Raw genomic sequence first — 40724 nt, forward strand, 5'->3', positions numbered from 1 at the left:
GCGGAAAGAAGAAAGGAAAATCTGGCGGCATCCTTGCGATTCATTCCACAAGCGCGTCCGGCTGTTATCGTTGCCCCCGACCGAGAGACTCCGGGAATAATGGCTATCGCTTGCGATATGCCGATTAATATTGAATCTTTAATTGTTACTTTGTTTATATCTTTTATTTTCCCCGCATATTTATCGACTAAAAATAAAATGAGTCCCATAACCGCCAAAGTAAAAGCGATAAGCAAAGGACTGCGAAAAACCGTTTCCGCTTTGCTTTCGAAGAGAACTCCGAATATTACACCTGGTATAGTCGCGATAATAATCAGCCAAAGTAAGTTTGTATTTTGCAAATAACTGTTGGCATCAGGCAAGTTCTTTTTATTTGGAAATTTAGATTTTGAAAATTTATTGAAAATTGAAAATTGAAAATTGAAAATTATCTGCTTCCAGTCTTTCCAAAAAAATAATATTAAAGCTATTAGTGTTCCCACATGAAGGGCTACATCGAAACCTAATCCCGGATCTTTCCAATTGAAAAAATAAGGAATAATAGCAAGATGCGCCGTCGAAGAAATTGGGAGAAATTCTCCCAAACCCTGGACTATACCCAAAATTATTGATTGAAAAACGGTCATAAATTAAAAAAATAATAAAATTAAAAATACTTTTTAATGGCTTCGAATTCATCTTCCCGCTCAGGATGAAAAGTTATTTCAACCGTTCCTATCGGCAACTCGTTCAAAAATTTTGGAAAATCTTTGATCCAATCGAAGCTAACCAGATAATCCGATGACTCAATGCCATCTTTCGCCAAATATCTCGTATCGGTTTTTCTGAAAACAGCAAGAATTTGTTTTACTCCGTTCATTTTTCCCAAAAATCCCTTCTTCCCGCATCGAACAAAAGGAATGGAATATTTTTTTGCTAGTGCTGCCGCTGCCTTAAAATAACTCGGATAATAATGGATATGCTGATGGGAGTTTATTCCGTCAGGATGTCTTCCGACTATTTCTTTAAATTTGTTTATTTGTTCTTCCCATTCTTTTTCTACTATGCTTGCGCTTATTTGTCCGCCAATATATCGAGCTAAAAATAATGCCGACCGTTTTATTATTCCCTCCTTAAACTTTCTTGGCTGCGAAAATTTTTCCGTTATATTCAGATGAATATCCAATTTCATTCCAGAATGAAGAAGTTTATTAATTTCTTCCTGAGGCAAAATTCCATTGGTCATAATAGCCACTCTGTCGATTTTTCCAGATTCGGCCAATTTCAAAATATTTCTATTGGCTAATTCGCTAATTCCAAAATCATCCGCCGTCGCTATTATTTTTTTTCTTATATTTTCATCCATAACTTGATATTATCACAGAAAAAGTTAAACAAAAAGCAGTATTAAATTACTGCAATTAACTGTCATAAAATAAAATTTTAAAAGGAATTTCGTAGCCAGGACTAGCTATCATATGCTTTTATAAAATATTTAACTCCTGCTAAGCAATTAGAATTCCGTTAACCACGCGATCTAATTTCTTTTAAAATTTTATTTTATGACATAACAACCCAATAAATTTTATTCCCATCCTTTCGCTTCCAATCCATTTTTCGCCGCCTCTCTCTGCGCCTCTTGTTTTGAATTTCCCTCTCCTTTGGCTATTAGCTCGTCATTCAAAAAAACTCCGACTACAAAATGTTTGTCATGATCAGGACCCTTTTCCTCCAGAACTCTATACATAGGCGTTACCTTAACCACATCTTGAGATCTTTCCTGAAAATAACTCTTGGGATCCATATATGATTTGCTTTCCAGAACAGAATCCAGGCTTACAACAATATTTTTCAAAATAAAATCTTTCGCTTTATCGTATCCTTGATCCAAATAGATGGCTCCGATAATCGCCTCCATAGCATTCGCCATCAAATATTGTCTGGCTCTTCCTGTATCTTTGGCTTCGCCTTTACTCATCATCAAAAATTCTTCCACTCCCAATTTTTTGGAAATTCCTGCCAGATTTTCTCCGTTAACTAAAGCCGCTCTCCAGCTAGTCAGTTCCCCTTCCGGATTTTTATAATTATTATATAAATATTCTGTGACGATAAGTTCCAAAACAGCATCGCCAAGAAATTCCAGCCGTTCATTGTGCTCTAGCTTGTAATCTCTATGTTCATTAAGATATGAACGATGAGTAAGCGCCTGCTGGAGTAAGTTAATGTTTTTGAATTCAACTCCTATTATTTTTGCCAGTTTTTCGATCATATCCGGAAAAATTATTATTTATTCTCTGACTCTTTTTTATCCTCAGACTTTTTTTCTTTATTTTTACTTTCATCATTTTTCATCGGTTCTCCCATTTCCCGATAAATTGTTCCCAGTACTCCGTTTATGAATCTGGCTGAGCTTTCTCCTCCGAATGTTTTAGCTAATTCAATTGCCTCATTTATGGCTACTTTTGGAGGAACTTCTTCATAGTTTCCAAATATTAGCTCGTAAATTCCCAGCCTTAGAATATTTCTGTCCACCGCCGTTATCTGGCTAATCGGCCATTCCGGAGCGCATTTCTCAATCATTTCGTCTATCTTCTCCCTGTTTTTGATTGTTCCGCTGACCAAAGATTCAATAAAATCGTTTTCTTCTATTCCTGGAGCAAATTCTCTAATATTTCTCTGAATAATTTCTTCTTTCTTTTCTTTTTCTCCGCCCCGAAAATCCCACTCAAAGAGCGACTGCATTGCTACTGAACGTTGAAGGTGCCTGTTTGCCATTGTTGCCTGCAAGGCACGAGCAGCTGCAACAATGAGCATCCCGTACCAATTCTATATTATAATTTTATTTTAAATTTTGACTAAAGCCGAAGGCGAATCCGAGCACTGAACTTTCAACAATAATAAGCTCTATTGGAATTGGTACTGGGAGGCCATACCGCTATTTTTTAGACTTCTTTTTCTCAATTTTCTTTAAAGTATTCACTACTTCTCTTCCTTTATAATATCCGCATTTTTTGCAAACTATATGAGGAAGAATCGGACTTCCGCATTTTGGACATTCTCGAGTAGCTTTTGGTTTGACCGCAAATCTTCCTCTCTTTCGATCTCTTCGCTGCTTGGTGTGGCGTTGTTTTGGAACAGACATAAATGTAAGTTCAAAGTTCAAAGTTCAAAGTTCAAAATAAGTTATTTTATTTCAAGCCTTAATCTTCGAGCTTATAAATATTAAATAAATAACAATATTAACTTATCATCATTTCCCCTTTTTGACAAGGGTTTTCACTGGTTCGAAGGTTTTGCGATGGATTTTGCAAGGGCCGACTTTCAGAAGAGCATCAACGTGAAACTTTGTTCCATAGCCTTTGTGTTTATCAAAACCGTACTGCGGATATTTTTTATGCAGTTCTTTCATCATTCTGTCTCTGGTCACTTTGGCCACTATTGAAGCGGCGGAGATTGATTTTACGATTTTATCGCCTCCCACTATCGCCCTTTGATCCATTGAAAAATTCGGGATTTTCTTATTGCCATCGACCAGGATTATAGATTTGAGAATTGAAATTTGAGCTTTGCGAGCTAACTCATTAAGAGCTTTTTTCATTGCCAAAAAACTGGCTTCCAAAATATTCATCCTATCAATTGTCTCGTGATCGCAGAGTCCAACGCCAACAAAAAAATTCTCTTGGATGAAATCAAACAGCCCCTCACGCTGTTTTTCTGATAGCATCTTAGAATCACGAATCAGCTCTATATTTTTAATAAAGTTTTTGTCATTGGAAATTTTATCATTGGAAATTGTTTGAAAATTAGAAATTGAAAATTTAAAATTCCTATATATTACAGCGCAAGCCACGACTGGTCCGGCAAGAGGTCCTCTTCCCACTTCATCAATCCCAATCACAAAATCATACCCCTTGGATAATAGTTCGTTTTCTATATCAAAGCTTGACTTTATCATAAGTTATAGTAGAATTTCTCTTATGTTTTCTATTCTAGCATAGAGGGGGTAAGTATTGAAAAAGATAATCAGAGACAATGGCAGAAAAGGCTGGAATACAACAAAAAACTTCTTCAAAATGATCAGCGGAAATAAAAAGAAGTATATACCGCTTATAGTAATCTTCCTGTTTGTTCCTTACGGAATAACAGTAGGCGCGGTATTAGTCAGAGACTATCATAAGCAAAAAGAAAGAAAGGAGGAATCTGAGGAGGAACCAATATCAGTTGGAACCTCCTTTTTCATTTCCCCAAATATGCTATAATAGATTCACGATAAATCTATCTTGCAAAGCCCAGAGGGCAACCCGGGGGATGAAGATAGGAAAAATATATGAAAGTTTTATTTGAAAAAAATAGATTTTGTTTTATATCAAGCCTTGCTTTTCATAGCAAAGGCTTTTAAATTTTCAATTTTCAAATACCAATTTTCAATAAATTTTCAATTTTCCAATTATTTAATTTTCAAACATTGAAAATTGAGCCATTGCGATTTGATTGAAAATTGAAAATTGTGAATTGAAAATTTTAATCTAAAAAATACTACACAATTAATATTATGCCAAAATTCACCCATTTACACGTCCACAGCCACTATAGCCTCCTTGATGGTCTGGCCAAAATAGACGACTTGCTTGATCGCGCCAAGGAGCTAGGAATGGATTCGCTCGCCCTAACCGACCATGGGGTTTTGTATGGGGCTGTGGAATTTTTTATTAAGGCTAAAGCCAAAGGAATAAAACCAATTATTGGATGCGAGATGTATGTGGCGCCAGGCGGATTGCAAAACAAAAATAATACCAATATTGATAAAACTAGAAATCATCTGATTCTCCTTGTCAAAGATGAAGTTGGCTACAAAAATCTGATGAAACTTATTTCCATCGCCCATTTAGAAGGTTTTTACTACAAGCCGAGAATTGACCGAGAAACTCTCAAAAAATATTCTGGCGGTCTTGTGGCGCTTAGCGCCTGTACTGAAGGAGAGGTTCCTTCTGCCATTATCAACGGAAAATACGATGAAGCCAAAAAACTGGCCGGGGAATATGAAAATATTTTTGGAAAAGGAAATTTTTTTCTGGAAATTCAAGATCATCCGCAATATAAAAATCAGCAGATCGCCAATGAGGGATTGATTGCAATATCTAAGGAGACTGGCATACCTCTGGTCGCAACCAGTGACATTCACTATGTAAACAAGGACGACAATTCTGCGCAGGATATTTTGCTCTGCATTCAAACCAACCGGAAAGTTTTTGAAAAAGATCGGATGAATCTGATGGCTTTTGATTTGTCGCTCCGCACTCCGGAGGAAATGGAAAAATCTTTTGGGCATATTCCTGGAGCCATCGAAAATACCCAGGTCGTCTCAGATAAATGCAACTTTGAAATAAAGCTGGGAGAAACTCAATTGCCTCATTATGATGTTCCGGAAGGTTTTACCGATAAAACATATTTGCGAAAATTAGTTGAAGAAGGACTTCAAAAAAGATTTGGCGATGACATAACTTCAGTGCAAACCGAGAGAATGGAATATGAACTTTCGGTAATTGAAAAAACCGGATTTGTTTCCTACTTTCTCATTGTCCAGGACTTCGTAAACTGGGCCAAAAATCAGGGAATTGTCGTCGGACCGGGAAGAGGAAGCGCTGCCGGAAGTTTCATTTCCTATCTCATTGGAATAACCAATATCGATCCGATAAAATATAATTTGCTCTTTGAAAGATTTTTAAATCCGGAAAGAATCTCGATGCCCGATGTTGATATGGACTTTGCTGACGATCGACGAGACGACGTTTTGAATTACGTCCGCAAAAAATACGGCGATGATCATGTAGCCCAGATCATTACTTTCGGAACTATGGCTGCTCGCGCTGCCATCCGGGACACCGGAAGAGCCTTGGGATATCCCTACGAACTTTGCGACAAAACTTCGAAAATGATTCCAATGTTTTCAACAATTGAAGAAGCAGTTGATCAAGTGGTGGAACTGCGAGAAGCTTATCAAAAAGATCCGTCCGTGAAAAAACTGATTGACAGCGCCAAAAAATTGGAAGGAGTGGCGCGCCATGCTTCGATGCATGCCTGCGGAGTAGTAATTACCAAAAATCCCGTTACGGAATATTCTCCGCTTCAAAGAATAATCGGAAAAACAGAAGGAACAGTGACCCAATATTCTTCCTCCACCAAATCCAGCTATGTGGAAAAAATCGGACTCCTGAAGATGGACTTTTTGGGACTCAAAAACCTTACTATTATGCAAAATACCCTGAAAATAGTCCGCAAAACCAGAGGAATGGATATCAACATTGACGACATCCCGCCGGATGATGAAGAGACTTTCAAACTCCTCCAAGATGCCAAGACCACCGGAGTATTCCAGTTGGAAAGCACTGGGATGAAAAGATATTTAAAACAGCTAAAACCAACTGTTTTTGAAGATATTATCGCAATGGTGGCTCTTTATCGTCCGGGACCGATGGATTGGATTCCTAATTTTATCGCCGGAAAGCATGGAACCAGAAAAATAAATTATCTTCATCCTAAACTCGAACCGATTCTGGAAAATACTTATGGAGTAGCGGTTTATCAGGAACAGATTATGCAAATTGCGAGAGACTTGGCCGGATTCACGCTGGGAGAAGCGGATGTTCTGCGAAAAGCAATGGGAAAAAAGATCTCCCAACTCATTAAAGAACAGAAAATAAAGTTTGTGGAAGGATGTATCAAGCATGAAATCAATGAAAAAATAGCGGACAAGGTTTTTGCTTTTATCGAACCTTTTGCCGGATATGGATTTAATAGATCCCATGCAGCTTGTTATGCGCTCATTGGATATCAAACTGCTTATCTTAAGGCGCATTATCCGGCTGAATTTATGGCTGCCCTTCTCACTTCCGACCAAAATGATATCGACCGGGTTGCCATTGAAGTTTTTGAATGCCAAGAAATCGGAATTGAGGTTTTGCCGCCGAATATTAACGAAAGTTTTGAAGACTTTGCGGTAGTAAAAGATGAAAAAGGAAACGGACTTATTCGTTTTGGACTGAATGCCATCAAGAATGTCGGATCGACTGTGGCTCGTGAAATTGTCTCCGAAAGAAAAATTGGAGGAAAATACAAAACCATTGCTGACCTTCTGGAAAGAGTGACCACCAAGGATCTCAACAAAAAATCTCTGGAAGCTCTCATTAAAGTCGGCGCTCTGGAAGAACTTGGAGAAAGAAACCAACATCTAGCCAGCCTCGAAAATATTTTGAACTATTCCAAGAGCATCCAAAAAAACAAGAATTCCAATCAGGTAAGTTTGTTTGGAATCGAAACTCTTGCTCCGGGGTCGGTGCAAATGGTTGACTCTCAGAGCGCAACCAAAAAAGAAATGCTCTCTTGGGAAAAAGAACTTTTGGGATTATATGTCAGCGGACATCCGGCTGAAGATTATCAAAACTATTTCGATAAGATGGCTGTCCCGATAAGCAGTATTGAAAAAGGAATGGTGGGGACAAAAATAAGTTTGGGAGGAGTCATCACCAAGGTTCAGAAAATTTTTCTCAAAAGCCAAAAGACGATGGTCTTTGCCACCATCGAAGACCTGCGGGGAAGAATTGAGCTTTTGATCTTCCCGAAAATTTTGGAAACTTCGGAATCAACCTGGCAGGAAGACAAAGTGGTCGTGGCCAGCGGAACTCTTTCCGACAAAGACGGAAATTTCAAACTGCTGGTCGACAGCGCCAAAGAAATTAATCCGCAGGAACTGGAAAATTTCAAAAGAATCGAGGCCACGCGCCAAAAAAACGGAGCTTCCGAAGCAAATGGAAAATCAAAAATAATTATCACTCTTCCGGACAATGCCACCAAAGAAACTTTCAAAAAACTTTCCGAAATTTTTGACCAGTGCGAATCAGGTAGCGCCAAAGTGTATCTAAAAATAAAAGACTCAAAACTGGAAACTCCGTATTCAATAAAGTATGATCCTGAAATATTGAAAAGAATAAAAGAAGTTTCAGGTAGCAGCGAGATAAGGTTTATCTGAACCTTCACTCTTTACTTTTTCGTTGAATCGTGCAATAGTTTTTTTAGATTTCTATTCTAAAAAAGGAGGGAAAGTCATGCTGACCAATACCATAGGGATGCGCTTGCGAAACCTTGAAGCATCAGATCTGCCAAAAGATGACGAGATATTGAGCAATCTCATCATCAGGTTGAAAAAATGTCTAGAGGATGACAAGCGCCGGCCGGCCGATTGCGAGATACCGAGCTTTATGGCATCTGAACTCACAGTAGAAGTAGCCAAGGAAAAAGACGATTATTGCATGGGGACATATGATTCTTGCTATTTTATGGTCACGTGAGCACGTGAGCGAACGAGCCACCGCACCAAAACTCGCCCAGAATCTTGGACGAGTTTTTCTTTTAAAATTAATTTGCAGCCGACCTTTCGTCCGCAACAAAGAAAATTGTTCCCGAAGGAAGAATTGAAACTTATTAAAAATATTTTAGAGGCCTCTATGGGAGTCTTTATTTTTGTTGCTTTTTAATATAGTCCTTACTTAACAAAACCAGCTCTTTAAGTCTTCCATCCATAATCCCATCTAAATTCAAATGCTGGGGAAGAATACTGTCATTTTCAATGTCTTCGCTTCCAGAAGGCAAAATAAAGATATTTCCGCTTTTGGGGTCTCTTCCAAAAGCCACTTTCATCCCTTCATTCCTAAATCTCTCCACCAATTCATCTATTGGCGTAGCGTAGCCCGGATATTCTTCCTCTTCGGCTTTTAGCTTTGCGTAGTGCTCTGGATCAATTCCCGAAAAAGGAATCCTTTCATGAATTTCGCTAAGCTCTTTCGCTAAAGCGATCCTTTTTCTCTTTTGCTCTGCTCGCTCCTGTTCGTTGTTTTTCTCTTGAGGAACGGGAGGATTTCCAAAATTTTCATGCATAAATTTTTTATTATTTCTTACTTATTCCCAGCGTTTGAGCTTGGGAATGATTTCATTGGCCATTTTTTCAGCTTCTTCTCTCGACTTCCCCATCTTTCCGGCCATATTTACTAATTTTTGAATCATTTCCTCCTTGCTGGTTATTGAATCAGTAAAATCTCCGTCCTGAAAACAATACTGCAATATCTCCAATTTTTGCTTCCATCTTCATCGGTTCCAAAATCTTCATCTTTGGTCATCGGCATCGAACAGCTTTGACAGATTGACGTTTCTTTTTCCATATTTTTAAATTTAATTGTTTATTTCCTCCAATCGCTAATTTCTATTTTACCATGACCCTTGTCGACAATGGAAAGTTTTTGTTTTTCCTTCCAGCCGTATTTTTCAATGACCTCTTTGGGGATAGTTACAGAATAGCTATACGCCCCGTTTTTCTTCAATTTATGCACATTTTTTTCGTTTTTCATATTTTTTTTAAATTAACATTTATATATAATCTAAAAACTATAAGCTAAATACTAAAAGCTAATTTAGAGGCCTCTATAGGAGCTTCTATTTTTATCTAAGCGTCAAATTCATAAATTGAAGCGTTTTTGGGAGTATGCTTTACTTTTTCCTCCAAAAACAGAAAGTGAGCCATTTTTAGTATACCTCCATGCGCAACAATCAAAACTTTTTTATCAGAATAATCCTTTTTCAATTCTTTAATAAATCTTAAAAATCTCATTTTGACATCCTCGGCGCATTCTCCGCCATATGGCCGATAATCATATTCGAGCTCAAAATCCTTTTTTTTGAAATCAATTTTTCCTCCTCCAAATTTAAACATTTCCTCCCAGGTTTTTCCTGAGAGATCGCCATAATCACGTTCTATGATTTCTTCCCTTGCTATTACAGGCGTATTCATTTCTTTCGCTAAAATTTCAGCTGTTTGCGAGGCGCGCTTTAATGGCGAAGTAAAAAATAATATCAAAATCCTTGTCTATGCCACGCAACAATTCTTCGGCTTGCCTGATACCTTCTGAATTTAAGGGTTCATTTATCCTTTGCCCTTGAGCCTTTTTGGCTTTATTGGAATTAGTCTCTCCGTGTCTGACTATATAAATTTTCATTTATCCCAAGTTTAAATTATTAATTTTAGAGGTCTCTATAGTATCTTCTATTCTTGTCCCCAATCAATAAGCTCTGTAAATCTTAGATAAAAACCAAATGGATCAGCCATCCGGAAATCTTTCCAGATATGACCATGATCCTCAAGTTCTTTTAATTCGCGCACGATGTATTCCTTAAGATATTTCGACGCCCTTCCATATAGTTCATCAATATCGCCAGTTGTGATGGTTATTTCAGTCGCATATCCTCTTTTTGTTTCTTTGGGAAATTGTTTGAAAAATGACTGGCCATAGACTCTCTCGTCTCCGCCATAAAAGTTAAGCATGGTGCTTCCTAATTTATCCTCGCGAATCATCGTCAAATACCCCAGCTCTTTTTCGTTGGGCTTGTCATCCATACTGACTGCAAAACCGAGCTTGGAATAGAAATCCTTCACAATATCCAAATCGGGAACATGCATTTCTATGACTAAATTATTTTTTATAGGATTTTTCATATTTTTTAGAGGCCTCTATAGAAGCCTCTATTTTATTTTAACATAAATTTTATGCTTTTATATGCCATATCAATGGCAAAGTACAAAAAGGTTAACGCAAATATTTTAAATATAATCGGCACTACCCTAGGATTTGAAAGCATCTTTCTGAAACGAGAAAATATAATTGCAACTGCAACAGTAGAAACTAGCCATCCAATTTCAACAAGCATCAAAAATATGTATTGACCGAAATGAATCTTCTCGCTTAGCGATATTGCTCTTGGCACACAAACCGTTATCCAAAAAGTCCATAATACGCCATTAGCCATAATCATAGCTGATATTTTACCCAAACTGAAATGAACTTTTTCATCGCTGTCAATTCTTTTCACTTTCCATATTGAAATAGCAATCCAGATAAGAATGCCCGCTCCAATAAATGATATGCCACTGAAAACAGCATCTGAAAAACCCAACGATGAAAGAATTAGCAAACTTAACAATGCCACAACAGTTTCTGTGAACATCGCCCAAAAGATAATCCTCAGGCTTTTGAAAAAACCAGATTGTAGGATTTCAGTAAAAGTAGCAGTTAAAACTGGTCCTGGGATTACTCCGCCAATCAATCCTAGAATTAATGCACTTGCTATCTCGTTATTCATATTTAAACTTTATAAATTATTATCTAAAAGCTATAAGCTAAATGCTAAAAGCTAATTTAGAGGTCCCTATAGAAGCCTCTATTTTACCACTTCAACAGCTGAAGCATTTTTTGCGGCCATTGTATGTTTCCTTTTTTAATCTCTCCGTGAAAATATTTTATCATTATTTGTTTCACTTCATCGGTAAAATGACAATGTCTTATTTCCGGCCAAAATTCTTTATAAAATAATCCTATGTTGTCGTGCTTTAAATCACAAGCGCCGCCATTTGGATCTTTTTCGATAAACAGAATGCGACTGATGTGACTGGTAACGGATGCACCGAGGCACTGTATACATGGTTCAAGCGTGCTATAAAGCGACACGGTTTTCCCTTGTTCGAAGGCATCATGAATAAGCTTTCCGTTTTTAATTATCAAATTATTTTCCGCATGGCTAACGAATGATTTTTGTTTATTTATTTCGTTTCCAGCCACATCAATTATCTCATCTCCAATAGACAAGACAGCACCAACCGGATAATTTCCCTCCGCATAAGTTTCGCCAGCGACTTTGATGGCCGTAGCAAAACATTGTTTATCAAATTGAGTTAATTCTTTCATAATTTTTTAGAGGCCTCTATAGAAGCTTCTATTTTATTATTTCTTTTCGCTCCCCGGCTTTTCTCCCACTGTTTTCTAAATTCTTCCGAATCGACAATCAGAGATTCGAGCGTTCCGGAAGCGATTATTTTTCCTTTCTGGAAGAAATAAACTTTATCGAACAATGACAAGAGATGCAGGCGGTGGACGGAAGCAATGATGGTCTTCTCCGGAAATTCCTGGAAAATATTCTGGAAAATATTAAGTTCATTCTTCATATCCATTGAGCTGGTCGGCTCATCTAGCATTATTATCGATTTGTCTTTGCTGGCCATCAGTCCTCTCGCCAGCGCCAATCTTTGTTTTTCTCCTCCGCTCAGATTGACTCCTTTTTCAAAAATAAATGAATCCAAACCATTGGGAAGCTTTTCGACAACACTGGAAAAGCAAGCCATATCGGTAAATTTTTTGATCTCTCCTTTCGAATGATTTACTCCGATCGTAATGTTTTCTTCAATGGTAGTTGAAAATATTTCTGGGTCCTGAGGGATGAGAGAGATGCTATCGCTGATCGCTTTAAACCCTTCTTTCAATATCCGTCCATCAACAAAGACTCTGGCTGCTTTCGGAACGTACAATTCCCGAATGATTTTGAGAAGCGTGGTTTTTCCGCTTCCGCTTTCTCCAATAAGAGCAATTCTTTCTCCGTTCCTGATGGACATCGAAATACCATCCAGATGAAGCTCGCCCTCATCTTCGCTATGATATGAGAAGCCAAGCGCCTCTATTTTTAATTCTTTCCAATCTTTTCCCAAGATTGATTCCTTAATTTCTTCGTCCTTAAAAAAATCATTGGCAATCTCTTCCGCATTCATCACAGCCGATTTCCGTTGCAGCATTTCTCCATACAGCTCAGCGAATCGGAAAAATATATCACTGATTTTATCAACATAGCCATAGAGGATAAAAAGTGTACCTACCAACACGACGCTTCCGCTCGCAACGCCTTGGTATATATATGACATCAATACCAAGGCAGTCATGGAAACCGAGCAACAAGAAACCAAGAACCATTTCGTTTCGTTGATTTTTTGGTTTTTATTGAACAATGAGAATGGCTCTTCGATTTTTTTGCTGATAGCCTTAGTTACCATTTTTTCTGCTCGAAGAAGAATAACTGTTGTAATATTACTGATAACATCAAATATTTTTTCCGTTATCTTGTTTTCAAATCCGAAAAGGATTTTATACTGCCTGACTAAAACTTTATCAAATCTCATTATTATAATAGCAGCCGTAAAAATCATAACAAATACGACAGGAAGAGAATAGATATTGAAATAAGCCAGGATAGTGATGGAAACTACCAGTCTTACGATAGCCTCTATCGTCATGAAAGTAGCCGAAGAAAAATCAAAAAGCGATCTAGTCCCTTTCTCTATTTTATCTATAGTATCACCAGAATGATGGTTTGAATGCCAATCCATCGGAAAATCCATCACTCCCTCCAAGAGATGATTCTTGTAATTCGCTCTGGCGATGAAAGCATTTCTAATTTCAATGCATCGGGCTGGTCCATGGAATGCCCAAAATGCCAGACTGATAATAACAGTGCTTCCCAAAAGTAAAAAAATATAATCCAGATTTCCGGCATTTACTCCCTGCTCTTGGATTATGTTGAATACCTTTCCTATAGCCAGGGGAACAAGGAGAGCTATTGAATTGCCTATCACAAAAAAAATGGCGTATAAGACTACGCTTTTGCGATTGCCCTTGGAATATTTCCACATCTTTTGGGCTAAGTATAAAGCTGGATTGTTTGGTAACTTCATGTTACTTCAATAATAACAAAAAAAACCGTTTTTTGCGACTTAACTCCATTATTTATGGACACTTTTTTGCCCGTTCATATTTTTGATTTAAATTCATAATTTTTGCTTCACAATTCACAACCTATAGAGGCCTCTATGGAAGCTTCTATTTAATTATTCCGCCTTTTTAATAACCTGCCTCCTGGAAACACAAACAAGAACGACTGCCATATTTAGTACAAGACTCATTGCGAGATAGGTAACCGTTAGCACGTTGTATTCGGCGATTGCCAAAAGGGATAATATATCGACAACCGACATGATTGCCCAAAAAGAAATGGTTTCGCTCCAAGGATCTTTAAAGGATTTTCGAAGGGTGGGGATATATCCTGATCCATCGATTGCCGAAACCATCAGCAAAGCAAGGATCGGATTATCGAGCTGCCACCAAATCACAATGGCAATGAGTGCCAATGCCAGGACTATTTTATCGCTTCTGGTGATGTCCTTTGTCCCAAACTTGAATGAAAGCAAGAAAATAGTGAATAGAAGAACCATTCCGACGATCAAACTGAAGCTTCCGAATTTACCTCCTCCGTATATCCCTGAGTGATTAGCCAAATCAACCAAGTATACAGATGAGGTTTTGTTTTCCTATTAAAGATATCCCTAAAGTATGGGATGAAACCCAAAAAAGTAAGCACTGTTGCAATGATAGCAATAATAAATTTGTAATTCGTAAATTCTAACATTTAATACTGAGCTAATTTTTATTTAGAGGCCTCTATAGAGGCTTCTATTTTATTTTACCACTTCTGCTCCCAATAACCATAGCATGTCAATTTTCATAAAAAAGCCAGCCTTTTAGGGCTGGCTCTTAAAAAATAATTTCTTCGGTCGCAATTGAAATACTTTTTCTTATGCTCCGTGGGTAATATCATTCAGCTATCGAAATTCTATATCCAACGACATCATAAGTCATTTCGCATGCACGAACGAAATATTGAATTATTTTTTTGTTTTTTTCTCATGCTCATGCTGTGTCAAAACGCTTGCGGCAAGCCTTCTGACATTAGAGTTTTTTGACTTCATCAGCTTTGCAGCCAATTGCGCCATTTCTCTGCTTGATTTTTCTTTTGGCATTTATTTTTTGTTAATTTATTTAAACTCCATCGGCATCGACCAACTTGCCGACTCTTGTTATCACTTTTCTTTCTTAGGAGATTCAATTCGTCTTTTTTTCGTATCTTCTATTTTTTGGCTTAATTGTATTTTTTTATAATTTATATCTAATTGCCCAGCTTGTTCAGTTGTATATTGTGGAGGATTTAATGAAAGATGAAATTCAGTTCCCTCTCCTAATTCCTTAATTAATTCCGTCGTAGCTATTACTAGCTTAGTTTGAAGAGACTCATTTGATTCTCCGTTTGTTTCCTTTATCTTCTCTTCAACTAATGTTTTAATTTCTTTCTTTATAAACTCTTTCAGCCATCTATTTTCAAAATCATCGAATTCCAATGTTTTACCTTTTTCCAGGGATAATTTGGCAGTTTCATAGCTTATTTTTGCTTCCATTGATTTGAAATATTCTGCTTTAGTTTTAAAATATTCTTGGGCTATTTTTAGACAGGCAATAAAATATGGATATGTATACATTCCGACTATATACATTTCATACCAATTGGTACCTCTATCAAATTTTTTAAATTCAAACTGTCCGTCTATTTGGAATTTTTTGAATAAACTTGAAATTTGATTATTAAAATCGGATAAATCCTCGAGTGTTTCTATTTTTTTTGGCAATTTAATATTAATGACCTGCTCTTTTTGGGATACAATTATTGTCGACAGCAAAGAATAAAAAATTGGCATTTTTTCGTTAACACGACTCACGAAAGAATTTAATTTATTAAAATCCTCTGCGGGGAGAACCAAGGATAGACTATCCTTTGGATATTTATCAAATAATTGCTCTGATATTTCATTCTTCTGAATATCATTCCAATCCATCATAGAAACTGCCTCGAGGGCGTCTATAATTTCTCTATAATTTAAGACTTTTTGTGCTTGACCTCCATACAAGTCTTCATTTTTAATCGTTAATTTTTTGTCATCTGAAATAACCCTATCAATCTTTTGCTTTATTTCTCCTAGGCGCATAATATTTTTAAAACTTAATAATTAATATCATTGTTTGCTTTAATAACAAAAAAGGAAATTGAAAAATACACGCGAGTCGCGGCATACTTTCCAATTTCCTCTTGAAAAAACAAAATTTAATTATTTAGTTTTTGGATTTGGTCCTTTTCAGTTTGTCGGACAAATCATAAATTTTCAGTTCTTTGTGTTTCTGTTTGTTTTGAAATAATGATACACCAAATGAGTCCTGTTGTCAAGCACAAAAGCATCATTTTTAATGCTTTTTTACCAATCCTTATGCCCCACTTCCTTGAGTCTCTTTTTCGCATTATTCACAAACTTTCCGAAACTTCGGGATTTTTCTTTTTTCTCAAGCCTGGTCATTTCATAATGCTCGGATTCGTTTTTGAGGTTGATGTAATTTGAATACCGGCCTTTGTCCAATTGGCCTGACTCGACAGCTTCCAGTACCGCGCAGCCGGGTTCGTGGGTGTGCGTGCAATCAGCATATTTGCACTTTTCGGCAAGAGCTGTTATTTCATCAAATAAGTTTTCGATGCCGGCGCTTGTGTCCGCCATTCCCACTTCCCGCACTCCGGGATTATCAATCACAATTCCTCCATTTTCCAAAAAATACATTTCCCTTCCGGTAGTAGCATGCTTGCCTCGGCCTGAAAGCGTTCCGATCTCTTCGGTTTTGATAATTTCTTCTCCCAAAAGCTTATTGATGAGCGACGATTTGCCGACGCCGGATGAACCCAGAAAACAATAAGTTTTGCCTTTGGCGATATATTTTTTGAGCTCCGCCAAACCTTCTTGGGTCAAGGTACTGGTCGCGATGACATCAGCATCCTTTAGCCGGTTTTTTATTTCAGCTATTTTCACATCCAATTCTTCTTGGGAAATTAGATCTATTTTATTAAGAATGACTGCGGACTTGATACCTCCGTCTCTCGCAATGGCAAAATATCTTTCAATACGGTTCAGGTTGTAATCCCGGTCGACCGACTCAATCACAAAAGCCACGTCGATATTCGCCGCGATGATCTGGGTTTCATTCTTTCCGCTGGATTTTCTTTTCATCACCGTTCTCCTTGGCAGCATTTTATGGATGACGGCGCGCTCTTTGTCTGCTTCTGTGATCGCCACCCAGTCGCCGACCGCCGGAAAATCCTCTCTTCCCGTCGCTTCAAACTTTTGCTTCCCCGTTATCGTTGCCAGAAATTCTCCTTTCGCGTTCCTGACTTTATATGATCCTCTATGCTGGGCGACTACCCGCGCCACCTCGAAATCATCCAATCCGAGTTTTGTTCGATTGGATTCAAAAAATTCATCCCATCCCAAATCTTCAATTTTCATTTCTGGTTCCATATATTTTTTAGAGGCCTCCATAGAAGCCTCTATTTTTCTGTTGGATATTTAACCGTTTTTCCTCTTTTAATCCTATCACTCCTATTTTTAAAAACAAGCCATTACAAAATTGACCAAAATCGATATTTTCGATATTATAATAAGTGAAACAGTAGATGGATTAACCGCCCATCGACCACGTAAGAACCGAAATCGGCTAACGTGGTAAAGCTTCCGCAAGCTACTGGCGTCATAGGTGCAAAAAGCGTTCGCCGAAGAGGCGAAAATTTGGGTGGAACCGCGAGGAATAAAAAGAGGCCTCGTCCCAAAGTATAGTTATTTTCTATATTTTTGGACGGGCCTTTTTACTTATCCGCAACTTCATACTCATACACCTCTGAATTCGCCTCCTTTCCGAATTCATTAGCCGGTTGGTCGCTTCCGTTGCATTTCTCGTCATAGGCTGTACTTTCTTCACTCTGACGATGATACAGCTTCTTTGTTTCCCTTGCTACGGGCAACAGCCTATCGCAAAGATTGCAAAAGAACCACTTTGTCTCCATAACCTCTTTTTCTTTCATCGAAACACCTCCTTATAATATTGTGAAAGAATTATATCAGTAAAAGTGCTAAAATAGAAATATAAATTAATCATATAAACCTTAATCAAAATTTATGTCAACAAAAAACAACCTCGAGACCATTCGCCACTCATTAGCTCATGTTCTGGCTACTGCCGTCCTAGAAATGTTTCCGGAAGCGAAATTCGGAACCGGACCAGCCACCGAAAACGGATTCTTCTACGATTTTGATTTGCCGAGAACTCTCATTCCCGAAGATTTGCCGATTTTGGAAGAAAAAATGAGAGAGATAATAAAGGCTGATTACAAAATAGAAGAAGCAAGTGCAGAAATTAAAAAAGCGGAGGATGATTTCGCGAAAGCCCAGCAACCTTATAAAGTCGAATTGATTAATGATTTGAGAGAAGCTGGGGAGAAAAAAGTTTGCCTGTATAAAATCAATGGGTTTGTCGATTTATGCAAAGGACCGCATCTTGATTCCACCGGAAAAATAGATCCCCAGTCTTTCCAGCTTTCCAGAATCTCCGGAGTGTATTGGAAAAGCGATGAAAAAAATAAACAGCTTCAGAGAATCTATGGCTTGGCTTTTGAAAACAAAAATGAACTGAAAGAATATTTGAAGCAGATGGAAGAAGCGGAAAAAAGAGACCATCGAAAACTAGGAAAAGAATTAGATCTCTTTTGCTTTTCAGATCTGGTCGGACCGGGACTTCCTCTTTTTACTCCCAAAGGAACAATTATTATCGATGAATTACAAAGAGAAGTGGAAAAAATCTGCCGCGGCTATGGATTTCAAAAGGTAAAGACGCCTTGTTTAACTAAAATAGATTTATACGAAATTTCCGGACACGCTCAAAAATTTTCCGAAGAACTATTTCACGTCACTTCCAGGCATAAGCAAAATTATGTTATGAGACCGGTTCAGTGCCCTCATCAGATTCAAATTTTCGCTTCAAAACCCCGCTCTTATCGCGATTTGCCTATCCGCTATATGGAATCAGAGAAGCAATACCGCGCTGAAAAACCGGGAGAAATTAGCGGACTTAGCCGCGTTATCGCCATTACGGTTGAAGATGGACATACTTTTTGCAAAGTTGACCAGGTCAAAGATGAAATAAAAAATATGGTTAACATAATACGAGATTTCTATTCTTCTTTGGGAATGTGGAAAAATAATTGGATTTCACTTTCCGTAAGAGATTACGCTCATCCGGAAAAATATATTGGAGAAACAAGCGACTGGGATGAATGTGAAAAAATATTACAAGAAGTTTCGGATGAAATGAATCTCAACGCAAAAAGATGCGAGGGAGAAGCCGCTCTTTATGGACCAAAATTGGATTTTATGTTTAAAGACGCGCTAGGGAAAGAAATTCAAATCCCGACAGTTCAGATTGATTTCGCCACTCCGAAAAGGTTTAATATGGTTTATACTGATGAAAAAGGAAACAAAGTTAATCCGGTAATGGTTCATCGGGCTATTCTAGGATCTTATGAAAGATTCTTGGCGCTCCTCATTGAACACTTTGCCGGCGCTTTCCCGCTTTGGCTTTCTCCGATTCAAGTGGAAATTATTCCGGTTTCGGAAAAATTTAATGATTATGGAAACAAAATTCTGGAAGAATTAAAACAAAATAATATCCGCGCGGAAATTGACGACTCCGACGAATCGCTGGGAAAAAGAATCAGAAACGCCGAAAAACAAAAAATCCCATACATTTTGGTAGTCGGAGAAAAAGAAGAAAAATCTGAATCCGTCGCAGTGCGTTCCAGAGACAGCAAAGAGCAAACCGTCTTGAAATCTCCAGAATTTATTGAAAGTATTAGGAAAGAAATAGGGGAGAAGAAATGATCAACTTTGTCATTCCTGCGAAAGCAGGAATCTACACTTGCGAATATTTCCAGCTTTATTCTATATTGTATAATCTTGCGTTAATCGATTCCGTAGATTCCTGGTCAAGCCAGGAATGACAAAAAATTAAAGCGGGCGATTCCATTCGGAACCGTCCGCTTCTTCTTACTCAATCATCTCTCCTCCAAGGAACTCAAAAGCATTCGCAAGCTTTTGATATTCCCTGGCTATTTCCACTTTAGTCAAAACCGCCCATTGGAGAACATCCTCGTAGCTGACAGCCTCACGTTGAACGTGCTCATCTTTCTTTTTGAGCAACAGAAAAGAAAAACCTTTAGAAGTTATATCGCGCAATATACCTTCTTTTCTTTGCCCGTCTCGCATCTTGAAAAATATCAGGACATCCGCTCCATCCACATTACAAGAATGGCCAAATGCTTCCCGCAAAGCATCTTCAGAAATCGGCACTGTCGAATAATTCATTTTGATCACCTCCTTCGCCTTTTCGGCTGAAATTTGATTAACCGTTCTTATCTTTGAAGACCGAAGGAACTATCCTGTTCCAATTGTTTTTTCCATGAACCATATCGATTGACACTTCCTTGGGAGGCCAATGAAATGATCCATACATCAATTTTTTGCTATCAGGATCTACATAAACGATCCCGGTATCAATGTCAGCCAGACCTCCTTCAGGAAAGAACCTCTTCCGTTGCCAATATTCCCCTTCTTTTGGAGTAATTTTTTTTGCCATCACGATCCTCCTTCGCATTTTCGGCTAGTTTTTTTCTTTTATTTCTTTAAGAAGCCTTCACCTCATTCTTTATTCTGGAAACAAAAAAGACCATCCACAGCAAAAACAAAGCCATGGCTCCCAGTGCTATTCCAACGAAAACGTCTACAGTAGACAACGGGTAATGAAAAAAAATAGCAATGGAAGATAAGATAGAATAAGCCATAATAGCAATCATCGCAACAATGCCGATTTGCAATTGTCTGAACTTATTCTTGTTACTCTTCACAACAGCTATAACAAAAATTATCATACCCATTGCAAGCAACACTATTCCTTTTGAAGCTACCCCCAAGAGCCACCCTCCAAAGAAAAAATTATATAGCATCATATCGTCCCCCTTTCGCCTTTTCGGCTGAAATGATTAACCCTTGATTTCAGGGCTTGTTTCCGTTATGATTTACTATGATCTTATATCAAAGAACAGTAATGAAATATTACATCAAAACCTTCGGCTGTCAAATGAATATCAGTGATTCGGAAAGAATTGCGAGCTTTTTGGAATCGCAAAAGTTTAAGCCGGCAAAAAGTATCAATGAAGCCAATTTGGTTGTTTTCAACACTTGCGGAGTGCGCCAAATGGCCGAAGACCGGGTTTATGGACAAGTGCATAATCTTAGAATTAAGAATCATGAATCAAGAATTAAGGTTGTTTTGACCGGATGTCTTGCTCATCGCAAAGATGTTCAGAGAAGATTAAAGGATAAAGTTGATATATTTTTTGAAATTAATAATTTTAATAAATTTGAAAATTGGATAATTGAAAATTTTTTGAAAATTGAAAATTGTAAATTGAAAATTTTTTGAAAATTGAAAATTGTAAATTGAAAATTTCGGCACAAAATAATACGCCAAGCCAAGAAAATATCGCTTATCTCTCCATCCACCCCAAACATATAAATACTCATGAAGCTTTTGTGCCGATAATGACCGGCTGCAACAATTTCTGTTCCTATTGCGTGGTTCCCTATGCCAGAGGAAGAGAAGTTTCAAGACCGGCAGAAGAAGTTATAAGAGAAATTAAAGGATTAATTAAAAAAGGCTATAAAGAAATAATATTACTGGGCCAAAATGTGAACTCTTATGTTTCCCCTCTCCCCCCAACCCCCTCTCCCTCTGGGAGAGGGTGGGGTGAGGGCGCTAATTTTTCAGAATTATTAAAAAAGATTAACGCTATTCCAGGAAATTTTTGGATCAGTTTCGTCAGTAATCATCCCAAAGACTTTTCTGATGAACTAATTAAAACTGCCACGAAATTAAAGAAAGTCTGCGAATACATTCATCTTCCCATCCAAGCCGGAGACGACAAGATTCTTCAAAAAATGAACCGAAAATATACAGCCAAACAGTATTTGCAATTAATAAATAAGCTAAAAAAATCTTTTAAGCTTTATAAGCCTGGAGCTTTATATTCAATCACTTCCGACATAATCGTCGGCTTTCCTAGTGAAACGAAAAAACAACTTGAAAAATCGGCTGAAGTGATGAAAAAAGTGAAATATGATATGGTATATTTCGGTCAATTTTCGCCAAGACCGGAAACAGCCGCCTGGAAAATGAAAGATAATGTGTCCAAACAAGAAAAATCCCGAAGAGAAAACTATCTCAATGAAATTCTCAAAAAAACATCTTTTAAAAATAACCAAAAATATCTAGATAAAACACTTGAAGTTTTGGTAGATCGTATCGAAGTCGGACTTCGATACGGAAGTCCGACTTCAGAATATGTCTATTTCGGACGAACCCGAACGATGAAAAATGTTAAAATAATTTCTAAAAGAAAAAGTTTGGTTGGAAAAATTGTGAAAGTGAAAATAATTAAAGCAAACATATGGAACCTAGAGGCAGAAATAAAATAATTGTAATACTTGGTCCAACTAGTTCCGGAAAATCGGAGGTAGCGATTAGGCTTGCCCGAAAATATGACGGTGAAATAATTTCCGCCGATAGCCGGCAAATTTATCGCGGAATGGATGTGGGAACAGGCAAGATTTCAAAAGCTCAGCAGAAATTAGCAAAACATTGGCTAATTGATATTATTGACCCAAAAACTGAATATAATGTTTTCAAATTCAAGAAGGAAGCTAATTGCGTAATTAATTACTTACATAAAAAAAATAAAATTCCCATAATTTGCGGAGGAACCGGATTTTGGATTAAAGCGATTGTCGATGATGTTGATTTCCCGGAAGTGAAACCGAATTTAGAATTAAGAAAGAGGCTTGAGAAAGAAAACACGGAAAAATTATTCAAAATGCTTCAGAAATTGGATCCGGAAAGAGTAAATAATATCGACGCTAAAAACAAAGTGCGCCTAATCCGAGCGATTGAAATTTGCAAAGCGATTGGAAAAGTTCCTCCTCTCCCCCCAACCCCCTCTCCCTCCGGGAGAGGGTGGGGTGAGGGAAATATCAAATACGATTTTATCCAAATCGGCATTGATATCCCTAAGGAAAAACTTCATCAAAATATTAAAAAACGTCTGGAAAAACGTTTTAAACAAGGAATGATTGAGGAGGTTAAAAAACTCCGAAAATCAGGCTTGAGCTGGAAAAAAATTCAATCTTTCGGACTGGGATATTTCTGGATTCCTTTATTTTTACAAGGAAAAATAGACAAGAAAGAACTTTTTGAAAAAGTTTATCAAGCGGAAAAAGATTATGCCAAGCGTCAAATGACTTGGTTCAAAAAAGACAAAAGGATTGTTTGGTTAAAAAATTATAAAGAGATTGAAAAAGAAATTAAAAAAAATATTTTATAAAATGATGAGAGCCGGAAAGTCAATGCTATTCCGGCTCTTTTGTTGTTGATGTTATCTTTCCCAATCCACCTCTTGGTAAAAACGTGGATGAAGGAAAGCGCCTACTGGGATATTTGGATCCCCGCCGCATCCAGGACACAAACCACTTGGCATATCTTTTGAAGATACTGCTTTGAGCACGGATTCTGATTTTATCCAAGAAGAAAACCCTCCCTCGTTAACCAAAATTTCCCCGCACTTACATCTCGCTAAAAATTCCGGCCATTTTGCTGACATAAACACCTCCTTTTATTCGTTATCTGATTTAGCTTTTTCTTTTTGTCTTTCTTTAATCAAGACAGCTATCCCGCAAAATTTCTCATCGCTTTTAAAACAAGTCCAATCGGAATGCGAAGGCACCAGACATCCATCTTTTTTAAAGGAGCAGAATTCTTCGTTATCCATGTCCTCACCTCTTTTTAATTCTTTTGTTGTCAAAGAGCCAAAAAAAATCGCCCCATTGGGACGACTATTACTTCGCTTTATTAAAAATTTCCAACTTTTTGATATGATTATTTCTGTTCATTTGATTTCAGGCATTTTTTCTATCTTACTCTTCCTAATAAATCGTGTCAATAGCACTTCGTCTGTCCGTTTTTGTCCATAAACAAAGCTGTTTCTTGAAATTCAAGATTCTTATTATCAGGATTTATTTTTACTCTAACCGCCAATCCTTTTTGCGTTTCGGTACTGAAATATTGGTCAAAAATAAAATTTCCCAAAGAATAATAAATTTTCTTTCCTTTATAATCTTCTGCGCTTTGAATAACATGCGGATGGGATCCGATAATTAAATCCGCTCCGGCATCAATAAAGCTATGCGCTAAATTTTTAATGTTGTCGCTGGGATTTTTTTCATACTCCTTCCCCCAATGCCCATAAATCGCAATAATATCAACTTTGCCGCGTATATTTTTTATATCATCAACCGTTCCTTCTGCGCTTTTGCCAAATTGATTGTAGCTGACAAATCCGATTTTTATTCCATTAATTTCTTTGATGATATAATTTTTTTCATTATTTTCCGGATCGCCAAAATAATCAATATTGCTTTCTTTTAAATAATTTTCTGTTTGCAAAAGCCCGCTGTTTCCAAAATTTAGAATATGATTATTGCCGAGATTCACCAGCTTAATGTTTTGCTTGTACAAGGTTTCCGCTAAACTTTTGTCAAAAGTAAAAGAAAGATGTCCTTTTTCTCCGGGAATTGTTCCAACGCTTACTGATTTATTATCAGTTATCGGACCTTCAAGATTTGCCACGATGAAATCACTTTCTTTTAGAAAACTGCTTATTTTCTCAAAAATAAAGTCGCTTCCTCTTTTTACTGCAATTTCTCTGATATATCTGTCAAACATTAAATCTCCGACAAATAGTACGGAAACTTCTTTTGTTACAATTTCTTGCGTTTTATTTAAAGCTTTTTCTCGTACTTTGCTAGCGCTATTATTTAAGCTAACACCAGAAAATGAGCAACCGGACAAAAATAAAGCCCCTGTTAACAAAACTGCTGTTTTTACTTTAAAATAAGTCATTCTTTTGGTTTAATTTTAGTAACATAATTATAGCAGATTATCAAAAAATGTCCTCGACAAGAGGTTTTTTCTATGATAAACTTGATTAGTAAATTAAGCTTATATCAATTATGAATATCCAATATTACGGCCATTCTTGCTTTAAAATAACCACCAAGCCGGCTGGAAGGGCCACGGAGGACATTGCTATTTTTTTCGATCCTTTTGACAAATCGGTTGGTTTTCGTCCTCCTCAAGGACAAGCTGATATTGTATTCGTTTCTCACCAGCACCATGATCACAATAATATTGAAGCCCTAAAAGGAAATCCGATTATTATTGACACTCCGGGAGAATATGCCATAAAAGGAATAAACGCTGTCGGAATTGACACTTTTCATGACGCCAAAGAAGGAGCCGAAAGCGGAAAAAATACCGTTTTTACAATAGACTCCGAAGACATTAAAGTTTGCCACTTGGGAGATTTGGGAACAGAACTGACTTCAAATCAAATGGAAGAAATGGCTGTTGATATTCTTTTTATTCCAATTGGAGGAAAATATACTTTGGACGGAGAAAAAGCTGCAGAGCTAGTTAGAAAAATAGAACCAAAAATTGTAGTTCCTATGCATTATAAAATGAACGGATCGACAATCGATATTGATACTGAAAAAAAGTTTTGCGATGAAATGGGAAATTGCCCAAAAGAAAAATCTTCTAAAATAAATATAAAAAAGAAGGATTTAGAAGATAAGAATATGGAAGTGATTATTATGAGCGTTGAATGAAGCTTATGGATATAAACAAAAAAATTGAAGAAATACGCCAAAAGCCGGAACGCATTCGACTTCAATATGTTTGGAGCCTTGTTTCAATTTCAATGTTTTTTATTATAATAATTTGGATTTTTTCACTGGGAGAATCAATAAAAAAAATTCCAACGACAGACACCAGCGCTTTGCCTGACATCAAGCAAAATTTGGATGAAATGCAATCGCTTAAAGACACCGCTCCTTCAATCGATGAAATGGCCGGAGATGCACAGCCAAGCGAACTGCAAAATTCAACAAGCGGACAAAATCTAACAAATGAAGTGATCCAGCCAACTCAAAATATTCCCGTTCCGCCAAACGAAAAATCAAACAAAACATTGCCCCCAAAACAATAAAAAGATAATTAACAATCATTATGAAAGAAGAGATAAGGGAGAAAAAACCGGAAAATATCCAACCTCGCCAAATAGTCGAAGAAGTTCAGCAGTCATATCTGGATTATGCAATGAGCGTCATCGTTGCTCGCGCCCTTCCAGACGTCAGAGATGGCCTGAAACCAGTCCACCGAAGAATTCTCTATTCAATGTGGAGTACTGGACTTCGCGCCAGCGCCAAATTTAGAAAATCCGCTACCGTCGTTGGAGAAGTGCTGGGAAAATATCATCCGCACGGAGACAGCGCGGTCTATGAATCAATGGTTCGCTTGGCCCAAGATTTTTCAATGCGATATCCATTGGTTTGGGGACAAGGAAATTTTGGATCAATGGATGGAGATAGTCCTGCTGCCTACCGTTATACCGAAGCGAAGCTCCGACCCATCGCGGAAGAAATGCTTTTTGATATTGAAAAAGAAACAGTTGATTTCATCCCTACTTTTGACGGAACTCACCAAGAGCCGGTCGTTCTTCCCGCTAAACTTCCCCAACTTCTTCTTAATGGAACGATGGGAATTGCCGTCGGAATGGCCACCAATATTCCTCCCCACAATCTCAATGAACTGGCTGATGCTATCACCCTTCTTATTGATAACCCAGAAGCCACTATTGATGATTTGATGAACTTTGTGAAAGGTCCGGATTTTCCAACTGGAGGAATAATTTATAACGCCCGAGAAATCAAAGAAGCTTACTCGATGGGAAAAGGAAAAATTGTTACTCGAGGAAAAGCCGATATTGTTGAAACCAAAAGCGGAAGTTTCCAAATTATCATTTCGGAGATAACTTATGCTACCAACAAAGCAACGATGATCACTAAGATTGCCGATTTAGTTAAGGAAGGAAAACTTCAAGGGATTAAAGATCTTCGCGATGAATCCGATAAAGACGGAGTGAGAATTGTAATTGAGCTAAAAAAAGACGCTTACCCGCAAAAAATTCTCAATAGTTTGTATTCTAATACCGATCTTCAGAAAAATTTTAATCTTAATATGCTAGCCTTAGTTAATGGCATTGAGCCACAAATTCTCAACTTAAAAGCAATTCTAGAACATTTTATCAAACACCGACAAATTGTCATTACCCGAAGAACGAAGTTTGATCTTCAAAAAGCCAAAGATCGAGCTCATATTCTTGAAGGACTCAAAAAAGCGCTGGATCATATTGACGCCATAATTGAAACTATCAAAAAATCCGCCACCAAGGAAATTGCTCACGATAATTTGATGAAAAAATTCAAGCTTTCCGACAAGCAATCAACGGCTATTTTGGAAATGAAGCTCCAAACCTTGGCGGGATTGGAAAGAAAGAAAATCGAAGATGAACTTAAGGAAAAGAAAAATATTATTGCTGATCTCGAAGACCTTCTGAAAAGCACCAAAAAAATATTAGGAATAGTGAAAAAAGAAGTTATTGAAATCAGAGAAAAATATGGGGACGAAAGAAAAACTAGAGTAATCAAAGGCGGGATTGGAGAATTCAAGCAGGAGGATCTGATTCCAAATGAAGAAGCTATTATTACTATGACTCAAGACGGATATATCAAAAGAATGGATCCGAATACTTATAAAGTTCAAAAGAGAGGCGGAAAAGGAGTAATTGGCGCTACTACCAAAGAAGGCGATTTGATTGAACAAGTTACCAGCGTGATGACTCATGACAACTTGATGTTCTTCACTAATACTGGAAAAGTTTTTCAGACTAAAGCTTATGAAATTCCATTTTCCCAAAGAACCGCTAAAGGACAAGTTATCGTCAACTTTCTCCAGCTTTCCCAAGAGGAAAAAATAACCGAAATGATCGCTTTCAATAAGGAAGATGGCTATAAATTTTTCTTTATGACTACTGAGAATGGAACAGTTAAGAAGGTTAAAATTGAAGATTTTGAGAATGTACGGCGTTCCGGACTTATTGCCATAAAACTAGACGAGGGAGATACGCTTAATTGGGTGAAACCCACTACCGGAACTGACGAAATTATCGTAACCACCGCTCAAGGCCAAGCTATTCATTTTAAGGAATCAGACGTTCGCGCCATGGGAAGAAATGCAGCTGGAGTTAGAGGCATCAAGCTCAAGAAAGACGACAAGGTCGTTGGGATGGATTCAGTTTTCAAAAATCAAAAAGGAAACCAGATTCTCATCATTTCTGAAAATGGTTTTGGCAAGAGAACTGATCTTAAGTTTTACAAAATTCAAAAACGCGGAGGAAGCGGGATAAAGACTTCCAGTGTTACATCTAAAACCGGAAAATTAGTCGCTGCTAAAATGGTTAATGTTGATGATATTGAGGTTGATATGCTCATTACTTCCGCTCAGGGACAGATTATTAGAATTCCTCTCAAGAGCGTTTCAGTTCTAGGTCGCGCTACGCAAGGAGTCCGCATTATGAAGCCAAGCTCCGGCGACAAAGTTTCCGCTATGGCAGTGCTCTAGACAAAAATTCAATAATAGATTAGAATATAAATTCAATAATTTAATTTAATAGCAAACATTGGTTGAGGTGTATTCCCAACGAATGTTTCGCCCAAACGCTATGGCTCTAAACCACAAGCAAAAAGACAAAGCGACTAAAGAGGTAAAAAGACACGAAAAAGATACCGGTTCTCCGGAATATCAAATGGCTCTTTTCACCGAAAGAATCAAAAAACTAACCAGCCACCTTAAGAAAAACGCCAAAGATTTTCATTCCAGGCGCGGACTTCTCAAGATGGTTTCCAAAAGAAGAAAGCTGATGGAATACCTCAAAAAGACCAACGAAAAGATGTATAAAGCCACTATTAAAAAACTAGGGCTTAAAGGATAAATCAAATTTCAATACTATGATATAATAAAGACAGGCTTATTCCTGTCTTTATTTTTATTAAATAATTAAAGTCACAAATCTCTTGCAAATTTGTATATTTGTACTTGATTTGTAAGTTTGTAGTTATGGCGAAATTTTTAGAACAGCGGGTTGGCGTTTTGGTAGACATTCAAAATCTGTATTACAGCGCCAAAGTGCTTTATGGGAAAAAAGTTAATTTTAAAAAAGTTCTAGAAGAAGCAACATCGGGAAGAAAAATGATTCGCGCTATTGCCTATGGAATCAAGACTATGGAAGGACAAGAGGAAAAATTTTTCGATGCGTTAAACAAACAAGGATTCGAGGTAAAAACTAAGGATCTTCAAATTTTTCCCGGAGGACAAAAAAAGGGAGATTGGGACGTGGGAATTGCAGTTGACGCCATTAAGATGTCCAAGACTTTGGATGCAGTAGTTTTAATTTCCGGCGATGGAGACTACATTCCAGTCGTGAAATATATCCAAAACACCACTGGCTGCCGAGTGGAGGGAATGGCCTTTCTCGAATCCACTAGTAACAAATTGGTTGAAGAACTTGATGACTTTACTAATCTTTCTGAAAACAAAAAGAAGTTTTTAATATAATCTTCATCGGGATATAGAAAACAGCAATCGATTGATTGCTGTTTTTGTATTCAAGAAGATATGCTTCTTATTCAAGTTTGCTTTTAAGCAAATCAGCGGCAGTTTTTGGATTTGCTTTCCCTTTCGTTTCCTTCATCACTTGTCCAATAAGAAATTGGAACGCATTTTTTTTCCCGCTTTTATAATCCTCAACAGATTTTTCATTATCCTTCAAAACTTTTTCTATTATTTTTTCGAGTTCGCCGTCGTCTTCCATCTGCATTAAATTTTTCTCTTCAATCACTTGCGACGGATCACTGCCATTTCGATACATCTCATTGAGCACTATTTGAGCTGCTGAAGAATTAATTTTCCCCGAAGCGATAAAACCAATAAATTCAGCATAATTTTCCGGAGTGATTTCAATATCCCAAATGCTTTCGTTATGTTCAACCAGATGTTTGCGAAGCTCGGTAATAATATAATTGGCTGATAATTTTACTGCTTTATCTTTAGAAATTTCAAATTCTTGCGAATCTATTTTTTCTTGAAGTTCGCAAACGACTTTTTCGAAATAATCCGCCAGATCTTTTTCGGTCGTCAAAATTTCAATATCCTTTTTCGGAAGACTAAATTCCCCTTCAAATCTCCTGGCTTTGGCTTCGGGAAGTTCCGGAAGTTTTCTTCTGATTTCTTCGATATATTTTTCAGTAAATTCAAAAGGAGGGATATCCGGCTCCGGAAAATAGCGGTAATCATGCGCCGATTCTTTTTTTCTTTGAGAAACAGTGGCACTGCGATTGCTGTCCCAACCTCGCGTTTCCTGAATTACTTTTTCTCCTTTTTCCAAGATTTCAGTCTGTCTTTTTATCTCATAATCGATCGCTTTTTCCACAAACTTGAAAGAATTGATATTTTTTACTTCCACCTTTGTCCCGCTCAGTTTTTCTTCTCCTTTTTTGTAAAGCGAAATATTAACTTCACAGCGCATATTCCCTTTCTCCATATCGGCATCGGAAATTTCAAGGTAACGGAAAATCTGGCGCAGCTTCTGGCAAAAAATCCTGGCTTCTTCGCCCGTTTCAATATCCGGCTCAGTCACTAGCTCCATGAGAGGCACGCCAGCCCGGTTAAAATCAACTAGGGTATAATCGGTTCCGCTTGGATGAATCAATTTTCCCGTATCTTCCTCCAAATGAATCCTGGTAATTCCTACCTTTTTTTCATTAACCTCCAAATATCCTTTTCCGCAAAAAGGTTGATCGTATTGAGAAATTTGGTATCCCTTTGGAAGATCGGGATAAAAATAATTCTTTCGGTCAAATTTGCTCTTGAGATTCAATTTACAATTAAGCGCCAGTCCGGCCAGTTGGACAAACTCTATCGCTTGTTTGTTGGGATACGGCAGCGTTCCCGGCTGAGCAGTGCAAACCGGACAAATGTGCAGATTCGGCTCTTTCTCTTCACCTAATCCATTCTTGCAACTGCAAAACATCTTGGAAGCAGTCTTTAGTTCCGCGTGAACCTCCATTCCAATCACTGGTATGTATTTTGCCATAAATTTTAATATTATCTATTATCTCCGCTTCCTTGCAATACTCCTCTTTCCATCCGGCTTAGCAATTTTTCAATATTCTTTTGGGCAATTTCATCCATCGATAATCCAAGTTCTGTTGCTAATTGCGCAACATACCAAAGCACATCGCCCAGTTCTTTTTTTATTTCTTCCCTGGTTACATCGTCAATAATTCCGTCCTTATCCCGAATCACTTTTTTTATTTTTTCCGCCACTTCCCCTGCTTCTCCGGAAAGCCCCAAGGTCGGATACACAAAATTATTGTCCTTGTCAGGATACAAAGCTGTTTTTCTTGATTTTTCCTGATATTCTTTAAAATCCATTTTATCTTTTGTCATTCCGGACTTGATCCGGAATCTAGAAAATTTACTCACTGGATTCCCGCTTTCGCGGGAATGACATAATAAATAGTTACAACAAATTTTTCACAATTTTTCTAAGATCCCTTTGCACTTTATCAACTTTTTGATTGGCATTTATGACTTTCCAGCTATGAAGCCTCGAAAGCAAAAAATGAAAATTTTTGCAAATCTGAATTCTGTCCGCATCCATTTCGTTTCGATGATCTTTTTCAATGGCCGTATTAAATCTTTCGCCATGCATTAAAATTGATAAATCGGACTTAAATAATTTTTCATTTATTTTTTCCAGATATTCCAAATCTCCTCCCCAAGTCAATCCCCAGGCAATTCCGGTTCCCAGATAATCTTCCGCCACAATCCATTCTCCGTTATTCAATCTTCTTTTTAATTCTTTTTCGTAGCGTTTGCGATTATCGGCATATTTTTTCTGAAGTTCGTGAGTAGAAAGCTCATTTTTGGCGCGGAATTTCGGATCGCGTAGGTATTTATAGATAAAAGACCCCTCCGGTTCCAGATCATAAATCGGATATTTCAATCTTGACGCGTTTTTCCCCTGCGCCTGCAAAAAAGCCACCAATCTTTCGGTTTGAGTTGTTTTGCCAATGCCGTTAGTACCGTAAATGGCAATAAATTTACCTCGTTTCATAAGCTGATTTTAGCATAGCCAAAGCAAAAATAAAAGAGCTGGCTATCTTTTGGAATTACCAGCCCTTTGTTATATTAGGACTTGCGCATTTAGCTATAACAAGTCGCTTCTCGGAGGTGCGATTCTAAATTTGTCCGTTATCGCACCGCGACAAGCGGTCTTGGCAGAGGTAAATGCGCAAGTCAATTCTTAAATTTATTTTTTCTCGGTAATATCTTGAAGTCCTCTTCTTGCATCCCAGTCATCCTGATCCAAGTCAGAATGGAGCGTTATACCTGGAAACATTTCCAGTAGCGACTGATTCATTTGATGGGCGATTCTGCGAAGCGTTGGATGAACCGCTTTTCCGCTTCGCAGTTCTACCACATAAACCGCCGCCGGAAGCCCATAAGAAACTTTGCAGGGAACATTAAATCCTAAAGCAATGTAATATTGCAAATATTTCGGTTCCAAATCCATCTTGTTTATCCTTTCCGCTTGTCTCTCTATTAGTTCTTCTGCTTTGGCTCGTAAAGAATCAGGAAGCTGCTTCAGATACCAGGAATTAAATCCGAATTTGGTGGTGAGAAGCGGCATCCGACAAACTCCGTTTCGATGGCGCTGGATATCGCGAAATGATCCGAAGTCCATCAAAAATTCAAAAGTAACATTGCCCAGTTCGGAAAGAAAAGTAGGAAGATTAGTCTTGACCGGACGCCAGAAAATAATATCTTTGTACTTTTGCAGTTCTCTGTTTTCGATGTTGGTGTAAGCTCTGAAAGCCGGATGATTTTCTGGATCAAAATAGTTATAGCTCTGCATCGAATATTTCCGATATTTTTCCTGATCTGGATATAACTCATGGCTGAAACTATGGGCATATTTTCCTTTAAGCTTAAGGAGTATTTCTTCCGCCAACGTGGAAACTTCTTCCACCGGATGATGGCGAAGAAGCGACAGCTTGTCCCAAGCCTGGCGAAGATTAGTATGCCAACTAAGCTGAGTCGTGATTCCGGCCGGTAAAAATCCTCGTAAAATGTCAAAAGTTCTAGCCTTAATCGCTTTTTCATACATCCCTTCCTCTTCTTCCTCGCGTTTCGGATATTTTTCCTTAAGATGATTTTGAACTGCTTCTTGGCTGCTAATATAAAAATCCATCCAAGCATCTAAAATCTCCCTGGAATCTTCTGTCATCAGCGGATCAACAATCGGTTGTTTGGACATATCAATATACCTTGTGCTGGTTTCTTGCCCGGAATACAACTGCCAATCCTGGATGGCTTTGTCCGCTAAAATACTGATTCCTTCAATGAAAAGTGTTGTGCTTCCGCAATCGGCAATACTAGAATGGCCGTATCCCACATAAAAACGCTCCATAAACTTTCCTGAACCGGTTTCTTTCACCTTGTTCACATGCTCCTCCACGCTGGAAGCACTTCGAGAATAAAGCGCCTGGAGCATCGCTGTGTCCTGCGGACTAAATTCATCGTAGACAAATATCTTTGACATAAATTTAAGCAATCACCCTCCTTTAAGATTTTTAAAAAGTACTTAATTTTTGCAACTTTCGATTATTTTGTCAACTTGTTCATGAAGATGGTTAAAATCTGCATCATTATCAATCACGAAGTCAGCATAGTTTTTAAGATCCTTAATCTGGAGTTCCGTTTCTAGATTATGTTCTTCCATAAATTTTTCAAAAGTCTTATTGTTGTCGTCTGTATTCTCTCCTCTCTTGATAATGCGATCATAACAATTGTGTATATCCGCTTCAATATAGACAAACTTAAATTCCGGAATTTTTTTGAGATATTCAATGTCCGCCAGCCTCCTGATTCCATCAATCACAATCACTTTATTCTCATCCTTTTTGACATCCTCCGCCATTACTTTGGCAAAAAGATCCTCGCCGAAATTTTGGCGAAGTATCGTAGACAATGTTGCAACATTTTCTCTGGTCTGCTCTACGTATAATCTATTGGCGACATCCCTTAGCATCGTTGAAAAACGATAGGAGCTAGCCTGATATTTCTCTTTGATGTGTTTTGCCGCTGTTCCTTTTCCGCAGGCCATCTCCCCGGCCAGACCGATAATGATTTTAGACATTTTTTATTTTTTCTTAAAAATTAAATCATACTTAGGTTCGTATTTTCTATATTTTATTCCGGCCATATTGAGCATCCTCCTGGAAACTTTCCACTCGTCTCTATCATGATATTTGTCATCTTCATAGATTATTTCTTTTATTCCTCTTTGAATTATTACTTTTGCGCACTCATTGCAAGGGAATAAGCCACAGTATAATCTTGTTCCTTCGGTTGGAGCGTTAGCATTAAGAATCGCGTTTGCTTCCGCATGGACAATGTAGGGATATTTTATGTCATAAAAATTTTTCGAATTTTTAGACCAAGGCAATTTATCATCCGAACACCCTCTAGGAAAACCATTGTATCCCATTCCTACAATAATATTTTTGTCATTCACGATACAGGCACCTGTTTGAGTAACAGGATCTTTGGATCGTTGAGCGATTATACGACATAATTGTATAAATGTTTCGTCCCAAGAAAAATATTTTTTTCTTTTATCTTTTTTCATATTATTTAATTTTAGAGCTAACAACTTTCAATATATTATTTTCATCAACAATATACTAGCCCTTTTTAATTGCAATTTCTTTCATTTGTTCCTCAAAAGGCTTGTAAACAAATGAGATGTCCATATTTGAAAGCATATTAACATCTCCTGTAGAATCCCCGAATCTAATCTTATCACAATTTTCCATATCCTCCACCAGACTTCGAATCAATTTTTCCTTCTCGTCAAAGTGCAAAAATTTGTTCACCTTTCCAGTATACACTTCATTTTTAATTTCAAGTTCAGATGAGTACGAATGCTTGATGCCTAGATAATCTGCTATTAATTTAACAGAAGAGTTTATCGATCCAGTAATCAGATAAATTTCATATTTTCTTCCTTTTAATAATTTCAATAAATTGTTAACCCATGAAAAAAACTTTCCGTTTTCTTCCAAAAATAATCTATTCCACTCACTTACTGTCTCGCGATCTTTTCCTTTTAAAGCTTCAGCGGATAAAACTATTGCTCTTTCACATAATTCTTTGTAATCAACTTTTTTAGAATCAAATAATTTTAGTATTTCATCATGTTTTTCAATTATCGATTTATATGTAAATCCCTTTTCTGCCAAAAAAAGATAAAAAGAAGAAGTTGTGTATCCATCGTAAAGCGTACCATCTAAATCAAAGAATGCGTATTTTTTCATAGCAACCATCGGCTTGTTACTTTTTATCATTTAAGATTTTTATACAAAGGAAATTTTTTGCAAAGTTTGATAACTTCTGTGTGAAGTTTTTTCAAATATTTTTCGTCTTGATGGTTTTCAATTGCGTCGTTTATCCATTTGGAAATTATTCGCACTTCCTTTTCTTTCATTCCTCGGGTGGTGATAGCCGGCACTCCGATGCGGACACCGCTCGGATCAAATGGACTTCTTGGATCATCCGGAATCATATTTTTGTTAAGCGTAATTCCAATCTTATCCAGCGCCATTTCCGCTTCTTTTCCAGAAACGCCCTTTGAACCAAAAACATCTACCAGGACCATATGATTATCCGTTCCGCCAAACATTAATTTGAATCCATATTTCTTAAGTTCCTGCTCCAAAACTTTGGCATTTTTGAGAATCTGTCTGGCATAAATTTTAAAGGATGGCTTCAACGCTTCACCGAAGGCTACGACTTTAGCTGCAATATTATTCATATGCGGTCCGCCCTGAAATCCGGGAAAAGTCGCTTTATCGATTGCTTTGGCGTATTTTTCTTTGCAAAGTATCATTCCTCCTCGCGGTCCGCGAAGAGTCTTGTGGGTAGTAGTTGTTACAATGTCAAAATAGGGAACCGGATTAGGAATGGCTTTTCCGGCAATGAGTCCCGCGATGTGAGCAATGTCAATCATAGTGATCGCTCCCACCTTCTGAGCGATTTCCTGGAATTTCCGGTAATTTAGTTGCCTTGTATAAGCCGAAAAACCGGCTAAAATCAGTTTTGGTTTCTCTTTGATGGCCATTTTTTCCAGTTCCACATAATCAATTTTCCCCGATTTGTCCGTCTTATATCCGATAAAATTATATATTTGCGCTGAAAGTGTTACTGGATGTCCATGAGTCAGATGTCCTCCATGCGAAAGGTCCATGCCTAATATTTTGTCTCCTGGCTTCAAAACTGCGCTATAGGCAATCATATTAGCCGGAGCGCCCGATAGTGGCTGAACATTTACATGCTCGGCCCCGAAAAGCTTTTTAGCTCTTTCGATCGCCAACTTTTCCACCACATCGGTATACATCTGCCCCCCATAATAGCGGCGTCCCGGATAGCCTTCGGAATACTTATTGGTAAAAACTGTCCCCAAAGTTTCCAGAACCGCCTCGGAAACATAGTTTTCGGATGCAATAAGTTCCATCCCTTCCTGCTGGCGCTTTATTTCTCCTAAAATAGCTTTATATACCTGAGGATCTTGTTTTTTTATGTGTTTCATATTCAAAGTTAAAAAATAAGTGCTTTTCTATTTTATTATTTTTTACTTTTAAAGTCAAAAAAAACGCCCCCAAGGGGCGTTTTCGAAATTTATCCAATGATGATTTTCACTCCCGGACCCATAGTTGAACAGATAGATATTCCGATAATATATTTTCCTTTCAATGTTTGAGGCTTGGCTTTTTGAAGAGCTTCTAAAAAGACTGTAATATTTTCCTTAAGTTTATTTTCATCAAAAGAAATCTTTCCGATCACTTGATGAATATTTGATCCGTCGTCATTTTTGAAACTCACTTTTCCTTTTTTCAGCATTTCTACAGTTTCTTTAATCTTGTCCGTCACTGTTTCAGTTTTCGGACTTGGCATGAGTCCCCTTGGCCCAAGGATTTTGGCTACTTGAGCGAGTTTGGGCATCATTTCCGGAGTAGCGACCAAAATATCAAAATTACCAAATTTATTATTTTTAATTTTTTCGATTATTTCTTCTCCCGCAACCACGTCTGCTCCGGCATCTTTAGCTTCCTTGGCTTTGGTTGAAGTGATAACTGCCACTTTTTTGGTTTTTCCGGTTCCGTGCGGAAGCACTACCGCGCCTCGAACTTGCTGTTCGCCTTTTTTCGGATCAATCGCCATTTTTACATGAATTTCTACCGATTCATCAAATTTGGCAATCTTGTTTTCTTTGATAATTTTTACCGCCTCTTCGATTGTATACTTTTTATCTTTTTCTACTTTCTCGAAAGCCTGTTTGTACTTTTTTCCTCTAAACATAAGATTTTTTGTGGTACAAATGAACTACATAATTAAATGCATAATTCTCCCACTTAAGTTAGTTAATTTATTAATCTAAAATTCGTATATTCGTAAAAGATTCGTAATTCGTGGGAATCATTCCACTTTAATTCCCATGCTTCTAGCTGTTCCCTCAACAATTTTCATAGCCTGTTCAATATCGTTGGCATTTAAATCTTCCATTTTGGTTTCCGCAATTTCTTTCACTTGCTCCTTGGTAATTTTTCCTACTTTATTTTTCAGTGGATTGCCTGAACCTTTTTCCACTTTGGCTGCTTTTTTGATAAGCTCGGCGGCCGGTGCTGTTTTCATAATAAAATCGAAAGTCCGATCCTCGAAAACAGTAATTTCAACCGGAACAATATCGCCATTCTTACTTTGAGTAGCTGCGTTAAAGCGAGTACAAAAATCTTGAATATTTAACCCGTGCTGTCCTAAGGCTGGTCCAACTGGAGGAGCCGGATTCGCCCGTCCGCCAGGGATTTGAAGTTTGATGATTGTTTTAATTTTCTTTGCCATAATTTATTGATTGATTCCGAGAAGCAATTGTTTGTAAACAATATCAGAATCAGCTATATAACAATTTATAAAATAAAATTTGTATATTCGTACTAGATTCGTAATTCGTGGGATTAAATTTTGTGAATCTGCAGAAAGTCAATTTCTACCGGCGTTTCTCTTCCAAAAACAGAAATTAGCACCTTCACCTTTCCTTTTTCTTCGTTTATTTCTTGAACTTTTCCGTCAAAATCTTTAAATGGTCCGTCAACTAGTTTCACTGCATCGCCTTCTTGAACATCAATCTTATATTTCGGCTCATCAACTCCCATTCTCTTCTTGAGTGCCTCGATTTCCCTCGGATCAACCGGAGTAGGAGTGGTTCCGAGTCCAATAAACCCGGTAACATTAGGGGTGTTTCGAACCACATACCAAGAAGCGTCGGTTACAATCATTTCTACCAATACATATCCCGGATAAACTCTTTCTTCTACCACTATTCTTTTTCCGGCTTTAATCTTTATTTTCTTTTCTTTGGGAACCATTACATCGAAAATTGAATCCTGCATATCCATCGATTCAATTCTTTGTTTCAAGTTTCGAGCCACATTGTCTTCATAACCCGAATAGGTGTGAAGAACATACCAAGCCCGTCCATGATGTTGTGTTTGCTTTGCCATTTTTGTCCGCGAGCGAAGCGAGTGGCTACAAAAATGAGCATCCCGCATCAATTCGCTATATTACTATATTTTAATTTTAAATTAAGCCGTAGGCGTTTCCGCACATCAAACCCTTAAATTACATCGAACTACATCGGAATTGATGCTGGGACGCCCTCCTTATTTAATAAATCCTTTTAATATCTGTCCAAAAAGATAATCCAAGCTTCCCAAAAATGCCGCTACGGATAGGCTTAAACCAACTACAATTAGAGTATAGTTGATAGTCTGTTTCTTGGTAGGCCAATTAACTTTGGTCATCTCAATCTTCGCTTCTTTAAAAAATGTGATAATTTTATTCATAGATTTGAGCTTTTTTAAAAAGCCTTTGCGGGCTTTTCTTATGGATTAATATTACTCTTAAATGATTTTTTTGTCAACTATTCTACTTTCTTTGTCAAAGTTTTTTTAAAATGTCATAGCGCTGCGTTTTTTTAAAATGTCATACTTGCGGAACTTTAGAAATTATGGCGCAGCGAATATCGGCTCTAATCCTACTTCTCCACGGATGATTAACCGGAGGTTTCCAATCGGATTTGACTGGAGTAATGGCCACCAATTTTGTTTTCATCTTTTCCGGTCTTTGGGGTAATTTTTTAAAATTCAAATACTTGTCTTTTTTGCTTAAACAAACTGAACCATCCAATCTTTCTTCAATTAAGATTTCATCTTTTCGATAAACGGTAGTCGGCTGGATTTCATCCAATTGATACCAATCGTTTTTAAACTGGACGGTGAAGTCGTTTCTAACTTGTCTTCGGGATTGGATGGAAAATATCCTGTCCAAACTCTTTTTATCGTTTTCCGTTAAAAGTTTGTGCAAATTCGTATCTTTGGCGGGAACTACGGAGAATCGATTATTGAAATCTTGAATATATTCTTTTTCTAAAAATTCATTAGCGGTTTCCATGTCGCTGATGTTTCGAATTCGCAGTTCTTTGACCAGTCTGTCTTGAAGCGTTTCAAACAATCTTTCTATCCTTCCCTTGGCTTCGGGACTGTGAGCGGTAATGAGGTTGATATCGAGATCCAAACAGGCTCTTTGAAACTGAGTCAGCAGTTCTTGATTGTCTTTGGCATTCTTGTGATTTATCTTGTAAGTGCTGAATTTATCGAGATAAACGGCTATCGGCTTGCCATTGGTTTCTATGTATCCTTTCCAGAAATGAAAGACTTCTTTGATACTTTCGCTTTTACCTAATTTCAGTTTGGTGATTTTCCCTGTGGCATCGTCAATGGAAGCCAGAAGACAAAACTCCTCATTTCTGTCTTCAAACCATTTGTGATAGCTGCCGTCGAATTGTTGCATCTCTCCGTAGCATTCTTTTCTGGGTCTCCATGATCTGTGTTCTTTGTTTCGTTTTCTCTTTTTGGGTTTGAAAAGATCTTCTTTGATCATCAGTTTTCGAATGGTTGTTACTCCGATATCGATTTTATGGATTTCCAGAAGTTTTTCAGTGGCCAGCGTTGGTCCGAAATCGGGATATTTTTTCTCAATTATCTTTTTGGCTTTATTGATAATCTTTTCTTTGACTTTGTTGTTTCCTTTTTGTCCTCTTAGTTTGTGGATTATTCCCTTGGAACCTTCCCCGTCTACTCTGGCTTTTAATCTTTTGGTTTGCCTTATGGAGAGATTCAATTGCTTGGCGGCATCGGTTCCGTTGATCTTCTTGGCGATTAGATTGTTGATAATGGTGAGTCTCTCGGCTTCTTTGGCTGTCATAGTAATTATGTCTTGTTCCATGATATTGGGCTTAATGGTTAACCCAATATTCTAACAGGTATGACATTTCTACTTAACGCTACTATGACATTACTAAAAAATTATGACACTATTCTACTTTCTTTCGATAATACAGAAAACCCGCCAGGACAGATTTTCTGTTGGCAGGTTATCACCATTTAATTTTCACTTTTTCTGCGCCCAAATCATAAGCAATACGAGAAGCAACGAATGGACGAGCAATTTCATCGAATTCTTCTTCGCTTATCTGATTTCTGCCATTGCCAATTGCTTTAGCAATAATCCCAACTTCTCCCTCTCTTTCTTCGGCTCTTTTGAAACACTCCTCCCATGTTTTTTGACCCTCAAAAACAAGTACGATGTCGGAAGCCGAAATATACAAAAGAACTTCTCTCGCGATAATACTCAAAATTTCTTTCATGCGCTTTTTCCCGATTTTCATTTCGTCCTCCTTAAGTGCAATCATTTAATAGAAATTTAGCAACAAGAAAGCATGGCATAAAGTCATAAATAAGTCAAATCGCCGTCCCTACATTCTATCCACAAGTGCAACATAAGTTAAAAAAAGACATCTCGGTCTGTATAATGGAAAATACACAACTATTACCATTAAACGACAACGAGATGCCTTACAAACATATTAGCTCATCTAAT

General features: G+C 37.5%; 53 protein-coding genes. 12 read left to right on the plus strand and 41 right to left on the minus strand.

The genetic code is table 11. From position 1 onward, the window contains the following. The 6 genes from WC906_02145 to WC906_02170 form a co-directional block, all read right to left on the minus strand. A partial coding sequence (locus WC906_02145) for an undecaprenyl-diphosphate phosphatase (protein MFA5777215.1) occupies positions 1-626 on the minus strand: 626 nt, incomplete at its 3' end. A gap of 20 nt (positions 627-646) precedes the next feature. Continuing rightward, positions 647-1345 (minus strand): ChbG/HpnK family deacetylase, encoded by a 699-nt coding sequence (locus WC906_02150; GenBank protein MFA5777216.1) that lies wholly within the window; start codon positions 1343-1345, stop codon positions 647-649. Positions 1346-1564: 219 nt separating this feature from the next. Then, positions 1565-2248 carry a ribonuclease III gene (rnc, locus tag WC906_02155; GenBank protein ID MFA5777217.1) on the minus strand — a complete coding sequence of 228 codons (684 nt, stop codon included), beginning with the start codon at positions 2246-2248 and terminating at the stop codon, positions 1565-1567. 14 nt (positions 2249-2262) lie between these two features. Further along, positions 2263-2793 (minus strand): transcription antitermination factor NusB, encoded by a 531-nt coding sequence (gene nusB / locus WC906_02160; protein ID MFA5777218.1) that lies wholly within the window; start codon positions 2791-2793, stop codon positions 2263-2265. 121 nt (positions 2794-2914) lie between these two features. After that, positions 2915-3121, minus strand: coding sequence for a 50S ribosomal protein L32 (gene rpmF / locus WC906_02165; protein ID MFA5777219.1), 207 nt, complete (start codon positions 3119-3121; stop codon positions 2915-2917). A 108-nt stretch (positions 3122-3229) separates the two neighbouring features. Continuing rightward, positions 3230-3934, minus strand: coding sequence for a ribonuclease HII (locus tag WC906_02170; protein MFA5777220.1), 705 nt, complete (start codon positions 3932-3934; stop codon positions 3230-3232). Positions 3935-3989: 55 nt separating this feature from the next. Between WC906_02170 and WC906_02175 the strand changes: the two genes are divergently transcribed. The 3 genes from WC906_02175 (at position 3990) to WC906_02185 (ending at position 8324) form a co-directional block, all read left to right on the plus strand. Continuing rightward, entirely contained in the window at positions 3990-4238 is a 249-nt protein-coding gene (locus tag WC906_02175; protein ID MFA5777221.1) for a hypothetical protein, read from the plus strand. A gap of 293 nt (positions 4239-4531) precedes the next feature. After that, positions 4532-8005, plus strand: coding sequence for a DNA polymerase III subunit alpha (locus WC906_02180; GenBank protein MFA5777222.1), 3474 nt, complete (start codon positions 4532-4534; stop codon positions 8003-8005). Between the two features lie 76 nt (positions 8006-8081). Further along, a complete protein-coding gene (locus WC906_02185) occupies positions 8082-8324 on the plus strand; it encodes a hypothetical protein (GenBank protein ID MFA5777223.1) in 243 nt (80 codons plus the stop codon). Positions 8325-8490: 166 nt separating this feature from the next. Here WC906_02185 and WC906_02190 read toward each other — a convergent pair whose 3' ends face one another. From WC906_02190 to WC906_02260, 15 genes are all read right to left on the minus strand, one after another. Further along, complete coding sequence (locus WC906_02190; GenBank protein MFA5777224.1) at positions 8491-8910, minus strand: hypothetical protein; 420 nt, start codon at positions 8908-8910, stop codon at positions 8491-8493. Positions 8911-8931: 21 nt separating this feature from the next. After that, positions 8932-9093, minus strand: coding sequence for a zinc ribbon domain-containing protein (locus WC906_02195; protein ID MFA5777225.1), 162 nt, complete (start codon positions 9091-9093; stop codon positions 8932-8934). Further along, positions 9051-9191 (minus strand): zinc ribbon domain-containing protein, encoded by a 141-nt coding sequence (locus tag WC906_02200; protein ID MFA5777226.1) that lies wholly within the window; start codon positions 9189-9191, stop codon positions 9051-9053. The genes WC906_02195 and WC906_02200 overlap by 43 nt, the downstream gene beginning before the upstream one ends. An 18-nt stretch (positions 9192-9209) precedes the next feature. After that, positions 9210-9377 carry an AbrB/MazE/SpoVT family DNA-binding domain-containing protein gene (locus WC906_02205; protein ID MFA5777227.1) on the minus strand — a complete coding sequence of 56 codons (168 nt, stop codon included), beginning with the start codon at positions 9375-9377 and terminating at the stop codon, positions 9210-9212. A gap of 95 nt (positions 9378-9472) precedes the next feature. Then, positions 9473-9817 carry a histidine phosphatase family protein gene (locus tag WC906_02210; GenBank protein ID MFA5777228.1) on the minus strand — a complete coding sequence of 115 codons (345 nt, stop codon included), beginning with the start codon at positions 9815-9817 and terminating at the stop codon, positions 9473-9475. Between the two features lie 16 nt (positions 9818-9833). Further along, a complete protein-coding gene (locus WC906_02215; GenBank protein ID MFA5777229.1) occupies positions 9834-10022 on the minus strand; it encodes a phosphoglycerate mutase family protein in 189 nt (62 codons plus the stop codon). 47 nt (positions 10023-10069) lie between these two features. Further along, positions 10070-10519 (minus strand): hypothetical protein, encoded by a 450-nt coding sequence (locus WC906_02220; GenBank protein ID MFA5777230.1) that lies wholly within the window; start codon positions 10517-10519, stop codon positions 10070-10072. Positions 10520-10551: 32 nt separating this feature from the next. Then, positions 10552-11163, minus strand: coding sequence for a LysE family transporter (locus tag WC906_02225; GenBank protein ID MFA5777231.1), 612 nt, complete (start codon positions 11161-11163; stop codon positions 10552-10554). 83 nt (positions 11164-11246) lie between these two features. Continuing rightward, positions 11247-11765 carry a nucleoside deaminase gene (locus WC906_02230; GenBank protein MFA5777232.1) on the minus strand — a complete coding sequence of 173 codons (519 nt, stop codon included), beginning with the start codon at positions 11763-11765 and terminating at the stop codon, positions 11247-11249. Next, a complete protein-coding gene (locus tag WC906_02235) occupies positions 11762-13576 on the minus strand; it encodes an ABC transporter ATP-binding protein (protein ID MFA5777233.1) in 1815 nt (604 codons plus the stop codon). The genes WC906_02230 and WC906_02235 overlap by 4 nt, the downstream gene beginning before the upstream one ends. A 153-nt stretch (positions 13577-13729) precedes the next feature. After that, positions 13730-14176 (minus strand): hypothetical protein, encoded by a 447-nt coding sequence (locus WC906_02240; GenBank protein ID MFA5777234.1) that lies wholly within the window; start codon positions 14174-14176, stop codon positions 13730-13732. A gap of 387 nt (positions 14177-14563) precedes the next feature. Beyond that, entirely contained in the window at positions 14564-14698 is a 135-nt protein-coding gene (locus tag WC906_02245; GenBank protein MFA5777235.1) for a hypothetical protein, read from the minus strand. Positions 14699-14758: 60 nt separating this feature from the next. Beyond that, the gene (locus tag WC906_02250) at positions 14759-15715 is read right to left on the minus strand and encodes a hypothetical protein (GenBank protein ID MFA5777236.1); all 957 of its coding nucleotides are present in this window, start codon (positions 15713-15715) and stop codon (positions 14759-14761) included. Between the two features lie 264 nt (positions 15716-15979). Next, positions 15980-17065: a ribosome small subunit-dependent GTPase A gene (rsgA, locus tag WC906_02255; GenBank protein ID MFA5777237.1), complete on the minus strand. Its 1086-nt coding sequence runs from the start codon at positions 17063-17065 to the stop codon at positions 15980-15982. Positions 17066-17409: 344 nt separating this feature from the next. Further along, positions 17410-17625, minus strand: a complete 216-nt coding sequence (locus WC906_02260; GenBank protein ID MFA5777238.1) for a hypothetical protein — start codon at positions 17623-17625, stop codon at positions 17410-17412. Positions 17626-17719: 94 nt separating this feature from the next. Between WC906_02260 and thrS the strand changes: the two genes are divergently transcribed. Further along, a complete protein-coding gene (thrS, locus tag WC906_02265; GenBank protein MFA5777239.1) occupies positions 17720-19477 on the plus strand; it encodes a threonine--tRNA ligase in 1758 nt (585 codons plus the stop codon). 165 nt (positions 19478-19642) lie between these two features. Here thrS and WC906_02270 read toward each other — a convergent pair whose 3' ends face one another. Genes WC906_02270 through WC906_02280 form a run of 3 tightly spaced genes read right to left on the minus strand, consistent with a single transcriptional unit; the run spans position 19643 to position 20601 of the window. Further along, the gene (locus WC906_02270) at positions 19643-19960 is read right to left on the minus strand and encodes a hypothetical protein (protein MFA5777240.1); all 318 of its coding nucleotides are present in this window, start codon (positions 19958-19960) and stop codon (positions 19643-19645) included. A gap of 37 nt (positions 19961-19997) precedes the next feature. Then, positions 19998-20231: a hypothetical protein gene (locus WC906_02275; protein ID MFA5777241.1), complete on the minus strand. Its 234-nt coding sequence runs from the start codon at positions 20229-20231 to the stop codon at positions 19998-20000. 46 nt (positions 20232-20277) lie between these two features. Further along, on the minus strand, positions 20278-20601 hold the full coding sequence (locus tag WC906_02280; protein ID MFA5777242.1) for a hypothetical protein: 324 nt from the start codon (positions 20599-20601) through the stop codon (positions 20278-20280). A 74-nt stretch (positions 20602-20675) separates the two neighbouring features. Between WC906_02280 and WC906_02285 the strand changes: the two genes are divergently transcribed. From WC906_02285 to miaA, 3 genes are read left to right on the plus strand one after another with little or no spacing between them, the layout of a single operon-like run. After that, positions 20676-21077: a hypothetical protein gene (locus tag WC906_02285; protein MFA5777243.1), complete on the plus strand. Its 402-nt coding sequence runs from the start codon at positions 20676-20678 to the stop codon at positions 21075-21077. Beyond that, entirely contained in the window at positions 21074-22129 is a 1056-nt protein-coding gene (locus WC906_02290) for a MiaB/RimO family radical SAM methylthiotransferase (protein MFA5777244.1), read from the plus strand. The genes WC906_02285 and WC906_02290 overlap by 4 nt, the downstream gene beginning before the upstream one ends. Then, positions 22102-23031, plus strand: a complete 930-nt coding sequence (miaA, locus tag WC906_02295; GenBank protein ID MFA5777245.1) for a tRNA (adenosine(37)-N6)-dimethylallyltransferase MiaA — start codon at positions 22102-22104, stop codon at positions 23029-23031. The genes WC906_02290 and miaA overlap by 28 nt, the downstream gene beginning before the upstream one ends. Before the next feature lie 51 nt (positions 23032-23082). On the opposite strand, the gene WC906_02300 is transcribed toward miaA, so the two are convergent. From WC906_02300 to WC906_02310, 3 genes are all read right to left on the minus strand, one after another. Next, entirely contained in the window at positions 23083-23307 is a 225-nt protein-coding gene (locus tag WC906_02300; GenBank protein MFA5777246.1) for a hypothetical protein, read from the minus strand. 12 nt (positions 23308-23319) lie between these two features. After that, positions 23320-23475, minus strand: coding sequence for a hypothetical protein (locus WC906_02305; protein ID MFA5777247.1), 156 nt, complete (start codon positions 23473-23475; stop codon positions 23320-23322). A 167-nt stretch (positions 23476-23642) separates the two neighbouring features. Beyond that, positions 23643-24605: a CapA family protein gene (locus tag WC906_02310; protein MFA5777248.1), complete on the minus strand. Its 963-nt coding sequence runs from the start codon at positions 24603-24605 to the stop codon at positions 23643-23645. A gap of 110 nt (positions 24606-24715) precedes the next feature. Here WC906_02310 and WC906_02315 point away from each other — a divergent pair, with 110 nt between their 5' ends. From WC906_02315 to WC906_02335, 5 genes are all read left to right on the plus strand, one after another. After that, entirely contained in the window at positions 24716-25372 is a 657-nt protein-coding gene (locus tag WC906_02315) for an MBL fold metallo-hydrolase (protein ID MFA5777249.1), read from the plus strand. 5 nt (positions 25373-25377) lie between these two features. Then, positions 25378-25752, plus strand: a complete 375-nt coding sequence (locus WC906_02320) for a hypothetical protein (GenBank protein MFA5777250.1) — start codon at positions 25378-25380, stop codon at positions 25750-25752. A 20-nt stretch (positions 25753-25772) separates the two neighbouring features. Next, on the plus strand, positions 25773-28226 hold the full coding sequence (gyrA, locus tag WC906_02325; GenBank protein ID MFA5777251.1) for a DNA gyrase subunit A: 2454 nt from the start codon (positions 25773-25775) through the stop codon (positions 28224-28226). Positions 28227-28326: 100 nt separating this feature from the next. Next, a complete protein-coding gene (rpsO, locus tag WC906_02330) occupies positions 28327-28596 on the plus strand; it encodes a 30S ribosomal protein S15 (GenBank protein MFA5777252.1) in 270 nt (89 codons plus the stop codon). Between the two features lie 125 nt (positions 28597-28721). Next, the gene (locus WC906_02335) at positions 28722-29219 is read left to right on the plus strand and encodes an NYN domain-containing protein (protein MFA5777253.1); all 498 of its coding nucleotides are present in this window, start codon (positions 28722-28724) and stop codon (positions 29217-29219) included. Positions 29220-29286: 67 nt separating this feature from the next. Here WC906_02335 and gatB read toward each other — a convergent pair whose 3' ends face one another. From gatB to WC906_02405, 14 genes are all read right to left on the minus strand, one after another. Beyond that, positions 29287-30756 carry an Asp-tRNA(Asn)/Glu-tRNA(Gln) amidotransferase subunit GatB gene (gene gatB / locus WC906_02340; GenBank protein MFA5777254.1) on the minus strand — a complete coding sequence of 490 codons (1470 nt, stop codon included), beginning with the start codon at positions 30754-30756 and terminating at the stop codon, positions 29287-29289. Positions 30757-30767: 11 nt separating this feature from the next. Further along, positions 30768-31097 (minus strand): nucleoside triphosphate pyrophosphohydrolase family protein, encoded by a 330-nt coding sequence (locus WC906_02345; protein MFA5777255.1) that lies wholly within the window; start codon positions 31095-31097, stop codon positions 30768-30770. An 88-nt stretch (positions 31098-31185) separates the two neighbouring features. Beyond that, the gene (locus WC906_02350; protein ID MFA5777256.1) at positions 31186-31782 is read right to left on the minus strand and encodes a hypothetical protein; all 597 of its coding nucleotides are present in this window, start codon (positions 31780-31782) and stop codon (positions 31186-31188) included. A 195-nt stretch (positions 31783-31977) separates the two neighbouring features. Continuing rightward, positions 31978-33270, minus strand: a complete 1293-nt coding sequence (locus WC906_02355; protein ID MFA5777257.1) for an FAD-dependent thymidylate synthase — start codon at positions 33268-33270, stop codon at positions 31978-31980. A 42-nt stretch (positions 33271-33312) separates the two neighbouring features. Next, positions 33313-33867: an AAA family ATPase gene (locus WC906_02360; GenBank protein MFA5777258.1), complete on the minus strand. Its 555-nt coding sequence runs from the start codon at positions 33865-33867 to the stop codon at positions 33313-33315. A 3-nt stretch (positions 33868-33870) separates the two neighbouring features. Beyond that, on the minus strand, positions 33871-34359 hold the full coding sequence (locus tag WC906_02365) for a dCMP deaminase family protein (GenBank protein MFA5777259.1): 489 nt from the start codon (positions 34357-34359) through the stop codon (positions 33871-33873). Positions 34360-34414: 55 nt separating this feature from the next. Beyond that, positions 34415-35077, minus strand: a complete 663-nt coding sequence (locus tag WC906_02370) for an HAD-IB family phosphatase (protein MFA5777260.1) — start codon at positions 35075-35077, stop codon at positions 34415-34417. After that, the gene (gene glyA / locus WC906_02375) at positions 35074-36318 is read right to left on the minus strand and encodes a serine hydroxymethyltransferase (GenBank protein ID MFA5777261.1); all 1245 of its coding nucleotides are present in this window, start codon (positions 36316-36318) and stop codon (positions 35074-35076) included. Before glyA ends, WC906_02370 begins: the two co-directional genes overlap by 4 nt. A gap of 89 nt (positions 36319-36407) precedes the next feature. Further along, on the minus strand, positions 36408-37088 hold the full coding sequence (gene rplA, locus WC906_02380; GenBank protein ID MFA5777262.1) for a 50S ribosomal protein L1: 681 nt from the start codon (positions 37086-37088) through the stop codon (positions 36408-36410). A 117-nt stretch (positions 37089-37205) separates the two neighbouring features. Beyond that, entirely contained in the window at positions 37206-37628 is a 423-nt protein-coding gene (gene rplK, locus WC906_02385; protein ID MFA5777263.1) for a 50S ribosomal protein L11, read from the minus strand. A gap of 113 nt (positions 37629-37741) precedes the next feature. After that, positions 37742-38287 (minus strand): transcription termination/antitermination protein NusG, encoded by a 546-nt coding sequence (gene nusG / locus WC906_02390; GenBank protein ID MFA5777264.1) that lies wholly within the window; start codon positions 38285-38287, stop codon positions 37742-37744. A 159-nt stretch (positions 38288-38446) separates the two neighbouring features. Then, positions 38447-38629 carry a preprotein translocase subunit SecE gene (gene secE, locus WC906_02395; GenBank protein MFA5777265.1) on the minus strand — a complete coding sequence of 61 codons (183 nt, stop codon included), beginning with the start codon at positions 38627-38629 and terminating at the stop codon, positions 38447-38449. Between the two features lie 139 nt (positions 38630-38768). Next, positions 38769-40070: an ISNCY family transposase gene (locus tag WC906_02400; protein MFA5777266.1), complete on the minus strand. Its 1302-nt coding sequence runs from the start codon at positions 40068-40070 to the stop codon at positions 38769-38771. A 151-nt stretch (positions 40071-40221) separates the two neighbouring features. After that, positions 40222-40536 carry a hypothetical protein gene (locus WC906_02405; GenBank protein ID MFA5777267.1) on the minus strand — a complete coding sequence of 105 codons (315 nt, stop codon included), beginning with the start codon at positions 40534-40536 and terminating at the stop codon, positions 40222-40224. Between the last annotated feature and the right edge of the window lie 188 nt (positions 40537-40724).

The organism is Parcubacteria group bacterium (genome assembly GCA_041657845.1).
Classification (GTDB): domain Bacteria; phylum Patescibacteriota; class Minisyncoccia; order Moranbacterales; family JAKLHP01; genus JAKLHP01.

Excerpts from the sequence above, each read along its gene's own strand:
- WC906_02245 (MFA5777235.1), bottom strand. The coding sequence starts at position 14,698 with ATGCCAAAAGAAAAATCAAGCAGAGAAATGGCGCAATTGGCTGCAAAG.
- WC906_02365 (MFA5777259.1), bottom strand. The coding sequence starts at position 34,359 with ATGAAAAAAGATAAAAGAAAAAAATATTTTTCTTGGGACGAAACATTT.
- nusG (MFA5777264.1), bottom strand. The coding sequence starts at position 38,287 with ATGGCAAAGCAAACACAACATCATGGACGGGCTTGGTATGTTCTTCAC.
- gatB (MFA5777254.1), bottom strand. The coding sequence starts at position 30,756 with ATGGCAAAATACATACCAGTGATTGGAATGGAGGTTCACGCGGAACTA.
- WC906_02205 (MFA5777227.1), bottom strand. The coding sequence starts at position 9,377 with ATGAAAAACGAAAAAAATGTGCATAAATTGAAGAAAAACGGGGCGTAT.
- WC906_02220 (MFA5777230.1), bottom strand. The coding sequence starts at position 10,519 with ATGAAAAATCCTATAAAAAATAATTTAGTCATAGAAATGCATGTTCCC.
- WC906_02230 (MFA5777232.1), bottom strand. The coding sequence starts at position 11,765 with ATGAAAGAATTAACTCAATTTGATAAACAATGTTTTGCTACGGCCATC.
- rplK (MFA5777263.1), bottom strand. The coding sequence starts at position 37,628 with ATGGCAAAGAAAATTAAAACAATCATCAAACTTCAAATCCCTGGCGGA.
- rpsO (MFA5777252.1), top strand. The coding sequence starts at position 28,327 with ATGGCTCTAAACCACAAGCAAAAAGACAAAGCGACTAAAGAGGTAAAA.
- WC906_02315 (MFA5777249.1), top strand. The coding sequence starts at position 24,716 with ATGAATATCCAATATTACGGCCATTCTTGCTTTAAAATAACCACCAAG.
- WC906_02355 (MFA5777257.1), bottom strand. The coding sequence starts at position 33,270 with ATGTCAAAGATATTTGTCTACGATGAATTTAGTCCGCAGGACACAGCG.
- WC906_02305 (MFA5777247.1), bottom strand. The coding sequence starts at position 23,475 with ATGGATAACGAAGAATTCTGCTCCTTTAAAAAAGATGGATGTCTGGTG.
- WC906_02210 (MFA5777228.1), bottom strand. The coding sequence starts at position 9,817 with ATGAATACGCCTGTAATAGCAAGGGAAGAAATCATAGAACGTGATTAT.
- WC906_02215 (MFA5777229.1), bottom strand. The coding sequence starts at position 10,022 with ATGAAAATTTATATAGTCAGACACGGAGAGACTAATTCCAATAAAGCC.
- rsgA (MFA5777237.1), bottom strand. The coding sequence starts at position 17,065 with ATGGAACCAGAAATGAAAATTGAAGATTTGGGATGGGATGAATTTTTT.
- gyrA (MFA5777251.1), top strand. The coding sequence starts at position 25,773 with ATGAAAGAAGAGATAAGGGAGAAAAAACCGGAAAATATCCAACCTCGC.
- WC906_02275 (MFA5777241.1), bottom strand. The coding sequence starts at position 20,231 with ATGGCAAAAAAAATTACTCCAAAAGAAGGGGAATATTGGCAACGGAAG.
- WC906_02260 (MFA5777238.1), bottom strand. The coding sequence starts at position 17,625 with ATGAAAGAAAAAGAGGTTATGGAGACAAAGTGGTTCTTTTGCAATCTT.
- miaA (MFA5777245.1), top strand. The coding sequence starts at position 22,102 with ATGGAACCTAGAGGCAGAAATAAAATAATTGTAATACTTGGTCCAACT.
- WC906_02335 (MFA5777253.1), top strand. The coding sequence starts at position 28,722 with ATGGCGAAATTTTTAGAACAGCGGGTTGGCGTTTTGGTAGACATTCAA.
- WC906_02285 (MFA5777243.1), top strand. The coding sequence starts at position 20,676 with ATGATCTTATATCAAAGAACAGTAATGAAATATTACATCAAAACCTTC.
- rpmF (MFA5777219.1), bottom strand. The coding sequence starts at position 3,121 with ATGTCTGTTCCAAAACAACGCCACACCAAGCAGCGAAGAGATCGAAAG.
- WC906_02320 (MFA5777250.1), top strand. The coding sequence starts at position 25,378 with ATGGATATAAACAAAAAAATTGAAGAAATACGCCAAAAGCCGGAACGC.
- glyA (MFA5777261.1), bottom strand. The coding sequence starts at position 36,318 with ATGAAACACATAAAAAAACAAGATCCTCAGGTATATAAAGCTATTTTA.
- WC906_02170 (MFA5777220.1), bottom strand. The coding sequence starts at position 3,934 with ATGATAAAGTCAAGCTTTGATATAGAAAACGAACTATTATCCAAGGGG.
- thrS (MFA5777239.1), top strand. The coding sequence starts at position 17,720 with ATGTCAACAAAAAACAACCTCGAGACCATTCGCCACTCATTAGCTCAT.
- rplA (MFA5777262.1), bottom strand. The coding sequence starts at position 37,088 with ATGTTTAGAGGAAAAAAGTACAAACAGGCTTTCGAGAAAGTAGAAAAA.
- rnc (MFA5777217.1), bottom strand. The coding sequence starts at position 2,248 with ATGATCGAAAAACTGGCAAAAATAATAGGAGTTGAATTCAAAAACATT.
- WC906_02250 (MFA5777236.1), bottom strand. The coding sequence starts at position 15,715 with ATGCGCCTAGGAGAAATAAAGCAAAAGATTGATAGGGTTATTTCAGAT.
- WC906_02310 (MFA5777248.1), bottom strand. The coding sequence starts at position 24,605 with ATGACTTATTTTAAAGTAAAAACAGCAGTTTTGTTAACAGGGGCTTTA.
- secE (MFA5777265.1), bottom strand. The coding sequence starts at position 38,629 with ATGAATAAAATTATCACATTTTTTAAAGAAGCGAAGATTGAGATGACC.
- WC906_02400 (MFA5777266.1), bottom strand. The coding sequence starts at position 40,070 with ATGGAACAAGACATAATTACTATGACAGCCAAAGAAGCCGAGAGACTC.
- WC906_02150 (MFA5777216.1), bottom strand. The coding sequence starts at position 1,345 with ATGGATGAAAATATAAGAAAAAAAATAATAGCGACGGCGGATGATTTT.
- WC906_02360 (MFA5777258.1), bottom strand. The coding sequence starts at position 33,867 with ATGTCTAAAATCATTATCGGTCTGGCCGGGGAGATGGCCTGCGGAAAA.
- WC906_02370 (MFA5777260.1), bottom strand. The coding sequence starts at position 35,077 with ATGATAAAAAGTAACAAGCCGATGGTTGCTATGAAAAAATACGCATTC.
- WC906_02300 (MFA5777246.1), bottom strand. The coding sequence starts at position 23,307 with ATGTCAGCAAAATGGCCGGAATTTTTAGCGAGATGTAAGTGCGGGGAA.
- nusB (MFA5777218.1), bottom strand. The coding sequence starts at position 2,793 with ATGCTCATTGTTGCAGCTGCTCGTGCCTTGCAGGCAACAATGGCAAAC.
- WC906_02185 (MFA5777223.1), top strand. The coding sequence starts at position 8,082 with ATGCTGACCAATACCATAGGGATGCGCTTGCGAAACCTTGAAGCATCA.
- WC906_02280 (MFA5777242.1), bottom strand. The coding sequence starts at position 20,601 with ATGATGCTATATAATTTTTTCTTTGGAGGGTGGCTCTTGGGGGTAGCT.
- WC906_02235 (MFA5777233.1), bottom strand. The coding sequence starts at position 13,576 with ATGAAGTTACCAAACAATCCAGCTTTATACTTAGCCCAAAAGATGTGG.
- WC906_02200 (MFA5777226.1), bottom strand. The coding sequence starts at position 9,191 with ATGGAAAAAGAAACGTCAATCTGTCAAAGCTGTTCGATGCCGATGACC.
- WC906_02190 (MFA5777224.1), bottom strand. The coding sequence starts at position 8,910 with ATGCATGAAAATTTTGGAAATCCTCCCGTTCCTCAAGAGAAAAACAAC.
- WC906_02345 (MFA5777255.1), bottom strand. The coding sequence starts at position 31,097 with ATGGATTTTAAAGAATATCAGGAAAAATCAAGAAAAACAGCTTTGTAT.
- WC906_02225 (MFA5777231.1), bottom strand. The coding sequence starts at position 11,163 with ATGAATAACGAGATAGCAAGTGCATTAATTCTAGGATTGATTGGCGGA.
- WC906_02270 (MFA5777240.1), bottom strand. The coding sequence starts at position 19,960 with ATGAATTATTCGACAGTGCCGATTTCTGAAGATGCTTTGCGGGAAGCA.
- WC906_02350 (MFA5777256.1), bottom strand. The coding sequence starts at position 31,782 with ATGAAACGAGGTAAATTTATTGCCATTTACGGTACTAACGGCATTGGC.
- WC906_02405 (MFA5777267.1), bottom strand. The coding sequence starts at position 40,536 with ATGATTGCACTTAAGGAGGACGAAATGAAAATCGGGAAAAAGCGCATG.
- WC906_02180 (MFA5777222.1), top strand. The coding sequence starts at position 4,532 with ATGCCAAAATTCACCCATTTACACGTCCACAGCCACTATAGCCTCCTT.